At 68.9% G+C, this 56,318-nt stretch carries 52 protein-coding genes and 1 pseudogene (2 of these 53 only partly in view); 22 read left to right on the forward strand and 31 right to left on the reverse strand.

Annotated features, from left to right (window positions below; genetic code table 11):
- The 8 genes and pseudogenes from D105_RS0107630 to D105_RS0107670 form a co-directional block, all read left to right on the forward strand.
- A protein-coding gene (locus D105_RS0107630; RefSeq protein WP_018878060.1) for a molybdopterin-dependent oxidoreductase crosses the window boundary here: on the forward strand, positions 1 to 1,864 show its 3' portion. 248 nt of this gene lie to the left of the window's left edge; only the last 1,864 of its 2,112 coding nucleotides appear in the window; its start codon lies off the left edge, out of view; its stop codon occupies positions 1,862 to 1,864.
- Between the two features lie 2 nt (positions 1,865 to 1,866).
- Entirely contained in the window at positions 1,867 to 2,706 is an 840-nt protein-coding gene (locus D105_RS0107635; protein ID WP_018876432.1) for a hypothetical protein, read from the forward strand.
- A 443-nt stretch (positions 2,707 to 3,149) separates the two neighbouring features.
- Positions 3,150 to 3,632 carry a hypothetical protein gene (locus tag D105_RS14200; protein WP_038032819.1) on the forward strand — a complete coding sequence of 161 codons (483 nt, stop codon included), beginning with the start codon at positions 3,150 to 3,152 and terminating at the stop codon, positions 3,630 to 3,632.
- Positions 3,633 to 3,677: 45 nt separating this feature from the next.
- Complete coding sequence (locus D105_RS0107645; RefSeq protein WP_018878062.1) at positions 3,678 to 4,853, forward strand: hypothetical protein; 1,176 nt, start codon at positions 3,678 to 3,680, stop codon at positions 4,851 to 4,853.
- A gap of 317 nt (positions 4,854 to 5,170) precedes the next feature.
- Positions 5,171 to 5,680, forward strand: a complete 510-nt coding sequence (locus tag D105_RS0107655; RefSeq protein WP_018878064.1) for a hypothetical protein — start codon at positions 5,171 to 5,173, stop codon at positions 5,678 to 5,680.
- A gap of 237 nt (positions 5,681 to 5,917) precedes the next feature.
- A complete protein-coding gene (locus D105_RS0107660) occupies positions 5,918 to 6,865 on the forward strand; it encodes a nitroreductase family protein (protein WP_018865736.1) in 948 nt (315 codons plus the stop codon).
- 106 nt (positions 6,866 to 6,971) lie between these two features.
- On the forward strand, positions 6,972 to 7,310 hold the full coding sequence (locus D105_RS0107665; RefSeq protein WP_038032830.1) for a DUF3634 family protein: 339 nt from the start codon (positions 6,972 to 6,974) through the stop codon (positions 7,308 to 7,310).
- 4 nt (positions 7,311 to 7,314) lie between these two features.
- Positions 7,315 to 7,488: pseudogene (locus D105_RS0107670) on the forward strand (pirin-like C-terminal cupin domain-containing protein); the annotation flags it as partial.
- A 94-nt stretch (positions 7,489 to 7,582) separates the two neighbouring features.
- On the opposite strand, the gene D105_RS15255 reads toward D105_RS0107670, so the two are convergent.
- Complete coding sequence (locus D105_RS15255) at positions 7,583 to 8,029, reverse strand: hypothetical protein (RefSeq protein ID WP_231366539.1); 447 nt, start codon at positions 8,027 to 8,029, stop codon at positions 7,583 to 7,585.
- A gap of 350 nt (positions 8,030 to 8,379) precedes the next feature.
- Here D105_RS15255 and D105_RS0107680 point away from each other — a divergent pair, with 350 nt between their 5' ends.
- Together D105_RS0107680 and D105_RS0107685 are read left to right on the forward strand one after the other, a co-directional pair.
- Positions 8,380 to 8,706 carry a DUF3634 family protein gene (locus D105_RS0107680; protein ID WP_018865732.1) on the forward strand — a complete coding sequence of 109 codons (327 nt, stop codon included), beginning with the start codon at positions 8,380 to 8,382 and terminating at the stop codon, positions 8,704 to 8,706.
- Between the two features lie 14 nt (positions 8,707 to 8,720).
- Positions 8,721 to 9,059, forward strand: a complete 339-nt coding sequence (locus D105_RS0107685; protein WP_018878065.1) for a GIY-YIG nuclease family protein — start codon at positions 8,721 to 8,723, stop codon at positions 9,057 to 9,059.
- Here D105_RS0107685 and putP read toward each other — a convergent pair whose 3' ends face one another.
- The 4 genes from putP to D105_RS0107705 form a co-directional block, all read right to left on the reverse strand.
- Positions 9,060 to 10,535: a sodium/proline symporter PutP gene (gene putP / locus D105_RS0107690; RefSeq protein WP_018878066.1), complete on the reverse strand. Its 1,476-nt coding sequence runs from the start codon at positions 10,533 to 10,535 to the stop codon at positions 9,060 to 9,062.
- A 131-nt stretch (positions 10,536 to 10,666) separates the two neighbouring features.
- The gene (gene putA, locus D105_RS0107695; RefSeq protein ID WP_018878067.1) at positions 10,667 to 14,368 is read right to left on the reverse strand and encodes a bifunctional proline dehydrogenase/L-glutamate gamma-semialdehyde dehydrogenase PutA; all 3,702 of its coding nucleotides are present in this window, start codon (positions 14,366 to 14,368) and stop codon (positions 10,667 to 10,669) included.
- A gap of 96 nt (positions 14,369 to 14,464) precedes the next feature.
- Entirely contained in the window at positions 14,465 to 15,115 is a 651-nt protein-coding gene (locus D105_RS0107700; RefSeq protein ID WP_018878068.1) for a cupin domain-containing protein, read from the reverse strand.
- 71 nt (positions 15,116 to 15,186) lie between these two features.
- The gene (locus D105_RS0107705) at positions 15,187 to 15,822 is read right to left on the reverse strand and encodes a Spy/CpxP family protein refolding chaperone (protein ID WP_018878069.1); all 636 of its coding nucleotides are present in this window, start codon (positions 15,820 to 15,822) and stop codon (positions 15,187 to 15,189) included.
- A gap of 94 nt (positions 15,823 to 15,916) precedes the next feature.
- Between D105_RS0107705 and D105_RS0107710 the strand changes: the two genes are divergently transcribed.
- Both D105_RS0107710 and D105_RS0107715 read left to right on the forward strand, forming a co-directional pair.
- Positions 15,917 to 17,278, forward strand: coding sequence for a GntP family permease (locus D105_RS0107710; protein WP_018878070.1), 1,362 nt, complete (start codon positions 15,917 to 15,919; stop codon positions 17,276 to 17,278).
- 281 nt (positions 17,279 to 17,559) lie between these two features.
- Positions 17,560 to 18,708: a glycerate kinase gene (locus D105_RS0107715; protein WP_018878071.1), complete on the forward strand. Its 1,149-nt coding sequence runs from the start codon at positions 17,560 to 17,562 to the stop codon at positions 18,706 to 18,708.
- A 63-nt stretch (positions 18,709 to 18,771) separates the two neighbouring features.
- Here D105_RS0107715 and parE read toward each other — a convergent pair whose 3' ends face one another.
- Positions 18,772 to 20,658, reverse strand: coding sequence for a DNA topoisomerase IV subunit B (parE, locus tag D105_RS0107720; RefSeq protein ID WP_018878072.1), 1,887 nt, complete (start codon positions 20,656 to 20,658; stop codon positions 18,772 to 18,774).
- 460 nt (positions 20,659 to 21,118) lie between these two features.
- Here parE and trxA point away from each other — a divergent pair, with 460 nt between their 5' ends.
- Positions 21,119 to 21,994, forward strand: a complete 876-nt coding sequence (gene trxA / locus D105_RS0107725) for a thioredoxin (protein ID WP_018878073.1) — start codon at positions 21,119 to 21,121, stop codon at positions 21,992 to 21,994.
- Positions 21,995 to 22,285: 291 nt separating this feature from the next.
- Here trxA and D105_RS0107730 read toward each other — a convergent pair whose 3' ends face one another.
- The 4 genes from D105_RS0107730 to D105_RS0107745 all read right to left on the reverse strand — a co-directional run bounded on the left by D105_RS0107730 (position 22,286) and on the right by D105_RS0107745 (position 26,415).
- Complete coding sequence (locus tag D105_RS0107730) at positions 22,286 to 22,999, reverse strand: DsbC family protein (RefSeq protein WP_018876447.1); 714 nt, start codon at positions 22,997 to 22,999, stop codon at positions 22,286 to 22,288.
- Between the two features lie 92 nt (positions 23,000 to 23,091).
- Positions 23,092 to 23,997: a site-specific tyrosine recombinase XerD gene (xerD, locus tag D105_RS0107735; RefSeq protein ID WP_018876448.1), complete on the reverse strand. Its 906-nt coding sequence runs from the start codon at positions 23,995 to 23,997 to the stop codon at positions 23,092 to 23,094.
- A gap of 3 nt (positions 23,998 to 24,000) precedes the next feature.
- Complete coding sequence (locus D105_RS0107740) at positions 24,001 to 24,813, reverse strand: slipin family protein (RefSeq protein WP_018878074.1); 813 nt, start codon at positions 24,811 to 24,813, stop codon at positions 24,001 to 24,003.
- A 39-nt stretch (positions 24,814 to 24,852) separates the two neighbouring features.
- Positions 24,853 to 26,415: a nodulation protein NfeD gene (locus D105_RS0107745; protein WP_026280445.1), complete on the reverse strand. Its 1,563-nt coding sequence runs from the start codon at positions 26,413 to 26,415 to the stop codon at positions 24,853 to 24,855.
- Between D105_RS0107745 and mobA the strand changes: the two genes are divergently transcribed.
- The 3 genes from mobA (at position 26,414) to glp (ending at position 28,994) form a co-directional block, all read left to right on the forward strand.
- The gene (gene mobA / locus D105_RS0107750; RefSeq protein WP_018878076.1) at positions 26,414 to 27,124 is read left to right on the forward strand and encodes a molybdenum cofactor guanylyltransferase MobA; all 711 of its coding nucleotides are present in this window, start codon (positions 26,414 to 26,416) and stop codon (positions 27,122 to 27,124) included. The genes D105_RS0107745 and mobA overlap by 2 nt on opposite strands.
- A 63-nt stretch (positions 27,125 to 27,187) precedes the next feature.
- A complete protein-coding gene (gene mobB, locus D105_RS0107755) occupies positions 27,188 to 27,724 on the forward strand; it encodes a molybdopterin-guanine dinucleotide biosynthesis protein B (protein ID WP_018865714.1) in 537 nt (178 codons plus the stop codon).
- A 13-nt stretch (positions 27,725 to 27,737) separates the two neighbouring features.
- Positions 27,738 to 28,994, forward strand: coding sequence for a gephyrin-like molybdotransferase Glp (glp, locus tag D105_RS0107760; protein ID WP_018878077.1), 1,257 nt, complete (start codon positions 27,738 to 27,740; stop codon positions 28,992 to 28,994).
- Positions 28,995 to 29,001: 7 nt separating this feature from the next.
- On the opposite strand, the gene D105_RS0107765 is transcribed toward glp, so the two are convergent.
- Positions 29,002 to 29,355, reverse strand: coding sequence for a PilZ domain-containing protein (locus D105_RS0107765; RefSeq protein WP_018865712.1), 354 nt, complete (start codon positions 29,353 to 29,355; stop codon positions 29,002 to 29,004).
- Between the two features lie 59 nt (positions 29,356 to 29,414).
- Here D105_RS0107765 and D105_RS0107770 point away from each other — a divergent pair, with 59 nt between their 5' ends.
- A complete protein-coding gene (locus tag D105_RS0107770) occupies positions 29,415 to 29,954 on the forward strand; it encodes an RDD family protein (protein WP_018878078.1) in 540 nt (179 codons plus the stop codon).
- Between the two features lie 321 nt (positions 29,955 to 30,275).
- On the opposite strand, the gene D105_RS0107775 is transcribed toward D105_RS0107770, so the two are convergent.
- The 3 genes from D105_RS0107775 to lptF are packed head-to-tail and all read right to left on the reverse strand — an operon-like array spanning position 30,276 to position 33,093.
- Positions 30,276 to 30,920 carry a GDSL-type esterase/lipase family protein gene (locus D105_RS0107775; protein ID WP_018878079.1) on the reverse strand — a complete coding sequence of 215 codons (645 nt, stop codon included), beginning with the start codon at positions 30,918 to 30,920 and terminating at the stop codon, positions 30,276 to 30,278.
- Positions 30,917 to 31,990 (reverse strand): LPS export ABC transporter permease LptG, encoded by a 1,074-nt coding sequence (gene lptG, locus D105_RS0107780; protein WP_018878080.1) that lies wholly within the window; start codon positions 31,988 to 31,990, stop codon positions 30,917 to 30,919. Before lptG ends, D105_RS0107775 begins: the two co-directional genes overlap by 4 nt.
- Complete coding sequence (gene lptF, locus D105_RS0107785) at positions 31,987 to 33,093, reverse strand: LPS export ABC transporter permease LptF (RefSeq protein ID WP_018865708.1); 1,107 nt, start codon at positions 33,091 to 33,093, stop codon at positions 31,987 to 31,989. The genes lptG and lptF overlap by 4 nt, the downstream gene beginning before the upstream one ends.
- 88 nt (positions 33,094 to 33,181) lie before the next feature.
- Between lptF and D105_RS0107790 the strand changes: the two genes are divergently transcribed.
- Together D105_RS0107790 and D105_RS0107795 are read left to right on the forward strand one after the other, a co-directional pair.
- Positions 33,182 to 34,675: a leucyl aminopeptidase gene (locus tag D105_RS0107790; protein WP_018876456.1), complete on the forward strand. Its 1,494-nt coding sequence runs from the start codon at positions 33,182 to 33,184 to the stop codon at positions 34,673 to 34,675.
- Between the two features lie 16 nt (positions 34,676 to 34,691).
- On the forward strand, positions 34,692 to 35,114 hold the full coding sequence (locus tag D105_RS0107795; RefSeq protein ID WP_018878081.1) for a DNA polymerase III subunit chi: 423 nt from the start codon (positions 34,692 to 34,694) through the stop codon (positions 35,112 to 35,114).
- A gap of 21 nt (positions 35,115 to 35,135) precedes the next feature.
- Here D105_RS0107795 and D105_RS0107800 read toward each other — a convergent pair whose 3' ends face one another.
- The 8 genes from D105_RS0107800 to leuS are packed head-to-tail and all read right to left on the reverse strand — an operon-like array spanning position 35,136 to position 42,782.
- Positions 35,136 to 35,729, reverse strand: a complete 594-nt coding sequence (locus D105_RS0107800; RefSeq protein WP_018878082.1) for a nucleoside triphosphate pyrophosphatase — start codon at positions 35,727 to 35,729, stop codon at positions 35,136 to 35,138.
- A complete protein-coding gene (gene rlmH, locus D105_RS0107805; RefSeq protein WP_018878083.1) occupies positions 35,726 to 36,196 on the reverse strand; it encodes a 23S rRNA (pseudouridine(1915)-N(3))-methyltransferase RlmH in 471 nt (156 codons plus the stop codon). The genes D105_RS0107800 and rlmH overlap by 4 nt, the downstream gene beginning before the upstream one ends.
- 15 nt (positions 36,197 to 36,211) lie before the next feature.
- Positions 36,212 to 36,604, reverse strand: a complete 393-nt coding sequence (rsfS, locus tag D105_RS0107810) for a ribosome silencing factor (RefSeq protein WP_026279156.1) — start codon at positions 36,602 to 36,604, stop codon at positions 36,212 to 36,214.
- Positions 36,605 to 36,612: 8 nt separating this feature from the next.
- Positions 36,613 to 37,263 (reverse strand): nicotinate-nucleotide adenylyltransferase, encoded by a 651-nt coding sequence (gene nadD, locus D105_RS0107815; protein ID WP_018865702.1) that lies wholly within the window; start codon positions 37,261 to 37,263, stop codon positions 36,613 to 36,615.
- Positions 37,264 to 37,308: 45 nt separating this feature from the next.
- Complete coding sequence (locus D105_RS0107820) at positions 37,309 to 38,613, reverse strand: glutamate-5-semialdehyde dehydrogenase (protein ID WP_018878084.1); 1,305 nt, start codon at positions 38,611 to 38,613, stop codon at positions 37,309 to 37,311.
- Between the two features lie 4 nt (positions 38,614 to 38,617).
- The gene (gene holA / locus D105_RS0107825; protein ID WP_018878085.1) at positions 38,618 to 39,655 is read right to left on the reverse strand and encodes a DNA polymerase III subunit delta; all 1,038 of its coding nucleotides are present in this window, start codon (positions 39,653 to 39,655) and stop codon (positions 38,618 to 38,620) included.
- Positions 39,655 to 40,194, reverse strand: a complete 540-nt coding sequence (gene lptE, locus D105_RS0107830) for an LPS assembly lipoprotein LptE (protein WP_018878086.1) — start codon at positions 40,192 to 40,194, stop codon at positions 39,655 to 39,657. The genes holA and lptE overlap by 1 nt, the downstream gene beginning before the upstream one ends.
- Positions 40,191 to 42,782 (reverse strand): leucine--tRNA ligase, encoded by a 2,592-nt coding sequence (gene leuS / locus D105_RS0107835; RefSeq protein ID WP_018878087.1) that lies wholly within the window; start codon positions 42,780 to 42,782, stop codon positions 40,191 to 40,193. The genes lptE and leuS overlap by 4 nt, the downstream gene beginning before the upstream one ends.
- A 246-nt stretch (positions 42,783 to 43,028) precedes the next feature.
- On the opposite strand from leuS, the gene D105_RS0107840 reads away from it, so the two are divergent.
- Together D105_RS0107840 and D105_RS0107845 are read left to right on the forward strand one after the other, a co-directional pair.
- Positions 43,029 to 43,880 carry a DUF2189 domain-containing protein gene (locus tag D105_RS0107840; protein ID WP_018878088.1) on the forward strand — a complete coding sequence of 284 codons (852 nt, stop codon included), beginning with the start codon at positions 43,029 to 43,031 and terminating at the stop codon, positions 43,878 to 43,880.
- A 106-nt stretch (positions 43,881 to 43,986) separates the two neighbouring features.
- Positions 43,987 to 44,526 (forward strand): zinc ribbon-containing protein, encoded by a 540-nt coding sequence (locus D105_RS0107845; protein ID WP_018865696.1) that lies wholly within the window; start codon positions 43,987 to 43,989, stop codon positions 44,524 to 44,526.
- Positions 44,527 to 44,543: 17 nt separating this feature from the next.
- Here the strand turns inward: D105_RS0107845 and lnt are convergent, their stop codons facing one another.
- The 7 genes from lnt to D105_RS0107880 all read right to left on the reverse strand — a co-directional run bounded on the left by lnt (position 44,544) and on the right by D105_RS0107880 (position 51,869).
- A complete protein-coding gene (gene lnt / locus D105_RS0107850) occupies positions 44,544 to 46,046 on the reverse strand; it encodes an apolipoprotein N-acyltransferase (protein ID WP_018878089.1) in 1,503 nt (500 codons plus the stop codon).
- A 5-nt stretch (positions 46,047 to 46,051) separates the two neighbouring features.
- Entirely contained in the window at positions 46,052 to 46,984 is a 933-nt protein-coding gene (locus tag D105_RS0107855; protein ID WP_018865694.1) for an HlyC/CorC family transporter, read from the reverse strand.
- Positions 46,977 to 47,489 (reverse strand): rRNA maturation RNase YbeY, encoded by a 513-nt coding sequence (ybeY, locus tag D105_RS0107860; RefSeq protein ID WP_018878090.1) that lies wholly within the window; start codon positions 47,487 to 47,489, stop codon positions 46,977 to 46,979. Before ybeY ends, D105_RS0107855 begins: the two co-directional genes overlap by 8 nt.
- Positions 47,479 to 48,507, reverse strand: a complete 1,029-nt coding sequence (locus D105_RS0107865; protein WP_018865692.1) for a PhoH family protein — start codon at positions 48,505 to 48,507, stop codon at positions 47,479 to 47,481. Before D105_RS0107865 ends, ybeY begins: the two co-directional genes overlap by 11 nt.
- Positions 48,508 to 48,512: 5 nt before the next feature.
- Positions 48,513 to 49,865 carry a tRNA (N6-isopentenyl adenosine(37)-C2)-methylthiotransferase MiaB gene (gene miaB / locus D105_RS0107870; protein WP_018878091.1) on the reverse strand — a complete coding sequence of 451 codons (1,353 nt, stop codon included), beginning with the start codon at positions 49,863 to 49,865 and terminating at the stop codon, positions 48,513 to 48,515.
- Positions 49,866 to 49,912: 47 nt separating this feature from the next.
- Positions 49,913 to 50,389, reverse strand: a complete 477-nt coding sequence (gene ssb, locus D105_RS0107875) for a single-stranded DNA-binding protein (RefSeq protein ID WP_018865690.1) — start codon at positions 50,387 to 50,389, stop codon at positions 49,913 to 49,915.
- A 109-nt stretch (positions 50,390 to 50,498) separates the two neighbouring features.
- Entirely contained in the window at positions 50,499 to 51,869 is a 1,371-nt protein-coding gene (locus D105_RS0107880) for an MFS transporter (RefSeq protein WP_018878092.1), read from the reverse strand.
- A gap of 173 nt (positions 51,870 to 52,042) precedes the next feature.
- Between D105_RS0107880 and uvrA the strand changes: the two genes are divergently transcribed.
- On the forward strand, positions 52,043 to 54,895 hold the full coding sequence (uvrA, locus tag D105_RS0107885) for an excinuclease ABC subunit UvrA (RefSeq protein WP_018878093.1): 2,853 nt from the start codon (positions 52,043 to 52,045) through the stop codon (positions 54,893 to 54,895).
- A gap of 121 nt (positions 54,896 to 55,016) precedes the next feature.
- Here the strand turns inward: uvrA and rplQ are convergent, their stop codons facing one another.
- Positions 55,017 to 55,406 (reverse strand): 50S ribosomal protein L17, encoded by a 390-nt coding sequence (gene rplQ, locus D105_RS0107890; RefSeq protein ID WP_018865687.1) that lies wholly within the window; start codon positions 55,404 to 55,406, stop codon positions 55,017 to 55,019.
- Positions 55,407 to 55,449: 43 nt separating this feature from the next.
- Positions 55,450 to 56,318, reverse strand: the 3' portion of a protein-coding gene (gene rpoA, locus D105_RS0107895; protein ID WP_018865686.1) for a DNA-directed RNA polymerase subunit alpha. 121 nt of this gene lie beyond the right edge of the window; only the last 869 of its 990 coding nucleotides appear in the window; its start codon lies off the right edge, out of view — the gene reads right to left on this strand; it ends in the stop codon at positions 55,450 to 55,452.

Here is a 56,318-nt window from a genome sequence, read left to right on the forward strand (position 1 = left end):
CGCGACCCGGGACGCGCACGGTGCCCCGGCGGCCGCGTTCTTCGCCGGCTACACCAAGGAGGCGCGGCCGCAGCTGCAGCGCCTGGCGCATGCCTTCGGCTCGCCCAACTACCTGACCGAGAGCGGCTGCTGCTTCTCGGCCACCAAGGTGGCGGAGGAGGTGACCTTCGGCACCAAGATCAAGACCTCCTCCACCGTGGCCTCGGATGCGACCCGCTGCCTGCTGGTGTGGTCCACCAACCCGCGCGGGTCCATCCCGCCGTTCCATCAGCATGCGCTGGCCGCGGCACGCCCCGGCTGCGCCACCGTGGTGGTGGACCCGCGGGTGACCCCGCTGGCGGAGCAGGCCGAGGTGCATCTGCAGATCCGCCCGGGCACGGATGGCGCACTGGCGCTGGGCATGCACCATCTCATCTTCGCCAACGGCTGGCAGGACCAGGCCTTCCTCGACGAATGGGGCAGCGGTGTGGAGGCCTTTCGCGACTACGTGGCGGAATTCTCGCCGCAGCGGGTGGCGGCGATCTGCGGCATCGAGGAGGCCGACCTGCAGCGCGCCGCCGAGCTCTACGCGACCCGGAGCCCGGCGCAGATCATGCTCTCGCCCACCGCCACCGTGCAGCATTCCAACGGCTTCCAGAATCACCGCGCGGTGACCCTGCTGGCGGCGGTCACCGGCAACATCGACCGCGAGGGCGGCAACCGCTTCTTCAACGACAAGGTCACGCCGAAGCCGATCGACCTGTTCGACCACTGCAAACAGAACCTGCCGCCGCGCATCGGCGACGAGACCTTCCCGGTGTGGACGGCCCACTGGCCGGCGGCGCAGAGCATGCTGCTGCCGGACGCGATCCTGGACGGCCGGCCGCAGCCGGTGCGCGCGCTGCTGGCGATGGGCATCAACACCGCGATGTGGCCGAGTTCAAAACGCATGGAGGAGGCGCTGGGCGCGCTGGATTTCTTCGCTGCATCGGACTTCTTCCACAACCCGGCTACGCGCATGGCGGACATCGTGCTGCCGGCCGCCACCAGTCTGGAGCGCCCGGCGCTGATCGCCTATCCCGGCTGCAACTTCCGCGGCGAGCTGCGCTATCGCCACCGGGCCGTGGCCCCGCGCGGCGAGGCGCGCGCCGACGGTGAGGTGTTCCTGGAGCTGGGCGTGCGCCTGGGGATGGCGGAGCAGTTCTGGAACGGCGATCTGGAGGCGAGCTGGGCCGAGGCCGCCGCGGGCATCCCCGAGACCATCCGCGAGCAGGTATACAACGACCCGGACGGCGTGACCGTGTTCGCCAAGGCGCTGGACGACATGGTCGAGCACGGCTTCGAGGAGGGCGACCGCCAGTACCGCCTGCACGGCTTCCGCACCGTCAGCGGCAAGGTGGAGTTCGACGCCGCCGAGCTGCGCGAGGCCGGGCACGACGGGCTGCCGGTCTGGCGTGAGCCGGCCGAGAGCCCGGTTTCCACGCCGGAGCTGGCGCGCGACTATCCGCTGGTGCTGACCAGCGGCGCGCGCCACAAGCACGCTACCCATTCGCAGCACCAGTACCTGGAGCGCATGCGCCGGGCAATGCCGGAGCCGCTGGTGGAGCTGCACCCCGAGGATGCCGCGGCGCGCGGCATCGCTGATGGCGACACCGTGGAGGTGCGCTCGCCGCGCGGGCGGGTCGCCTTCGTGGCGAAGGTCACCGACCGCATCAAGCCCGGTGTGGCGCACTGCCAGCACGGCTGGAACCACGCCAACGTCAACGAGCTGACCGACGACCGCAACCTCGACCCGATCAGCGGCTTCCCCGCGTTCAAGTCGCTGCTGTGCGAGGTGGAACGCCTGCACGCCGGGCACGAGCAACGCCTGCCGGAGGCGGGCTGACCGTGCCCTTCGTTGGTGTTCTGCCCGAGCGCCGGCACCTCTTCCGGCCGCAGCCGCGTCGCGAGGTGGCGGTGTCGGATGCCGCCGCCTGGCGCTTGAACCCCGCGCATCGGCATGTCTACGACAAGCTGCGCCTGGCCCTGGATGCGGGCCTGACCGCCGCGCCCTGCGGGGTCGCGCCCACGGACCTGGGGCTGGACGCGGCGGACACGGTGTTCGTGAAGCCGATCACCAACCTCGCCGGCATGGGGCTGGATGCGCGTGCCCTGCCCGCTGGCGAGGTGCCGGCCGAGCCCGGCAGCTTCTGGTGCCAGCGCCTGGAGGGCGCCCACACCAGCACCGACTGCCTGGTGGAGAACGGCGAGGTGCGCTGGTTCGCCCACACCCGCGGCTCGGACGAGAAGGACGCCGCACGTCCGATCTACTGGGAGATCGGCGCCGCCGTGCCCGAGGTTGAGCCGTGGATCGCCGACTGGGTGCGGCGCAACCTGACCGGATACAGCGGCATCTGCAACATCGAGCTGATTGGCGAGCGACCGATCGAGGCCCACCTGCGCGGCTCCAACGGCTTCTTTGACTTCTACGGCCCGGCCTTCATCCCGGCCTGGGTGGCGCTGGCAGACGGCGAACCGTTCACCCCGCCCCCGCCGATCCCCGGCGGCTTCGTCATCTCGGTATTCGGCGAGATCGAACTGCGGGACGCCGACTTCCGAGCCGCCGAGGCAGCCGGCGTGAATCTGCAGCCGGACCCGTCCACCCCGGGCCGCGCCGCCATCCTGCGCTGCCAGGATCGCGACGCCGGCTTCGCCCTCTACCAGCACCTGACCGGCCACACGCTGTAGCGTCGGCAGCCCGCGCCCGGCCTGGCCGGGGCAACCTGTCCGCCCCCATACCCCCCATCAGCACGCGGGCAACCCAAGGGGTGACAGGCCCGCAGCGGGCATCTAGGGAAATGCGGATTAATGTGCACGCACGCGCTCGAGTCGCTTTTGCGTGCGAACAAGGCGCGGTGACTGCCGTGCAGTCATTCTGCACAAAGGAGCCGCAACGCCGTGCGCGCTCAAAAGCGGCCGAGCCCCTGCTTTCAATGGTTTGTGGGGTTGGCACCCCAGGTTCCCCGATCCTGCGTTGCGCCGCTTACGGGTAGAACCACTACCCGCTACGCGACGCGCCTTGTCTCGGAAAACCTGGGGTGCCAACGCGTGCGTGCACATTAATCCGCATTTCCCTAGATTAGGGGCACACCCGATCAAGGGTGTTGGCAATGTTTCCAGGGAGGGAAACGATGAAGAAGACCCGCCGCAATTCGGCCCGCCCGGGCCTTGCCTCGTGTACGCGATCGCACCGCCTTTGCGCTTCGACCATCGGGGCCGCAACGCTCGGATGGTTGCTCTTGCTGGGGCTGATGGCCCCGGCTGAGGCCGATGAACCACCCGAGATCCTGACCATCCTGAGTCAATTCGTCGCCGCCGGTACGGCCGCCATGCGCTGCACGGAAGTCGAAGAGGATCAGATGATCGCGTTTCTGGCTAATCAGCAGATGGTCTACCTGCGCTCCGTCATGGCGCTGGAGGACCAGCACCCCGAAGCCAACCAAGAGCAGATCGCGGCGACCCTGCTTCGCGGCCAGGAAGACATCCAGGCCCAGGTGAAGCGGCGCATCGACCAACACGGCTGTGACGATCCGAATGCCCGGGCACTGGTCGATCTGTTCGCGATGCAGGCGGAATGGAACCCGGGCAGCTCACCCCGGAGCGACACCGAGTAGGGCCCGACGGGTTCGCGCTCACACACTGCCACAAGGGACGTGCGGATGTGGATGCTGGCTGGATTGGTCACGATGATCGGAATGGCGGTCATTGGCTACCGACACAGGATGGAGGACCGCTGGAAATTGCAGGCCCTGACATTCAACAACCCGTACACCGGAACACCAATGGGCAACCCGCCCGAGGACGCCCTTTACAGCGAGCAGGAAACCGGAAGCCGTCGCGCCCCTTTGCAACGCATCGGCTTCGACCAGGCCCCCGATATCGAGCTTCGCGTCAAGGCTCGACGCTGGTGGGACTACCCTTTTACGGCCATTGGCCTCTCCGTGGCCTGCCGCACCGGAAACCGAGCGTTCGACCGGGCCTTTTACCTGGTCACGGACCAGCAAAGCCTCTGCCGCGCCCTCACGGGTTGCGCCACGACACAGGCACGAATGCTGCGCCTCCTCGAACAATGCGAAGAGCAAGATGTTCGGTTCCGCCAGCTCCGGGTTCGGCGCGAACGGATCTGGGTGGAGGTCAAATCGCCGAGGCGGCGCAAGAAACCAAGACCGATCGTGCTCGCCCGGGCATTCGTCCCGGGCTTGCGCGAGATCGCCGAGGCACTGGAGGCGGAGGTTCCCGCCGCGGTACGCGGCCGCAGGGAGCCATTTGCATGGAAGGCGGCGCTGTTCGCGGGTGCCAGTACGGCCCTGCTGATGGGCGGGACGGCGCTGCTGGCCCCCATCATGTTTTCGCCCCTGCCTGCCCCTGCCAGTGCGACAGGTCTCCTGTCGCTTGCATTCACTCTCGCGACCGTCGTGGTCGGCTCGCTGATGGCGCTGAGCATTGCGCTGCTCGGCCGGACGTCACGAACGCACCTGGTCCTGCTCGAGCTGGCCCTGGCAGGTTATCTGGGTGCCTTGATGACCAGCTACGGCCTGCTGCGCGAAGTGAACATGGCGTTCGACCAGGCGGCACCCGCCCAATACGTGGTGGAGGTGCAGGAAAAGACCACCATGAGGAGCAGCCGGGGAGGCACTCGCCGTTACCTGCGCGTGGACGGATGGGACGGCCCCCAACGGGGATACGGGGTAAAGGTCGGAGGTGCGCTCTACCGATCGGTACGCGAGGGTGACCGGCTGCTCCTGGAGGAGTACCCGGGGCGTCTCGGGGCACCCTGGATCCAGATGCACACCGCGCTTCCGGATGCCTCGGCCACGCCACAAGGCAGGGAGTAACCACCCATGTTCACACTAGCGTTGTTTACGTGGTTTCTGCTTTTTCTTTTCGTTTACGCAGCCCTATTCGCCCTGATCATCCTCGGAGCCCGTGCCCGCGCACACCCGGATACACGGGTGTTCTACGCGGCCCTTGCCCTGCTTGCCCCTTTCCCGGTGTTCTTCCTGGCTGTCCGGGGTATGCCCGACGGGACACCTCCACAGCTCGAACGGATGCTGGTGTTCGGCCTCCCGCTGCTGATGCCGTACGCGGTCCGCGCCCCATTCGTATTCCGGGCGCCCATTCGTAACGCCCTGAGCGCATCCAGAGGTAAGCCATGAGAATCCTGAAACTGGGCCTGAAGGCCGCCATGCTTGTGTTACTGGGCGTCTCCAGCGTGATTTTTCTCTGGTTCCTGGCCTGGTTGTTCTGGCTGGGCAGCGGCTATTTCTCTACGGCGTGGGGACTCGGCTCGGTCTTCGACGATGCCTCGCACCTGGCGCGGGACCGGGGAATCCACGAAGAAGACTTCACCCGCGCCCGGATCATCTTTGAAGCAAGGAGCCTGTTTGCCGCAATCGCCGGGCTGTGGGGCTGGATCGCCCTCTATACAGGCGCCAGTCTGATGAACCGGCCGTTGCGCAAAGTGCCGCTGACCATCAAGGCCGGGCTGGTAGCGGGCCTCCCGGCCGCAATCGTCATACCATCCACCGGCATGAGCCTCGCGATGTACCCCATCTCCACCGCTCTGCTGCTGTTCACCATCTGGTGGCTGAACCCTCTGGATACCCCCACATCGAGACTCTCAAGGGACTCGGCACCGGTGTCGCCCGGAGATCGATCATGAAGGACTCAACCTTGCTGACCTGCGGGTCGGCAATGCGCACCGCCACTGGATGAAACAGACCCCGACCTCGATGCCGACTTCGCCTTGTACCGACGGCTAATCGGCTGATCGCTGTAACCCCTGAATTACGACCTATCACCGCCAGCAGCCCGGGCGGGACAGGCACAGCGTCGTGATCTGCTTGCGGCTGCACCGGCAACAGTCGCCAGCTGCGCTGGGCGGCGGTATGTTGGCGACATGGAGATCGACCCCGTCATCCGCGAGTGGCTGCGCCTGGCCGGGCAGGCGCCCTCTTCGCACAACACCCAGCCCTGGCGGTTCCGCGTGGATCGCGCAGGGGTCGAGGTCTGGACCGATCCGGCGCGCTCGCTGCCCGTGAACGACCCGACCGGGCGCGAGCGCATCATCAGCTGTGGCTGCGCGGTGCTGAACCTGCGCATGGCCGCCGCCGCGGACGGCCAGGGCCTGAACGTACGCCCGGAACAGGCGGGCAGCGGCCCGTTCGTGCGCCTGCTGACCGGGCACCACAGCGGGCCGGACCGGCAGGAGCTGGCACCCCTGCGGGAGTGGATCGGCGCGCGCCATTCCTGGCGCGGCCGTTTTCGGCCGGACCAACCCTCCGCGGACATCATCGCCACCCTCGTACAGGCCGCCCGCCAGGAAGGGGCCTGGCTGCGTCCGATCACGGACCCGGAATGCCGCGGGGAAGTCGCCGAGCGGGTCCGGGCGGCGACGGCGGCGCAGTGGAAGAACCCCGCCTGGCGCCGCGAGCTGGCGCACTGGATGCGCGCGCCCTCCCATGGCGACGGGCTGCCAGTCGGGCGCCTGAGCGGTGGTCTGACCCGCTGGAGCGTGCGCCACCTGGTATCCGCCCGAGTAATGGCCCGGGACGAGGCCCGCGCGGCCCGGGCCGCACCGGTACTGCTGGCACTGGGCACCGGGATCGAGGGCCCGATGCAGTGGCTGACGGCCGGGCAGGCCCTGCAGCGCGTACTGCTTGAGGCCACGCGGCACGGGCTCTGCGCCCGTTATCTGAATCAGCCGATCCAGCAGACAGAATGGCGCCCCAAACTGGCCGAACTGCTGGGCGGGGGCCAGCCACAACTGCTGTTCGCGCTCGGCCGCCCGGACGGCACGCCCCACCCCACGCCGCGACGCCCGCTGGACGAGATGCTGAAACGCTGAGGGCAGCGCCCGCCCGCGCCCATTTGAAACGACACGCGGCAGGGGCATGAATGGCGTGCGCTACACTGAACCCCCGTTCACCTTTCGTCCGACGCCATTACTCGTGATGCTGCTCACCCTGCTCATTATGTTCGCCCTGCTGGGCCTTGGCCTGGCGCTGATGCTCTGGCATGCACGGCAGGTGTTTGCGGTGGAACTGCGCGATGGTGCGGCCCGCGTGCGGCGCGGCAAACCGCCGACCGCTTTCCTGCGCGGCTGCGAGGAGGTCGCGCGCCAGTTCCGGCTGCAGCGCGGCCGGATCACCGCCGTGCGCACCGACGCCGGCGTGCAGCTGCGTTTCTCCCGCGATCTCCCAAAGAAGACACACCAGGCCTTTCGCAACGTCTGGACACCCCCGCCGGGCGGCGGCGGTGGCGGTGGCGGCGGCATGCGCGCGACGGGATAACACCACCACGGCCTCGACCATCGCCCTGGTAGGCGGCGCCCCCGTAGGCGAGCGCCACATCGAATGGAATTTCGTCTCCAGCCGCCGCGAGCGCATCGAACAGGCCAAGCAGGACTGGCAGGACGGCCGCTTCCCGAAGGTCCCGGGCGACGAGCACGAGTTCATCCCGCTGCCCTGACTACCGGGGCCGGTACCCGCGAGAGTTGCGCCACAGGATGCTCTCGATTACGCCGCGCAGGTCAGCGGAACCGGGGCCGACCCGGGCGTCCGGGTCAGATCTCGGTATCCACCTGCGAACCCCGATTGGCCGGATCGGTAGCATCCAGTGTGCCGTCGGGTTGCAGCGTCTCGCCAAACCCGGCAGCCGCGTCAACCGACGCCGGCTGCACGCCCGGCGCAACAGCCGAACCGGCAAAGCTGGCCAGGCCCGCCGCCGGGGCCATCGCGCCCATGGGGGCGCTATCCGTTGTGATCGACGTTGTACTCGACGTGGCCAGCACCTGGATGGCCGGTGCGGACAGGGCGGGCGCCTGTGCCGGGCCCTGGGCATGCGGGGCGTCTGCGGGGTTGGCCCGGGTCTCCTGCCCGCTGGCAGTGCGCGCCTCCTGCGTCGACTGTGCAGCGGCATGGGCAGGGGACTGCCCATTACCCTGACCACCGGGTGTGTTCCCGTATTGGGGGCGATTGAATGCGGCGCTGGCTCCGATTCCGTCAAGCATGGCTCGGCTCCTCGGGTTTCATCCGTCCGGCGCTAGTAGCGGACAGTGTGCACTTCCGGAACGCGAGTCCCGGCTCGGACCGGTGGAAAAGCAGGGACCATGCCAGGCCCTGCCGCTGATCGGCCAGGGCGCCCCATGGCGCGCCGCGTGCGCCATCCGGCCCCGCGTCCGGGTTGCATTGATCGGCAAGCACGATCCGGTCCGCCGGAACCGGGTTGCCGGCATGCTGCCCTGGCGGGGGTGGTGTTCCGGTGGCCCGGGACCGACACTATGGGCACGCGGCAGACGGCCGCGAGGACCGCAAACCGCGTACCGCGCGGCCCGCTTGGGCAAAGGAAGGAGACACCTGCATGCTGCTGGCCCTGCTACTGATGATCGCGCTGCTACTGGCAGCCGGTGCCGTGCTGATCTGGCAGGTCAGCATCATCTTCAGCATCGAGATCGAGGACGGACAGCCGCGGGTCCGCCGTGGCGACCCGCCAAAGTCGTTCCAGCACACGGTACGGGACGTGGTTCGCCGCTACGGCATCCAGCACGGTCGCCTGACCGCCGTGCGCCGCCAGCAGGGGCTGCAACTGCGCGGATCGGCCTCGATACCCCGAGAGGCCAGATCCGAACTGCAGCACGCCCTGCAGCGCATCAAGGTAGGCCGCAAGCGCCGCAAGAAGCGGCGCTGACCGAAGCCGTGCCCGTGGCTTGCGCGCCCGCGCCCGCTCCCACACCCGGGGAGACCGGCCAGCACGCCGGGGCCTGGTTCGTCTACCTGCTGGAATGCGCGGGTGGGCGCATCTACACCGGGGTGACACCGCGCCTGGCCGCCCGCATGGCGGCCCATGGCAGCGGCCGCGGTGCCCGTTTCACCCGGATGCACCGGCCCAGGCAGCTGCTCGCCGCGCGGCCTTTTGCCTCTCGTGGCGAGGCGCTGCGCATGGAGCTGCGCATCAAGCGCTACAGCCCCGCCGCAAAACGGGCCCTCGCCCGCGACTGGGCACACGCCGCCAGCATCTGCCGGCTGCCCTCGGCGACGTGACTACTCCAGCGGCTGCTGGCGCGAGTGCCGGAACTGCTCCTGCACCGAGGCGGAAGGCTTGCCGGTCAGCAGGCTCACCACGACGATGGCCACGGTCGCGAAGATAAAGCCGGGCAGCAACTCGTAGACGTCGAACAGCCCGCCCTCGGCCTGGTTCCAGAGGATCACGGTAACCGCGCCGACCACCATGCCGGCCAGCGCCCCGTTGCGCGTCATCCGCGACCAGTACAGCGCGAGGATGATCACCGGGCCAAAGGCCGCGCCAAAGCCGCCCCAGGCGTAGGCCACCAGGTCCAGCACCCCGGCGTCCGGCGCCATCGCCAGCAGCAGGGCCACCAGCGACACGCCCAGTACGGCGGCACGGCTGATCCACACCAACTCGGTCGCCCCCGCCTCGGTGCGCAGGATGCCGCGGTAGAAGTCGTTGGTGATCGCACTGGCGGAGACGATCAGCTGCGAGTCGATGGTGCTCATGATCGCGGCGAGGATCGCCGCCATCAGGATGCCCGCCACCCACGGGTTGAACAGCGCGCGGATCAGCTCGATCAGCACGGTCTCGCCGTCCGCCAGCGGCGCGTCGGCAAAGTAGGCGATCCCCATGTAGCCCGTGGCCACCGCGCCAATCAGGGCCAGGACCATCCAGGTCATGCCGATCAGCGTGGCGCGCGGCACGTCGCGCTCGGAGCGCAGCGCCATGAAGCGCGCCAGGATATGCGGCTGGCCGAAATAGCCCAGCCCCCAGGCCAGCAGCGAGATCATGCCGAGGAAGGTCATGCCCTGCAGCACCTGCACATGCGTCGGATCCACGGCGGCGACCTCGCTCTGCACACTGCCCCAGCCACCGACCAGCACCACCGCGAACATCGGCACCACCAGGAGCGTCAGGAACATCAGGATGCCCTGCAGGAAGTCGGTCCAGCTGACCGCGAGGAAGCCGCCAAGGAAGGTATAGCTGATGATCACGATGGCGCCGACCCACACGGCGGTCTCGTAATCCATGCCGAACGAGCTCTGGAACAGCAGCCCGCCCCCGACCAGCCCGGCCGAGATATACAGGGTGAAGAACACCAGGATCACGATCGCGGAGACCACGCGCAGGATACGCGTGCGGTCCTCGAAGCGGTTCTCGAGGAAGTCCGGGATGGTCAGGGAGTCCTTCGCCAGCGCGGTGAAGCGGCGCAGACGCCCGGCCACGAACAGCCAGTTCAGCAGCGCACCGACCACCAGCCCGACCCCGATCCACAACTCGGACAGGCCGGACACGTAGACCGCACCGGGCAGCCCCAGCAGCAGCCACCCGCTCATGTCCGAGGCCCCGGCACTCAGTGCGGCCACCCCCGGTCCCAGGCGGCGCCCGCCAAGCACATAGTCCGACAGCGTGGTGGTCGTGCGGTAGGCCGCAATCCCGAGGATCAACATCGCCGCCAGATAGGCGGCAAAGGTCACCAGGGTGGGCATCGGCATGTTGATCTCCATGGAGCGTCTCCTCGTATCAGGCCGATGGCCCTTGTTGTTGTGGTACTCGGTCGCGTCTCGATCAAGTGTAGAGGACGCCGTGCCGCCCGGCGGCCTCGCGTCGTCAGTGCGGCGTGATCCTCACGTTCTGCTCAGTCGGCCGCCGCCAGCAGGCTGGCGTTGCCGCCGGCGGCCGTCGTATCAATGCACAGGTGGCGCTCCACCACATAGCGTTCGGGCGCGATCAGGGCGGTTTCCAGCGCAATGATCGGTCCGTCCCGCTGTGCCAGCGCCTGACGCAGCGCTCGGGTCCAGTCGCTCGCGCCGGCCGCGGCCACCGCGACCAGCCCCAGCCCCTCCAGCGCGGCCAGCGCGTCCGGTTCCAGCGCGCCATCGATCCCGACCAGCGGCACGCCCTCCCCGCGCAGCGCGCGCGCCGCACGCTCGGCCCCCGGTGCCAGCATGATCACCGGGCAGCCCGCCCCCAGCGCCTGCACCGCCTGCGCCAGCGCAATCTCCGCACCCGGCCCCAGGCACAGCACCGGGCCGCGGGGATACAGGCGCAGACGATTGCTCTCGCCGGTCGGGCCCGGCAGCGTCTGCGGGCTGGTGTCGAAGGCCGCAGTCTCCGCCAGGGCCTTGCGCAGCAGCCCCGTGCGCTCGGGCAGCGCCTCGCGCAGTACGTGCATGCGGTCGGTACGCTCGGCCCAGCCGCTCGCGTCCAGGGCATCCAGGGCATGTTGCAGGCGCTGCGGGGCCACCCATTCCGCCTGCGCGCCCGCCTCCGGCGGGTCCGGCCGCTCCGCGGCAATGGACGTGCGACGGGCAAAGCGCGTCAGGTACAGCGGCCCGCCCGCCTTCGGCCCGGTGCCGGAGAGCCCCTCGCCGCCGAACGGCTGCGAGCCGACGATGGCGCCGATCTGGTTGCGATTGACGTACTGGTTGCCCACGCGCAGGCGTTCCACCACCTGCTGCACGCGGTCGTCGATGCGGGTATGTAGACCGAAGGTCAGACCATAGCCGCGGGCGTTGATGGCATCCACCACCGCATCCAGCTCGCGGGCCCGAAAGCGCGCCACGTGCAGCACCGGCCCGAACACCTCGCGCTCCAGCTCGCCGATCCCGGACAACCGGACGATGGACGGTGCGACAAAGCGACCGTTCTCCGGTACCGGCAGGGACTTCAGCAGCCGCCCCTGCTCCTCCTGCGCCCGCAGGTAGTCGCGGATATCCGCCTGCGCCTCGGCATCGATCACCGGCGAGACGTCGGTCGCCAGCTGCCAGGGATCGCCGATGCTCAGCGCGTCCATCGCGCCCTGCAGCATCTCCAGCAGGCGGTCGTAGGCCTCGTCCTGCACGTAGAGCATGCGCAGCGCCGAGCAGCGCTGCCCGGCGGACTGGAAGGCGGAGGCCAGGATGTCGCGCACCGCCTGCTCGGTCAGCGCCGAGCTGTCCACGATCATCGCGTTCAACCCGCCGGTCTCCGCGATCAGGACCGCATCCGGCCCGGCGTTGTCCGCCAGGCTACGGTGGATCCGCTGCGCAACCTCGGTGGAACCGGTAAAGCAGACCCCGGCAATGCGCGGGTCGGCGGTCAGCGGCCCGCCCACCGTCGGGCCATCGCCCGGCAGCAGCTGCAGGGCCGACTGCGGGAGACCGGCCGCGCGCATCAGCTCCACCGCGCGGGCGGCGATCAGCGGGGTCTGCTCGGCCGGTTTGGCAACCACGGTATTGCCCATGGCCAGGGCCGCGGCGACCTGCCCGGTGAAGATCGCCAGGGGGAAATTCCAGGGACTGATGCAGACGAACACGCCGCGTGGCTCCAGCTCCGCCTCCTGCCCCAGGCGTTCGGCCTCGCCCGCGTAGTAGCGCAGGAAATCGGCCGCCTCGCGCACCTCGGCAATGCCGTCCCAGACGGTCTTCCCGGCCTCGCGGTTGGCCAGTGCGATCAGTTCCGGGGCATGTTCCTCGTAGCGGTCCGCGATCGCCCGCAGCAGATCGGCGCGCGCCGTCACCGGGTGCGCCGACCAGTCGACGAACCCGGACAGGGCCGTGTCCAGCGCCTGTTCGACCTCCTCCGCCGTGGCCTCGCGGACCTCGCCGACCACGGCACCGGGATCGGAGGGGGAGACCGCAACGCGCGGCGCGCCCTGCGCCGCGTGACCTTCCACCAGCATGGGTGCGGCCTGCCACTGGGTCTGCGCGAACGCCTCGCGCGCGGCCAGCAGCGGCAGGATGGAGGCTGGCTCGTTCAAGCGGTACCCGCGCGAGTTCTGTCGCTGCGGCCGGTAGAGATCGACCGGGTCACGGATGGTCGGGTTGGCCACGGCGTCGCCCAGCGCGTCCAGGTCGGCGATGGGATCGCGCGCGATCTCCGCGGGCGGGATGCTGCTGTCCACCACCTGGTTGACGAACGAGCTGTTGGCGCCATTCTCCAGCAGGCGCCGCACCAGATAGGCCAGCAGGTCGCGGTGCGCCCCCACCGGCGCGTAGATGCGGCAGCGGGTGCCGGCCGTCGCCTTGACGATCGCGTGCACCGATTCCCCCATGCCGTGCAGGCGCTGGAATTCGAAGCCGTCACGGGCGTCGCCGGCCATCGCCAGCACCGCCGCGCAGGTGTGCGCATTGTGGGTAGCAAACTGCGGGTAAATGCGGTCGCGCCGGTCCAGCAGCATCTGCGCACAGGCGATGTAGCTGACATCCGTGTTGACCTTGCGGGTGAAGACCGGGAAGCGTTCCACGCCCAGCTCCTGGGCCTGCTTGATCTCGGTATCCCAGTAGGCGCCCTTGACCAGACGCACCATGATGCGCCGGTCCAGCCGCTGCGCCAGCGCATACAGCGCCTCGATCACCGGGGCCGCGCGGCGGCCGTAGGCCTGCACGACCACGCCAAAGCCGTCCCAGCCCTCCAGCTCCGGGTCCGCCAGCAGGGCCTCGATCACGTCCAGCGACAGGTCCAGACGGTCCTGCTCCTCGGCGTCGATATTGAACCCGATGCCGGCGCGCGCGGCCTGACGCGCCAGCTCCTGCGCCCGCGGCACCAGCTCCGCCATGACCGTCGCGCGCTGGGTGTACTCGTAGCGCGGGTGCAGCGCGGAGAGCTTGACCGAGATGCCGGGGCTGGAGCGCACGTCGCCTTGCGCCTGGTTCGCGATCTCGGCGATCGCCGTGGCATAGGCCTGGTGATAGCGGCGGGCATCGGCATCGGTGCGCGCGGCCTCGCCCAGCATGTCGTAGGAATAGGTGTAGCCCTCGTGTTCCCTCTCGCGGGCATTGCGCATGCCCTGGGCGATGGTCTCGCCAAGCACGAACTGGCGACCGAGCAGCTTCATCGACTGCGCGACGGCCGTGCGCACCAGCGGCTCGCCGACACGCCGGATCAGGCCGCGCAGGGCGGCGGCCGGGCGCTGCGGATCGTCGTTCAGCACCTTGCCGGTCAGCATCAGCGCCCAGGTCGAGGTATTCACCAGCGGGGACGATGAGTGCCCGAGGTGGGCCGCCCAGTCGGAGGGCTCGATCTTGTCCTGGATCAGTTCGTCGATGGTCTCGGCATCCGGCACCCGCAGCAGCGCCTCCGCCAGGCACATCAGGCCGACCCCCTCCTCGGTGGACAGGCCGTACTCGGCCAGGAAGCTCTCCATCATCGACGGCGTGGTCTCGGCGCGTACCCGCTCGACGATGCGCGCGGCCTCCGCCGCGATGCGGGCGCGGGCCTCGGCATCCATCCGGATGCCGCCGCGCAACTCCCACAGTACGGCCGCCTCGTCGGCCGTGTAGGCCTCACGGATGCGGGCGCGGTGGGGATCGGACGCCGGGTCGCGTGTCGGGTGCGGGCGGGTGTGGGGCTGCGTCATCGGCCTGCTCCTGCGGTGCCGGGGTTGGCTCGACCGGGCGCCGGCCTCTGACTGGAAGCATAGACGGGCGCGTCCGCGGTCCTCGGGGCCTAAGGGTCACAGGTGCCCCGTCTTCACGTAGATCAGGGTCTCCTGTTCCACCCAGGGATTGTGCTGGCTCAGGTGCGGGCTGCGAATCCACGTGCCGGCGGGGTAACGCCCGTGCTCGTCGATGAATTCACCGGACAGCACCAAGATTTCCTCCCCGCCCCAGTGCCGATGGGGCTGGAAATGTTCGCCGGCCGGCCAGTGCACCAGTGCGGTGTGTTCGGTCTCGAAGCTGTGCAGATGCAGGACCCGCAGCCCGCCGATGCCCGGCTGGAACGGCGCCGAAAGGGTATCCACCACCACCTTGTCGCGGTCCTCCGGGGCGAACTGCTCGAGCTTCACGAACAATGTGCAGCCGGGGTCCGAGTGCGGCGCGTGGCGGGAACCGGGCGGGTTGCGCAGGTAGGTGCCAGCGGGATAGTCCCCGGCCTCGTCAGAGAACACGCCGTCGAGTACCAGGATCTCTTCGCCCAGTGCATGGGTGTGCGGCGGGAAGCGGGCTCCGGGCTGGAACTGCACGACGCTGGTGGCGCGGCCTGCTTCCGCCAGCTCGCGTTCCAGCGGCTTGCGCACCACGCCTTCGGCGCGGCTGCCGCTCCACGACATGGCGGCCGTCTCCACCACCACCGGCTGCTGCAGATCCAGATTCAGGGCTTCCATCGCGCGCTCCGTTCACCTCCCCAGTCGAACACGCGACCCGCTGTTAGTTCCTGGTCAGGGAGAGCAGGCCCTCAGTGGTGGTGCCCTTCGCGCCCCGGATGATGACCGTGATGGTCGTGATGGCCGCCCCCGGAATGCGCCCCTGGCGAGCCACCGGACTCGCCCTGATAGCCACGGGCCTCTCGATAGCGCGCCTTCTGCTCCGCGTCGAGCAGCGCGTCCATCTCCAGGTGGTAGGACAGATGCACGTGGCGCAGGCGGCCACGCAGCTCGCCGATCTCGACGGTCAGCGACTCGATGGTCGCGCTGCTGATCCCGCCTTCCGCGAAGCGCGCATCCAGCTCCCGCTCCCGCTCCACGATGCGCCGGCCGAGATCACGCGCCTGCTCCCGCATCGCCGCGAACAGGCGCTCGGTCTCGCGCCGCTGCTCGGGCGTCAGCTCCAGCGAGTCGGCCACCTCCAGCACATGCATCGGCCCCGGATAGCCATGCAGTTCGGCCGGCAGCGCCATGCCCATACCCCGCCCTTCCAGCAAATCCTCGGTCTCCTGCGCGGAGAGTGCCTTGATCTCGCGTGCCTGCAATTCGGAGTACGGATTGGCCGCAACCGGCGCCGCAACGGCCAGGGCAATCCCCACAACCAGCCACCCGGAAAAGCGGAATATACGATGCATGATGGAACCCTCGACGGTGAAAAGTGTTCGCATTGTAGATCGCTGGCGATCTCGGGGCGCGGGATCACTACGGGACGTCTAGACTCCAGAGCGGCACCCAGAACAACCAAAACAGAAAGGACGCGACATGCTGATTATCGGACTGATTGTGGTCGTTGCCGCGCTGGTGTTCGCCACGGCGAAACTGCGCGTGCACCCGTTCCTGGCCCTGCTGATCGCCGCCTTCGTGATGGCGATCATCGGCGGCATCGCCCCGCGCGAGGCCATCAGCGTCATCAACGACGGCTTCGGCAGCACCCTGGGCTATATCGGTATCGTGATTGCGCTGGGCACGATCATCGGGGTCATCCTCGACCGCACCGGTGCCGCCGTGGTCATGGCAGAGGCAATCATCCGTACGCTGTCCGACCGCTTCCCCACCCTGACGGTCTCGATCATCGGCTACATCGTGTCCATCCCGGTGTTCTGCGACTCGGGCTACGTGATCCTGAACTCGCTGAAGAATGCCCTGGCCAAGACCGCCGGCATCTCGGTGGTCGCCATGAGTGTCGCGCTGGCCACCGGCCTGTTCGCCACCCACAACTTCGTGCCACCCACCCCCGGCCCGATCGCGGCCGCCAGCAATGTCGGCATCGCCGATGCGCTGGGCCTGGTGATTCTGGTCGGCCTGTTCGTGTCCGCGGTGGCGGCCGCCGTTGGCTGGCTGTGGGCCAGCCGCTACGCGAAGGCCAACGACGACGAGCTGCTGGAACCGGACCCGATCAGCGAAGCGACTGGTCAGGAGATCGAGAAGGAAGAGATCAAGCTGGAGCATCGCCCGACGACCCTGGGCGCCTTCATGCCCATCCTGGCGCCGATCGTACTGATCTCCATCGGCTCGGTGGCCGCGCTGGCCACCCGCGATACCGACCCCGGCATGCTCGCCGCGGCCCTGATCTTCCTCGGCACCCCGGTGGTGGCGCTGGCGATCGGCGTGATCTTCGCGCTGCTGCTGATCAAGGGGGCCGGCATCAAGGACCGCTTCCACCAGATGACGGTGGACGCGATCCTGCTGGCCGCGCCGATCATCCTGATCACCGGCGCGGGCGGCGCCTTCGGCAACGTGCTGCGCGAGACCCCGATCGGCGATCAGCTGGGCGACCTGCTGAGCGGGCTGGGCCTGGGCCTGCTGGTGCCGTTCCTGATCGCGGCCGCACTGAAATCCGCGCAGGGCTCGTCCACCGTGGCACTGGTCACCGCGTCCAGCATGATCGCGCCGATGCTGGCCTCGCTGGGCCTGGATTCCACCATGGGCATGGTCCTGGCGGTGATGGCCGTGGGTGCCGGGGCAATGACCGTCTCGCACGCGAATGACAGCTTCTTCTGGGTGGTCACCCAGTTTAGCCGCATGAAGGTGTCCACCGCGTACAAGGCGTTCACCACCGCTACGCTGCTGCAGGGCATCAGCGCAATGATCACCATCTACATCCTGGGGCTCATCTTTGTCTAGGGGGACGCTGACCAATCGGCACGCTCGCGTTGGTACCCCCCTGTTTCCCGAGACAAGGCGCGTCGTGCAGCGGGTAGTGGTTCTACCCGCAAGCGGCGCAACGCAGCATCGGGGAACAGGGGGCACCAACCCCGAAGGGGCTCGGCCGATTCTGCGCGCTGACGGCGTTGCAGCTCGCTCATGTAGCTCGGCTACACTTCACTCACCGCGCCTTGTCAGCGCGCAGAGTCGACTCGAGCGCGAACGTGCCGATTAGTCAGCGTCCCCCTGGTCATTTCCGGGTGGTGGTGTGCCCGGACAGCTACAAGGGAAGCCTCGAAGCCGAGGACGTGGCGGCCGCCATGGCCCGGGGCGTGCACGCGACCCGCCCGGATGCCCGGATACGCGCCCTGCCCATGGCCGACGGTGGCGAGGGCACGGCCCGTCTGGTCAGCCATACCCTCGGCTGGGCCTGGCACCTGTCCGACGTGACCAGCCCCACCGGCACCCACCTGAGTGCCGGCTGGGGCTGCGATCATCGCGAGCGGCGCGCGGTGATCGATGTCGCCTCCGCCTGCGGCCTGGACCGGATCCCCGATGATCGCCACGACCCCTGGCAGCTCCACAGCTTCGGGGTCGGCGAGTTGATGCTGGCCGCCCTGGACGCGGGCGCCGAACACCTGCTGATCGGTCTCGGCGGCAGCGGCACGGTGGACGGCGGCGCGGGCATGCTGGCCGCGCTGGGCGTGCGTTTCCTCGATGCGCAAGGGCAGCGCCTGCCGCCCCACCCCGCGGGCCTCGCGGATCTACAACGGGTGGACTTCGACACACTGGACCCGCGCCTGGCCCGCGTCGACATCACCGTCCTGAACGACGTCGACAACCCGCTGACCGGGCCGCATGGCGCGGCGGCCGTGTTCGGACCGCAAAAGGGCCTGAAGACCGCAGACATCCCGGCCATGGATGCCCACATGGAGCGCCTGGCCGCCGCCATCGAGGCCGCGGGGCAGTTGCAGCGGCCCGTCGACACCCCGGGGGCGGGCGCCGCCGGCGGGCTCGGCTTCGCGCTGGACTGCGTTCTCGGCGGCCGCGCCCGCATGGGGGCCGGCTATCTGGCCGAGCTGATCGGACTGGATGCCGCGCTGCGGGAGGCCGACCTGGTCATCACCGGCGAGGGCCAGCTCGACGGCCAGACCTCGCACGGCAAGGTCGTCGCCGAGGTGGTACGTCGCGCCCGCGAGCATCAGGTGCCGGTCGTGGCGGTGGCCGGCTCCATCGCCTGCGACGCGGCCGAGCTGGCGGCCGTTGGCCTGAGCGATGCCCGCGCCCTGTGCGATGGCAGCATCACCCTGGACGAGGCTCTGGCCCACCCCGCGCGCTACATCGCCGAGCGTACCCGCACTCTGGTCGAGGCCCGTCACCCGACAGATTCACCATCCGCACCGGACTGAACATCATCCCACTGAACGCGCTCGTACGTGATGACGTTGAGCTGAGAGGCCGGGCGCCTGGCGTCAGACGGCGACGTCGGCCAGGTGGCCCTTGCCTTCCAGCCAGGCGCGGCGTTCGGAGGCGCGCTTCTTGCCGAGCAGCATGTCCATCAGTTGCTGGGTGTCGTCGGCGGCGTCCAGGGTGAGCTGTACCAGGCGCCGGGTGTCCGGGTTCATGGTGGTCTCGCGCAGCTGTAGGGGGTTCATCTCGCCCAGGCCCTTGAAGCGGGTCACGGAGACCTTGCCCTTCATCTTCTCCGCCTCGATGCGTTCCAGCACGCCGGCCTTCTCGTCGTCGTCCAGCGCGTAAAAGGTCTGCTTGCCGACGTCCACGCGATAAAGCGGCGGCATCGCGATGTAGATATGCCCCCGCTCCACCAGCGGGCGGAAGTGCCTCAGGAACAGCGCGCACAGGAGGGTGGCGATGTGCGCGCCGTCGGAGTCGGCGTCGGCCAGGATGCAGACCTTGCCGTAGCGCAGCCCGTCGAGGCTGGTCTGCCCCGGATCCACGCCCAGGGCCACGGAGATGTCATGGATCTCCTGGGAACCCAGCACCTGGTCGGGATCGACCTCCCAGGCATTCAGGATCTTGCCACGCAGCGGCATGATCGCCTGAAAGTCGCGGTCACGCGCCTGCTTGGCGGAGCCGCCGGCCGAGTCGCCCTCGACCAGGAACAGCTCGGTGCGCTCCAGGTCCTGGCTGGCGCAGTCGGCCAGCTTGCCCGGCAGGGTCGGCCCCTGAGTGACCTTCTTGCGCACCACCTTGCGCCCGGCACGGCTGCGCTTCTGCGCGTTCTGGATCGCCAGCTCGGCAATGCGCTCGCCCTGCTGCGGGTGCTGGTTCAGCCACAGGCTGAAGGCATCCTTGACCACGCCGGAGACAAACGGCGCGGCCTGGCGCGAGGACAGGCGTTCCTTGGTCTGCCCGGCAAACTGCGGGTCCTGCATCTTGAACGACAGCACGCTGGAGACCCGCTCCCAGACATCCTCCGGCGCCAGCTTGATCCCGCGCGGCAGCAGGCTGCGGAACTCGCAGAACTCGCGCACGGCATCCGTCAGACCGGTGCGCAGGCCGTTCACGTGCGTGCCACCCTGAGTCGTCGGGATCAGGTTCACGTAGCTCTCGCTGACCACCTCGCCGCCCTCCGGCAGCCAGGTGACCGCCCAGTCGGCAGCCTCGGTGGCCCCGGAGACCGAGCCCATGAATGGCTCCTCCGGCACACGATCGAGGCCATCCAGGGCCTCCACCAGATAGTCGCGCAGCCCCGCCTGATAGCACCACTCGCAGGCCTCGCCGGTGGTCTCGTCGCGGAACGTGACCGTCAGGCCCGGGCACAGCACGGCCTTGGCGCGCAGGATGTGCTTGAGCTTTGGCACCGAGAACTTCGCCGAATCGAAGTACTGCGGGTCCGGCCAGAAATGCAGTGTGGTGCCGGTATTGCGCTTGCCGACCTCCCCCACCGCCTCCAGGTCCTGGGTCTTGTGGCCGCCGGCGAAGGCCATACGGTACTCGCGCCCGTCGCGCTTGATCTGCACCTCGAGCTGCTGTGACAGCGCATTGACCACCGAGACGCCCACCCCGTGCAGACCCCCGGAGAACTGGTAGTTCTTGTCGGAAAACTTCCCGCCCGCATGCAGCGTGGAGAGGATCACCTCGACCCCCGGGCGGTTCTCGCGCGGGTGCAGATCCACCGGCATGCCGCGGCCGTCATCCGACACGGAGACCGAGTCGTCCTTGTGCAGGACCACGTCGATCCGCTTCGCGTGGCCGCTGATCGCCTCGTCCACCGAGTTGTCGATCACCTCCTGCGCCAGATGGTTCGGGCGGGTGGTGTCGGTGTACATGCCCGGGCGCTTGCGCACCGGGTCCAGCCCCTCGAGGACCTCGATATCGGATGCGGAATAGCTCACACAGGAACCCCTTTATTGATCATGCCCTTTGCCGAACCCGGCCTTCTGAACAGGCACCGTCATTGCGAGGAGCGAAGCGACGAAGCAACCTCCCAACGAACCCCCCGGCGTTGGTCCGGGCCAGCGCCGGGACCGTCCACGGAGATCGCCACGCGCCTGCGGCGCTCGCGATGACGGTGCCTTTACCTCGTCATTGCGAGGAGCCACAGGCAACGAAGGAACCCCTCAACGCAAGCCCCGACGTCCGCGCCTGCCGGCGCCGGGGCCACACGCATGGATCGCCACAGCGCAGCGCGCCTCGCGATGACGAGGGTGGCGGGTTTCGTTACCGGCGCGCCCCCTCGTCCCGGACTGTGCGCAGCGTACCAAAGCCCGCGGGGGAAAGGCTGCTTGCAATCCCGGGGCCGATCCCAACAATGCAGGACAGATTCCGTATCCCCGTCTTCACAGGAGGTTTCCGATGGAAGAAGCCGCGAGCATCACTGGCAACGACATCCTCGACGTGACCCAGGAGGATTTCCAGCAGGCCGTTCTGGACGAATCCCACAAGCGCCCGGTCGTGGTGGATTTCTGGGCCGCCTGGTGCGGGCCCTGCCAGCAGCTGATGCCGATGCTGCAGCAACTGGCCGCGCAGTACGCCGGCAAGTTCCGCCTGGCCAAGGTCAACAGCGACGAGCAGCAGGCCCTGGCGCAGCAGTACGGTGTGCGCAGCCTGCCCACGGTGATGATCTTCCGTCACGGCAAGCCGGTGGACCAGTTCATGGGCGTGCAGCCGGAGCCGAACATCCGCGCGATGATCGACCAGTACCTGGAGAAGCCTTCCGACAAGCTGATCGAGAAGGCCCGCGAACAGGCCCAGGCCGGAGACACGGACGCGGCCCTCGCCACGCTGCGCGCGGCGCTGGAAGAGGACCCGGACAACGGCGACCTGCGCATCGAGCTGGCCCGCGCGCTCGCCCAAGCCGGCGACCCGGAAGCCGCCGAGGCCGAGCTCGGCAAGCTCCCGCTGGACCAGAGCGAAAAGGAAGAGGCGAAGGCCCTGCGTGCCCGCCTGGTATTCGCCAAGACGGCCGCCGGCATCGACCCGCAGGCGCTGGCACAGGAGCTGCAGGAAGGCGATCCGCGCCCCGAGGCACTGGAGCAGATGGCCGCCTACGCGATGCTGTCCGGCCGCGCCGAGGAGGCGCTGGGGCTGTACCTGCAACTGATGAAACAGCACCGCTCCTACAACGACGGGGCCGGCCAGAAGGGCCTGCTGGCCGCGTTCGAGGTCCTCGGCAACGATCACCCGCTGGTCGGTCAGTTCCGCCGGCAGATGGCCTCGCTGCTGTACTGACCGGGCTCCGGTTGCCGTCACAGCATCCTTGCAGACGGCTACGACTTCGAAGTCGCCCCGTCGGCCAGAGGGCTGGCCTCCTGCAGCACGCGGCAAGCCCCCCGTAGGAGCCGAGCCCCCTCGGCGATTGGCGTTGATCAACCACCATCGATCCGAGCTGCACCCGCGACGGGAACCACGGTGTGCAGGGCAAGCGCGGGCGGGGATTCGCGAGCAGGCTCGCTCCCACAAAGGGGCCCTTCCCGGGTGGGTCGAGCCGGGCCGCTGGCTGCGGCCCGGTCGACGTCCGGATCAGTTGCTGCCGAGGATGCGCTCGATCACGGCCTGCGGTTCCTGGTAACCGGAGAGCTGCTGGCCACCCTCGGTGATCAGCGCCGGGGTGCCGCGCAGGCCGAGCTGCTGCCCCATGGCCATGTGCTGATCCTGCGGCGTGGCGCAGCTGCCGTCGATATCGTTCAGCTTGTCGCCTTCCTTGGCCCGGTCCATCGCCTCTTCGCGATCCTCCGCGCACCAGATACGGTCCATGATCTCCGGGGAATCACGTCCCAGCACCGGGAACATCAGGTAACGCACCTTGATCCCGGCCGACAGATACTCCGGCAGGTCCTGATGGATCTCGCGGCAGTAGGGGCAGTTCGGATCGGTGAAGATGTTCAGCACGCCCCGGGTCTCCCCGTTCGGCGAGTAGGTCACCAGCTCGCTGTCGTCGATGGCGGCGAACATGTCCGCGCGCACGCCGCTGAGCGCGGACTGGGTCAGGTTTTCGCGGGTCTCCAGGTCGACCATGTTGCCCTGGATCAGATAGCGCCCGTCCTCGGAGACATAGAGGATATCGGTGCCGTAACGGACCTCAAAGACACCTTCCATCGGCGTCTCGCGGATGCTGTCGATCTCGGTATCCGGGATGACCCGGGCCATGTATTCCTCGATGGCCTCGGTGGCCATGAGCGGGGTACTGATGACGGCCAGGGCCGCAGCAAGGGGAAGAGCACGTTTCAGGGACATGGATTCTCTCGTGTCGATACAAAAAAGCGGCGCCAGTTTACCAGCCTCGCGGGGGTATCCCCGGGCCATCTGGCGGAGTCCGGTAATAGACGTCAGCCGCGGGGATGATGTTCCGCATGCAGGCTCTGCAGGCGGGCGCGTGCGACGTGGGTATAGATTTGTGTGGTCGACAGACTGCTGTGGCCCAGCAGCATCTGCACCACGCGCAGGTCCGCCCCGTGGTCCAGCAGATGCGTGGCAAATGCATGGCGCAGGGTGTGCGGCGACAGTGGCGACTCGATGCCGGCACGGCGCGCGTGAGCCTTGATGCGGTACCAGAAGGCCTGACGCGTGAGCCCGCCGCCACGCCGGGTGACGAACACCGCCTCGCAGGGCGGGTGACCGTCCATCAGGTCCGGCCGTGCCTCGCGCTGATAGCGAGCCAGCCAGTGGGCCGCCTCCTCGCCCAGTGGGATCAGGCGTTCCTTGTCGCCCTTGCCGGTAATGCGCACCACGCCCTGCCGACTGTTCACCTCCGACTGCTCCAGCCCCACCAGTTCGGAGACCCGCAGTCCGGTGGCATACATCAGTTCCAGCATCGCGCGATCCCGCAACCCGACCGCATCGTCGATATCGGGGGCCCGCAGCAGGGCCTCCACCTGGGCCTCGGACAGGCTGTCCGGCAACGGGCGCCCGGCCCGGGGGGACTCGATCCCGGCGCTCGGATCATCCTCGCGCTCGCCCTGGTGGACCAGATAGCGATAAAAACGCCGGATGCTGGACAGTGCCCGGGTGATGGACTTCGGCCGTGCCCCGGCCTGCATGCGGGCGCTGACATAGCCCAGGAGATCGGCCGCACGGGCGGATTCCAGGCTTGCCCCCCTGGGTTCCAGCCAGTGCGCCAGACCCTCCAGATCGCGCCGGTAGGCCGACAGGGTGTGGTCGGACAGACCCTCGACCGCCCAGAGCTCGTCCAGGAAGCGGTCGAGGGCCGGAGATGCCGCCGTGGCGACGCTCACGCGTTACTGGCCACCAGGTTTCCCGACATTGCCCGGGGCGTCCGGGTTCTCCGCGCGGAACTTGCCGGCCAGGTTCTCGAAGACCTTGGTCAGTTCCAGCGGCAGCGGGAAGAAGATGGTGTTGGCGTTGCCGTTGGTCGACATGTCGGACATCGTCTGCATGTAGCGCAGTTGCAGCGAAGAGGGGCTGGCCTCCATCTGCTGCGCCGCCTGCACCAGCTTTTCGGCCGCCTGCAGTTCGCCCTCGGCGTGGATGACCTTGGCGCGGCGTTCGCGCTCGGCCTCGGCCTGGCGCGCGATCGCGCGGATCATGGAGTCGTCCAGGTCGACATGCTTGATCTCGACATTGGTGACCTTGATGCCCCAGGCGTCGGTCTGGGCATCGAGGATCTCCTGGATGTCGTTGTTCAGCTTGTCGCGCTCGGAGAGCATCTCGTCCAGATCATGCTTGCCGAGCACCGAGCGCAGCGTGGTCTGCGCGAGCTGGCTGGTGGCGGCGTAGTAGTCCTCGACCTGGATCACCGACTTGGCGGAATCCACCACGCGGAAGTACAGCACCGCGTTCACGCGTACCGTCACGTTGTCCTGCGAGATCACGTCCTGGCTGGGCACGTCGAGCGTGATGATGCGCAGGTCGATCCGCACCATCTGCTGGATGCCCGGGATCACGATGATCAGACCCGGACCCTTCACCGACTGAAAACGGCCGAGGAAGAAGATGACGCCGCGCTCGTACTCGCGCAGCACCTTGATCGACATCACGATGATGGCGACCAGGATGACTAGCGGGACGACAAAGAAACCGAGATCGTTCATGTCCTGCTCCTTCTGCGTTATGGGCTCGGCGGCGACCGGTCAGCCGGTCGTGGCAGTGCCCGGGGTGTCTTCTTCAGTCACGGGTTCGACCCGCAGCCTGAGTCCTTCGATGGCGGTCACGCGCACCTTCTGTCCCTCGCGGACCGGTGCCGAGGTCTCGGCGTTCCACTGTTCGCTGTGGACCCAGACCCGGCCGCTGCGATCGAAGTCCTCGCGCGCCTCGCCGATCATCCCGATCATCTCTTCATAGCCGGTGGCGGGCTTCTTGCCGCGCAGGCTGAACAGCCGTCCCAGCACCCAGACGGACAGGATGCCGATGGCGATGGCCGTGCCGATCACCAGTGGCAGGGCCACGTTCAGGTTGGGGTCGTCCCACAGGATGATGGAACCGGTCGTGAATGCCACGATGCCTCCTATGCCCAGCGCCCCGAAACTGGGCACGAAGGCCTCCGCAATCATGAAGATCATGCCCAGCAGCATCAGCGCCAGGCCCGCATAGTTCACCGGCATCACCTGCAGCGCAAAGAACGCCAGGATCAGCGCGATCGAACCGATCACGCCGGGGTAGATCGCGCCCGGATTGGCCAGTTCGAAGATGATGCCGTAGATCCCCAGCAGCATCAGGATATAGGCGATGTTCGGGTTGGTGATCACGGACAGCAACTGGGTACGCCAGTCCGGATCCATGCGCACGATCTCCAGCCCTTCGGTCGCCAGCGTGCGCTCGCCGTCGTGCATGCGCACGGTATGCCCGTCGATCTGGGCGAGCAGGTCGCTCAGGTTGTCCGCCACGAAGTCGATGACGTTCTGCTCCAGCGCGGCGGTCGCGGTCAGGTTGGAGCCCTCGCGTACGGTCTCTTCCGCCCAGTCGGCATTGCGTCCGTAGCGTTCCGCCAGGCCGCGGATATAGGACACCGCGTCCTCCAGCACCTTGCGCTCCATCGCGTCGCCGCCGCGGCGCGGGGCCGGGTCGTCCTCCAGCAGTTCCTCCTCGCTGGCGGGTTCGACCTCGCCGTTGTCGGCTCCATTCTCATCCGCAGGCTCATCCGCCGCGTCCGTTTCGTCGTCGCGCGCCTCGCCATTGGCCTCGTCGGTTTCCGTATCGTCGCGCGCGTCCTCGTCCGGCTCCGGCGGGTCCATGCCCGGGAGCCCGCCGCCGCCCATCTGCACCGGGGTGGCCGAGCCCAGATTGGTGGCCGGGGTCATGGCCGCGACATGCGACCCGTAAAGCATGTAGGTGCCGGCGCTGGCCGCGCGGGAACCCGCCGGGTGGACATACGTGACCACCGGCACATCCGATTGCAGGATGTTCTTGATGATGCTGCGCATGCTGGAATCCAGACCGCCCGGGGTATCCAGCATCAGGACCAGGATCTCGGCGTCCTCGGCCTCGGCCCGCTCGATCCCCCGGCGGATGTAGTCGCCGGTGGCCGGGCCGATCGCGTCATTCACCGTCAGCAACAGGCCGTGGCGATCCGCGGTCTGGGCCAGGCTCGAGGCGGCCAGCCAGCCGGCCCCGAGCACCAGGAGGGTCAGCCACAGCAGGTGGCGCCAGCGGCGCCCTCCGCCCACTCCTGCCTTGCGTCCAAATGAAACCCGCATGGGCTTCCTCTCCCGTCAGGGTGGATTCGTCGTACACTGCGTGCGCACACGCGACAGCCGACTCGCCCACCACGATAAACCAAAGGCCGGACCCGCGCCGAACCCGCAGACCCGCATGGACCCGCAGGCAAAGCAGACCCCGCCCGAGAATCTCGCCGCCGTGATACTGGCCGGCGGTCAGGGCCTGCGCATGGGCGGGCGCAACAAGGGCTGGGTCGAGTATCGGGGCCGCCCCCTGATCGAACACGCCATCGCGCGCCTGCGCCCCCAGGCGCCGCGCCTGGCCATCAGCAGCAATACCGATATCGACCGTTATCAAGCGCTGGGGTTTCCCGTCCTGACCGATTCCCACGCCGATTATCGCGGCCCGCTGGCCGGGATCGCCGCGGCCTTCGCGGCCTTCCCCGACCACGCGATCCTGTGCGCGCCGGTGGACGCACCCGAGCTGCCCCTGGACCTGGAATGCCGCCTGCGCCAGGCCCTGGAGACCCACCCGGCGCCCGCCGCCATTGCCCACGACGGCCACCGCCTGCAGCCCCTGTTCGGCCTGCTCGAGCCCGCGGTGGCGACGCGCCTGCAGAGCGATCTCGCGCATGGTTCGCTGGCGGTGGGACGCTGGTTTCACGAGATCGGCGCGATCACGGTGGACTTCTCCGATCAGCCGGAGGCATTCGCCAACATCAACACCCCCGGGGACCTGATGGGCTGAACGCCCCTCGCGACCCGGCCGGATCTCGCTATACTCGGACGCGCTTAACGCAGGCAGGCCACCATGATCCAGTCCACCTCCAAGCTCCCGCGCATCGGCTTCGCCGCCTGGAGCGGCAGCGGCAAGACCACCCTGCTGAAGGGCGTGATCCCGGCCCTGCGAGCCCGCGGCCTGCGTCCGGCGATGATCAAGCATGCCCACCACGAGTTCGACGTGGACAAGCCGGGCAAGGACAGTCATGAGCTGCGCCATGCCGGCGCCGACCAGATGCTGGTGGCCTCCGGTCGGCGCTACGCCCTGATGGTGGAGACCCCGGAGACCGACGATGGCCGCGTGCCGGACCTGGACATGCTCTGCGCGCGCCTGGACCCGCGCCGCTCCGACCTGATCCTGGTCGAGGGTTTCAAGCAATGGGACCTGCCCAAGATCGAGGTGCATCGGCCGTCGGTGGGCAAGGCCCCGCTGTACCGCGAGATCCCCGGCGTGGTCGCGGTCGCCACCGATGCCACCACACTGGACTTCGACGGCCCGCTGCTGCCGGTGAATGACCCCGACGCAGTGGCGGCCTTCGTCATCGACTACCTGGACATCCACCCCTGACCCGGAGACCCCCATGTCCGAGGCTGCCCCCGGCTGCGACGAGTTCGATCCCAACGCCAAGACCCTGGAACAGGCCCGTACCGCGATCCTGGAAGCCTGCCAGAGCCTCGAGGAACAGGAGACAGTGGCGCTGGAGCAGGCCCTCGGGCGGACCCTGGCGGAGCCCGTGGCCGCGCGCATCGACGTACCACCCGCCGCGGTCTCCGCCATGGATGGCTACGCCCTGCGCGCGACGGACGCCGCCAAGGGTGCGCGCCTGGCACTGGTGGGCACCTCGGCGGCCGGGCACCCCTGGGATGGCGAACTGCAACCGGGCCAGTGCGTGCGCATCCTGACTGGCGCGGTGGTACCGGAAGGGGCCGAACTGGTCGTGATGCAGGAGCAGGTGGAACGGGACGACGCCACCATCCTTCTGCAAAACGGTGACCTCGCCACGGGCCACAACATCCGCGGCCCGGGTGGCGACACCGCCGCCGGGACCCCGCTGTATGCCGCCGGGACAACCCTGGGCGCCGCCGAGATCGGGGTGCTGGCGAGCCAGGGCATTGCCCGGGTGAAGGTACTGCGCCGGCCGCGCGTGGCCTTCTTCTCGACCGGGGACGAACTGGTGCCCGTGGATCAGCCACTGGGCCCGGGGCAGATCCATGACAGCAACCGCCACACCCTGCGGGCGCTGCTCGCGGCCTACCCGGTCGAGGTGCAGGACTACGGCGTAATCCGCGACACCGAGGAGGCGGTACGCGAGGCCCTGACGCGTGCCGGGGAAACGGCCGACGTGATCATCACCACCGGGGGGGTCTCGGTCGGCGATGCCGACCATGTGACCCGCGTGCTGCAGGCCTCCGGCCAGGTCGGCTTCTGGAAGCTGGCCATCAAGCCCGGGCGCCCCCTGGCCTTCGGGCATTTCGGCCAGGCCCACTTCTTCGGTCTGCCGGGCAATCCGGTGGCCGTAATGACCACCTTCGCCCTGCTGGTGCGCCCGGCCCTGCAGCAGCTGGCCGGGCGCGCAGCGACCGCACCGCAGACCCTGAACGCACGCCTGCTGGAAGACCTCCACAAGACCCCCGGGCGCAAGGATTTCCAGCGCGCGGTGCTGGAGACCGACGAACGCGGCTGGGTGGTGCGCGCCGCCGGCGGCCAGGGTTCACATCAGTTGCGCGCGATGAGCGAGGCCAACGCCTACGTCGTCCTGCCACGCGAATCCGCCGGGGCCCGTGCGGGTGACTGGGTGGAGGTCCTGCCGTTTCGGGAGATCTTTCCGACCCCCTGAGGCCGAGTCAGTCGGCCTGGATCAGCGCGGCGAATTCGCGCTCCAGCAGGGCCTCGTCACCGAGGTTGAGCTCGACCAGACGGCGCAGGTGGGAGGCGGATTCCAGCGGCATGGCCTCGATCTCCACGCCCAGCCACAGGCCCTCGTGCCAGCGCACCCGGCCCTCGAAGGTGATCCGCGCCTCCTCGCTGAGCGGGATGTCGACACTGACCTCGTCGCCATCGGCCATCGCGGGAAGATCCGCGCCCTCCAGCAGCACGCCCTTCAGGGAGATATCCTCCACCCGGACCGGGCCGCCCCCGCCATCGGTGAGCAGGGTAGCCGGAAATTCCAGGGGGATACGTTGAAAGCGTCGCTCCATGCGGCAAGACTACGCCCACTCCGCACCCGCGGCCAAATCCAGAACCACCCGGAACGCCCATGACCGAAACCGCCGCCTCGTCCATCGACGGCCAGCCCTCCAGCCTGCTGCGCCGCCTGGCCGCCATCGTCTACGACGCCCTGCTGCTGGTGGCGATCTGGATGGTCCTCGGCCTGCTGGTGGTCATCCTCGGCAACACGACCGGGCTGTACTCGCCCCGCGCCCATTTCGTGCTCAACCTGATCGTGGCCTGGGGGTTCTTCTACTGGTTCTGGACGCGCACCGGGCAGACGCTCGGCATGCAGGCCTGGAACATACAGCTGCGCACCGAGGGCGGACACGCCGTCAATGCCTGGCAGGCGACGCTGCGCTATCTGGTTGCGGTCGCCCAGTGGCTGGTGATCCTGATGGCCATCTGGGCGGTGCGCGAATACGGCGCGGTCGCCATTACGGTGGTCACCGCGGCGGCGCTGTTCGCGATCGGCCTGTCGCAGTTCCACCCGCGGCGCTGGATGCTGCACGACTGGCTCACCGGCACCGAACTGGTGCGCATCCCCGGCCTCGCCAAACCCCGCTGGAAACAGAACCGCAAGACCTGACCTCGATCCGGTTGTTTGTTTCACCACGAAGCACACGAAGGCACGAAGAAGGGCAAAGGGCGGATTCACCACGGAGAACACAGAGGACACGGAGAAAACCGAAAGGCTTTCGGATCGAACCTCGCCGGGACGGGTCGAGCCACGCGAAATCTACCGGGGGTGGTCGGTCCGCAGGCTTGATGCGATCTATTGCGCACGTCGGCACACTGCCCGCCGCCAAACAAACACCGATTTTCTCCGTGCCCTCCGTGCTCTCTGTGGTTCAATCGCTTTTGACCTGGCCCTTCTTCGTGCCTTCGTGCGCTTCGTGGTGCACAACCATCAGGGGGCGAGCCAGAGGCCGAGGTCGTCCAGGGCCTCGGCGATCTCGGTGGCGATGCGGCGGTAGCCGCGGGCGTTGGGGTGGACCGGGTCCGCGCGCAGATCGCTCTCGGACAGCACCCCCGAGAGCACGTCCTCGATCAGGGGCACCTGTTCCTCGTGCGCCAGCTCGCGGTAGATCGGGTCGTCCCGCAGGCGGCCGGTGGCCGCGCCCAGGGCGGAGGCCCGCGGCACCCCCAGCAGCAGGGGCTGGGCTCCATGGTCGCGAACGGTCTCCACCAGTAGACGCAGATCCTCGCGCACCGCGGCCGGGTCGCGCTGGCGCAGGAAATCGTTGCCACCCAGCCAGATCAGCACCAGATCGGGCTCGTGCGCGCGCAGGCTCGGGGCGAGACGCTCGCGGGCGCTGCTGGCGCGATCCCCGGGCACCCCGTCGTTGACGATCGTCCAGCCGGTGATCGCCGCCAGGCGCGCCGGGTAGTCCTCGCCCGCTCCGGCCCCGGTCCCGTGGGTCACACTGTCGCCGAAGGCCAGTACTGTCGCCTGGCGCGGGAGCGGATCGAAGTCGCCCGGGACGCCGCTCCCGCAGGCCACCAGCATGGCGACCAGCCCCAGCAGGAAGCCCGCGCGCAGCCAGGCCATCATGTCTGGCGCCCCATGCGATACAGCGCCACCAGTGCCAGGATCAGGAACAGCACGACCGGCAGGCTGGCGGCGACGAAGGGCGGCAGGTTGTAGACCAGCCCCAGGTGGGTCATCGCGCGCATCACGATTGCGAAGGACACGCCGATCGCGATGCCGATGAACAACCGCCGGCCGGCCCCGCCCTCGCGCTGGGAACCGAACAGGAACGGGATGGCCAGCAGCAGCATCACGAAGGTGCTGGCCGGCAGGGTCAGGCGTTGCCAGAACGCGACCTCATAGGGGGCCGAGTCCAGGCGATTCTCCTGCAGGTAGCCGATATAGCGCGCCAGGTTCTGCGCCGCCATCTGGCCCGGCTCGACCACCAGCACGTCGAAGTATTCCGGCGCGATCAGCCGCTCGATGGTTTCGGTCTCCAGACGCTCCGACTCGACACGTTCCAGCGACAGCCTTGAGCGTTTTACGTCCTGCAGCCGCCAGGCCCCGCCCTCGTACTGTGCGCTCTGGGCGCGCGTGATCTCGCGCGGCTCGCGATTCGCGTCCACCTCGATGATGCGCACCCCGATCAGCCGATTGCCCGGCAACACGGTATCCGCCTGCACCATGCGCCGGCCATCGCGTGCCCACAGCCCGATCGGGCTCACGCTCAGCTGTTCGTCGAAGGCCGTCGCCTTCAGGTTCTGCGCCCGGCTCTCGGCGGCCGGGGCGAAGAACTCGCCCACCACCACCATCGCCACCACGACGACCAGGCCGGCCTGCATCACCCAGCCGATAAAGCGGCCCAGTGTCATCCCGGCCGCGCGCATCGCGGTCAGCTCGCTGTTCGCGGCCAGATTGCCCAGCCACAACAGACCACCCAGCAACGCCGCCGACGGCAGCATGTCGTACATCCGCCGCGGCAGGGTCAGCGCCACGTACAAAAGCGCCTCGGTCAGCCCGTAGTTGCCTCGCCCGGTGTCGCGCAGCTCGTCGATCAGCGCGAACACCGCATCCAGCGCCACCAGCAGGACCACGGCCAGCGCGGTCCCGATCAGGACCTGGCGCATGATGTAGCGCCCCAGCACCGTCGTCATGGCGTCACCTCGTCACGCTCCATGGCCCGGCCGAGGCCCAGCATGCCCTTGCGCCAGGCGAGCACCAGCCAAAGCACCAGCATCGAGCCGTGCGTCCACCACAGGCCCAGGGCCAGCGGCGTGCGCCCGTCCGCCAGCTGGCCCTGCCCCAGGATCAACAGGTTGGCATACAGCACGTAGACGCCGATCGCCGCCGGGATACGCGCATAACGGCCGGTGCGCGGCGGCACCTGCGCCAGCGGCAGCGCGATCAGGCTCAGCACCAGGATCGACAGCGGCATGGCGAGGCGCCATTCCAGCTCCGCGCGGTGGTCGGGGCGATGCCGCTCCTCCCAGAGATCCAGCGTCGACATCGCGTTCAGCGAGCGGCGCCCCGCCCCGGCGTCCGGTTCGGTGATCTGGGTCCGCAGGCGCTCGAACTCGAGCATGCGGAAGCTGCTTTCGCCCGGCACACCGACGTGGCGGTAGCCGTTCTCGAGGATCAGGAAGCCGCTGCCCTCCGCCCCGGGATCGGGGATCGCGCGCTCGGCCACGGTCACCTGCGCCTCGCCCTCCACCTCCCGGTAGATGAACACCTCCAGCAGCGCCTCGCGGTCTTCGCTCAGGCGCTCGGCGAAGAAGACCTGCTCGCCCACCCGCGAGCGCAGGAAACGCCCGGGGGTAATCCCGACCAGGTCGGAGCGCTGCTCGGCCAGGTCGCGGAACTGATCGATCTGGGCCTCGGTACGCGGCACCACCAGCATCATCAGCACCAGCAGCAGCAGCGTCGCGGGCACGGCCACCCACAAAAGCGCGCGATAAAGCGCGGCGAAGGACATGCCGCTGGCCTGCAGCGCGACCAGTTCGCTGTCGCGCTGCAACCGGCCCAGCACCAGCATGAAGGCCAGAAACAGCGCCACCGGCCAGAGGAAGACAATGCCCTTGAAGGCACCGAAGGCCACCAGCGGCGGCAGAAAATCGACCGGGATCGTGCCCTCGGCGACGTCCCGCAGCACCCGCGCCAGCACGCCGCCGATGATGACCAGCAGCAGGACGATGGTGACCGCGGTCTGGGTGACCAGCAGCTCGCGGGCGATGAAGCGTTCGGCACGGCGCAGAATCATGCGCGCATTACCCCGCGGCCCGCGCGGCGCGTGGTCGGTCGCCGCGTGGCGCTGGTACCATGATGGAACTCATTTTCGGGAGGCATTCATGCAATTCTCCGTCACCACTTCGACCCTCGACAAACCCCGCGCCGGCATCCGCGCCGCCGGCATCAATCACAAGCGCAATCCGGCCGCGGGCGCCAGTGCCCTGGATGCCGCGCGCGACGGCGAGATCGCGGCACTGCTGAAGGCCGGCGAGATGGATGGCGAGGCCGGCAGCCGGCTGTTGCTGCCCGGCGGTGGCAGCCCAGGCAATCAGGGGAAGGGTAGCGCACTCCTGATCGGCCTGGGGGCGAAGAAGGACTTCGACGCCCGCGCCGCGCGCAAGGCGGCGCAGGCCCTGGCCGCCGCACTGGTCGAGCGCCCGGCCACCAGCGCCGCGATCGCGGTCGCGGACTTCCAGCCGCGCGGCAAGGACATCGCCTGGGTGGTGCACACCCTGGTCGCGGCGATCTCGGAGGCCGCCTACCGCTTCACCCCGTTCAAGGGCAAGGAGAAGACCACCCCGGTGAAGCTGGACAAGATCCAGCTGTGCGTGGAGCGCAAGGACGCCGAGACCGCGAAGCAGGCCTGCACCGAGGCCGCGGCGATCGCCACCGGCGTGAACCGCGCGAAGGACCTGGGCAACACCCCGCCGAATGTCTGCTACCCGGAGAGCCTGGCCGACACCGCCCGCGAGATGGCGAAGCAATACAAGCAGCTGAAGGCCACGGTCCTGGACGAGAAGGACCTGGAGAAGCTCGGGGCTGGGGCCATCCTGGCGGTCGGCAAGGGTTCCGAGCGCCCGCCGCGCCTGATCGCGATGGAGTACTCCGGCGGCAAGAAGGGCGACGCCCCGGTGGTGCTGGTCGGCAAGGGCATCACCTTCGACACCGGCGGCATCTCGCTGAAGCCCGGCGCCGAGATGGACGAGATGAAGTACGACATGTGCGGCGCGGCCAGCGTGTTCGGGGTGATCGAAGCCTGCTGCGAGCTGGGGCTGCCAGTCAATGTGGTCGGCGTGGTCACCAGTGCCGAGAACATGCCCGATGGCCGCGCGACGCGCCCGGGCGACATCGTCACCACCCTGTCCGGGCAGACCGTCGAGATCCTGAACACCGACGCCGAGGGCCGTCTGGTGCTGGCCGACGCCCTGACCTGGGTTGAGCGTTACAAGCCGAAGGTGGTCATCGACATCGCCACCCTGACCGGGGCCTGCATCATCGCGCTGGGCCATCAGGGCGCGGCGATCCTGGGCAACAACGAGCGCCTGGCGAAGGGCCTGCTGGCCGCCGGCGAGGAGACCGGCGATCGCGGCTGGCAGCTCCCGCTGTGGCCGGAGTACCAGGAACAGCTGAAGAGCAATTTCGCCGACATGGCCAATATCGGCGGGCGTCCGGCCGGCACCATCACCGCCGCCTGCTTCCTGTCGCGCTATACCGAGGACTACACCTGGGCGCATGTCGATATCGCCGGCGTGGCCTGGAAGAGCGGCAAGGAGAAGGGCGCGACCGGCCGCCCAGTGCCGATGCTGATGCGCTACCTGCTCGACCAGGCCTGATCCGGGTCGGGCGCGGATGACCCACGTCAGCTTCTACCTGCTGCAGGACCCGGCCCCGGAGGCGCGCCTGCGCTTCACCTGCCGCCTGGCGAAAAAGGCCAGCAGCCAGGGCCATCGCGTGCACATCCACACCGGCTCGCCGGAGCTGACGCGCACGCTGGACGAGTGGCTGTGGACCTTCGAGGACACCGCGTTCCTGCCGCACAGCACCGATGTGCGCGATGCGGAAGTCCCGGTCTCCCTGCACGAGGCCCATGCCCCGTCGGATCGCTGCGACGTGCTGATCAACCTGGCGCCGGAGGTGCCGGAGTACTGCGGGCGCTTCGAGCGCGTCGCGGATATCGTCGGCGGCGAGGAGTCGGAACGCGACGCGGGCCGCGCCCGCTACCGCTACTTCAAGGAACGCGGCTACCCGCTGGAGCACCACAACATCCAGTAAAGGGGCGCTGACGGCGGCGGTTCAGACGCGCGGTGGCGGGTCGGGAATCTCGCGCAGCCAGGCCTCCAGCTCGAACAGGGGCAGGCCGACCACATTGGTGTAGGACCCTTCGATCCATTCGACAAAGGCGGCACCGCGCCCCTGGATGGCATAGGCGCCGGCCTTGCCACGCGGCTCGCCGGTCGCCCAGTAGGCCGCGATGTCGGATGACGTCAGCGGCCGCATGCGCACGCGGGTCGTCACGGTACGCGCCCGCATGGATGCACCGGGCCGGCCCAGCGCCATGCCGGATACCACCCGGTGCTCCCCGCCGGAAAGGCGTTGCAGCATGGCCTCGGCATCGGCGAAATCCGCGGGCTTTCCCAGGGCCTCGTCGCCCACCGCGACGACGGTATCCGCGGCCAGCACCCACTGCCCCGGGATGCCGCACGCGATGGCCGCCTCGGCCTTGGCGATGGCGAGGCGTTCGACCAGCACCTCCGGGGACTCGCCCGGTAACGGGGTCTCGTCCACGTCCATCGGCGCCACCTCGAAGGCGAGCTGGATCTGCTCCAGCAGTTCGCGGCGGCGCGGGGAGGCCGAGGCCAGCAGCAGCGGATGAGCCACGGGCGTCACGCGCGGTGGTAGGGGTGGTTGTTCAGCAGCGACCAGGCGCGGTAGAGCTGCTCGGCGACCAGCACCCGCACCAGCATGTGCGGGAAGGTCAGCGGCGACAGCGACCAGGCCCATTCCGCACGGGCGCGCACGGCCTCATCCAGCCCCGCGGCCCCGCCGATCACCAGCGCGACATCGCGCCCGTCCTGCTGCCAGTCCTCCAGGCGCCGCGCGACGCCCCTGGTGTCCACGCCCTTGCCGCGCTCGTCCAGCAGGATCACGCGGGCGCCCTCGGGGATGGCCTTCAGCAGGATCTCGCCCTCGCGCCGCAGCAGCGTGGCCGTATCCATGGACTTGGCCCCGGAGGGGCCGGCCAGGGCCTGCAGGTTCAGGTTCAGCTCGCGCGGCAGACGACCGGCGTACTCGTCGAACCCGGCCGCCACCCAGTCGGGCATGCGCTTGCCGATCGCAATCAGGTCCAGGCGCATGGCGGCGCGCCCCGGTCAGCCGCGCAGGCGGCGGACGCGCTCCAGGCTGGGGTCCTCGGGCGCGGCCTTTTCGGTATCCGCGGCCTCCTCGGCCAGCCAGAGCTTTTCCAGGTTGTAGAAGTCGCGGGTCTCCGGGAGCATCACGTGGACGATCACGTCGTTCAGGTCCACCAGCACCCACTCCTGGCTCTCCTGGCCCTCGACCCCCAGCGGCTGGATGCCGGCCTCCTTGGCCTTCATTGCCACCGACTCCGCGGTGGACTGCACGTGACGCCCGGAGGTCCCGGAGGCGATCACCATGTAGTCTGCCAGCGTGGTCTTGCCGCGGACGTCGATGCTGCGGATGTTCTGGGCCTTCATGTCGTCCAGAGCGGTGGTCACCAGCTCCAGGAGTTGTTCACTGTTCATGCTGTCGGTCATATCCCGTGATTGCGGTTCGACACGGCCCGGTACAGGCCGCGGTCGTGGATGTAGCGATTGACGGCGCCGGGGAGCAGGAAGCGCGGGCTGCGCCCGGCCTGCAGTTCATCCCGGATCGCGGTGGCGGAGATATCGAGCTGGGTCACCGGCTGGAAATAGACCCGCCCGCCCGGGGCATTGCGCAGCACCGCCGGGTCGCGGGTTGCGGCATTACCCAGCCAGCCCCCCAGATCCTGCGAGGCCGGGCTGCCGGGACGATGCGAGACCACGATATGCGCCAGATCGAAGATCTGCTTCCAGCGGTTCCACGACGGCAGGCCGGCGAAGGCGTCCATGCCCATGATCAGCACCAGCGGTGCCTCCGGCCCCAGCTCCTCGCGGAAGCTGAGCAGGGTGTCGACGGTGTAGGACGGCCCTTCGCGATCCAGTTCACGGCGATCGGCCACAAACCCCGGCACGTCCGCGATGGCACTCTCCACCATCGCCAGCCGGTCGTCGCTGCCGGTGCCCGGGCTCGCGCGATGCGGCGGCACGTGGCAGGGGATGAAGTGTACCCGTTCCAGGCCCAGATGCTGCTGGATCTCCAGCGCCGGACGCAGATGCCCGAAGTGGATCGGATCGAAGGTGCCGCCGAGGATCCCGATCACGCCGGGCGTGCCCCAGGGAGACGCTGATCCAATCGCACGTCTTTCTTAGCTACGCACATGACCGTCGCCGAACACCACATACTTGAGGGTCGTCAGCCCATGCAGGCCCACCGGACCGCGCGCGTGCAGCTTGTCGGTGGAGATGCCGATCTCCGCACCCAGGCCGTACTCGAAGCCATCGGCGAAACGGGTGGAGGCGTTCACCATCACCGAGCTGGAGTCCACCGCGCGCAGGAAGCGCCGGGCCCGGGTGTAGTCCTCGGTCACGATGCTGTCGGTATGGTGCGAACCATACGTGTTGATGTGGTCGATCGCCGCGTCCAGGTCGTCAACCACGCGGATCGCGAGGATCGGTCCCAGGTACTCGGCCACCCAGTCGTCCTCGGTGGCCTCGGCGATATCCGTCCCGGCATTCGCGAGGATGGTCCGGGTACGCGCGCAGCCACGCAGGCTCACCTGATGTTCCGCCAGGGCCGTCGCCAGGCGCGGCAGGAAGGCCTCGGCCTGATCCGCGTGCACCAGCAGCGTCTCCATGGTGTTGCAGGTGCCATAGCGCTGGGTCTTGGCGTTCACCGCGACCGCCAGCGCCTTGTCGAGATCGGCCCCGCCGTCCACGTACACGTGGCAGACGCCGTCCAGGTGCTTGATCACCGGGATCTGCGACTCGTTGCTGACGCGTTCGATCAGGCCCTTGCCACCGCGCGGAACGATCACGTCCACGTACTGCGGCATGCGCAGCAGCGCGCCCACCGCCGCGCGGTCGGTGGTCGGCACCACCTGCACCGCCTCGCGCGGCAGCCCGGCCTGCTCCAGCCCGGCCTGGATGATCACGGCCAGCGCCTGGTTGGAGTGCAGGGCCTCGGAGCCGCCGCGCAGGATCGCGGCGTTGCCGGACTTCAGGCACAGCGCGGCGGCGTCGATGGTCACGTTCGGGCGCGACTCGTAGATGATGCCGATCACGCCCAGCGGCACGCGCATCTGGCCGACCTGGATGCCGCTTGGTTGATAGGCCATGTCGGAGATGGTGCCCACCGGATCGGGCAGGCCCGCCACCTGGCGGCAGCCCTCGATCATGGTGTCGATGCGGGCATCGGTCAGCGCCAGGCGATCCAGCATCGCGGCGTCCAGGCCGCGCTCGCGTCCCGCCTCCAGGTCGCGGCTGTTGGCCTCCGCCAGTTCGGCACGGCGCGCGGCGATGCCCTCGGCGATCGCGTGCAGGGCCGCGTTCTTCGCGCCCGGCTCGGCCTCGGCCATGCGCCGCGAGGCCACGCGCGCGGCACGGCCCAGCGCCTCGACCTGGGCGATCACATCGTCGGCTACGGATTCGGTGGGGTTCACGGCAGCGTTCATGCGGTCAGACTCGTTCCGGGTTCAGGGCGGGTTCGGCCACGGTCAGCGGGCGCCCCGCCATACGGGCCACCAAGTCTAGCAACCCCTGCCGGGCATTGCCGTTTTCCTGACCCTTGATCACGCGATCCACGCGCGCGGCCTCGGCCAGCAGGCCCCGCGCCTGCGTCAAGCTCAGCCGCGACATGGCCTGGCGCAGGGCCTTCTGGCCATCGCCGAAGCTGCCCTGGAAGGCCTCCTTGTCGGGCGCGCCGGCGGCCTTGCGCTCCATCGCCTGCACCAGCAGCCGGCATTCGCGCGCCAGCGCCCACAGGATCAGCGGCTCCGCCTGGCCCTCCTCCAGCAAGCCCTCCAGCATGCGCAACGCGTGGCGGACATCGCCGCGCAGCGCGGTCGGGGCCAGGGCGAACAGCTCGAAACGCGCGGCGTCGGTGGTGGCCTCCGCCAGCACCGTCTCGTCGATCTCGGTCACGCCGGCCAGCGCCAGCTTCTCGATCTCCTGGCGCGCGGCCAGCAGGTTGCCCTCCACCCGCGCGACCAGCAGCGCCAGCGCCGGGTCGGTGATGCGCAGCCCGTTCTTCTGCAGGCGCGCGCGGATCCAGCTGCCCAGCTGGGCCGGCGGCACCGGCCGCGCATGGATCACCACCGCACGGTTTTCCAGGGCCTTGAACCAGGCCGCCCGGCGCATATCGCGGTCCGGACGCGGCAACTGGAGCAACAGCACCAGATCGTCCTGCGGATCGCCGGCGTAGGCCTTCAGGTGGTCGCCACCGGTCTTGCCCGGCTTGCCGGTGGCCAGGCGCAGGTCCAGCACCGTGCGCTCGGCAAACAGCGAGCGGTCGCGGATCGCGGCCTCGAACGGCCCCCAGTCGGACTGTGCGGTCAGGTCCAGCACCGTGCGCTCGAGGAAGCCCTGCTCGCGGGCGGCCGCGCGGATCGCGTCGGCCGCCTCGATCGCCTGCAGCGGCTCCTCGGCCAGCAGCAGGTAGATCGGCGCCAGCCCGCGGGCGAGATCCTGCTCCAGGCGGGCGATATCCAGCGCCATTACGGGGCCGGCTCCTCCGCCGGTTCGCGCAGGCGGCCGTCCGGCTCGGTCAGTGCCGCGATCCGGCGCTGCAGCTGACCCACGATGTCGCGGTCCATCGCCTCGCGCAGCGTGGCCTCGCGCTCGCCACGGCTGAGCACGGCGGTCCCGTCGAACAGGTAGATGCGCGAGGCGCGCAGCGGCCCCAGGTCCACTGCTTCGCCGTCGACCGGGCGCAGGCGGACCTCGACCGTGCGGATCAACTCGTACTCGGACACCCGCGCCGCCTCGGTCACCGACAGGGTGCGACGCTGGTCGTTGACCGAGCGGATCTCGAGGATCGCGCCCTGCCCCTCGGGGCGCTGGTTGACGATCTCCACGCCGGCGGAGCCCAGGGTCACGGCCAGCTCGCGGTACAGCGAATCACGCGCATTGATCCCGGTGATCTGGACCGGCTGCAGCGCCTCCGGCCACTCGCCACTGCCGCGCAGCTGGAAACCGCAGGCGGCCAGTGCAGCCACCAGCACCAGGACCAGCGCGGCGCGCAGCAGGGCGGTCATTGCGGCTTCACCACGAAGTTGACCAGCCGGCCCGGGACCACGATCACCTTGACCACATGGTGGCCCTCGAGATGGCGCTGTACGTTCTCGTCGTTGCGGGCAACACTCTCGATGGCGTCCTTGTCAGCGCCGGCCGGGACCGCGATCTCGGCGCGGCGCTTGCCGTTCACCTGCACCGCCAGGGTCTCCTGTGCGGCCTGGCGCGCGGCCTCGTCGACCGTCGGCCAGGCGGTGGTCGCGACCAGCTCGTCATGGCCCAGCGCGCGCCACAGGGTCTCGGTCACGTGCGGGATGATCGGCGCCAGCATGCGCACGATGCCTTCCAGGGCCTCCTGGCGCACGGCCGCGGCCTGCGCACCATCCTTCGGGAATTTGCCGAGGTCGTTCAGCAGCTCCATGTTCGCGGCCACCGCCGTGTTGAAGGTCTGGCGCCGGCCGATGTCGTCGGTGACTTTGGCGATGGTGTCGTGCAGCTTGCGCCGCAGCTCGCGCCCGGCGTCGTCCAGCGCGTCCACCTCCAGCGCCCCCGGCGCATCGCCGTTCACGTGCTCGTGCACCGCCCGCCACAGGCGCTTGATGAAGCGCTGCGCACCCTCGACGCCGGAGTCGGACCACTCCAGCGACAGGTCCGGGGGTGCGGCGAACATGGTGAACAGCCGCGCGGTGTCAGCGCCGAAGCGCTCGATCAGCGCCTGCGGGTCCACGCCGTTGTTCTTCGACTTGGACATCTTCTCCATGCCGCCCACGACGACCGGCTGGCCGTCCTCGCGGTGGCGCGCGGCCTTCACCGAGCCGTCCTCGGCGCGTTCCAGCTCGACATCGGCCGGGTTGATCCAGTCCTTCCCGCCGTCACCGCGCTCGCGGTAGAAGGTCGGCGCGATCACCATCCCCTGGGTCAGCAGCCGGGTGAATGGCTCGTCGGAGGCCACCAGGCCCTCGTCACGCAGCAGCTTGTGGAAGAAGCGCGCGTACAGCAGGTGCAGCACCGCATGCTCGATGCCGCCGACGTACTGGTCCACCGGCAGCCAGTGGTCGGCGCGCGGGTCCAGCATCGCGGTGTCGTTGTCCGCGCAGGCGTAGCGGGCGAAGTACCAACTGGATTCGAAGAAGGTGTCGAAGGTATCGGTCTCGCGCCGTGCCGGCTTGCCGCATTCCGGGCAGGTTGCCTCGAAGAACTCCGGCATGCGCGCCAGCGGCGAGCCGGCGCCGTCCGGGATCACGTCCTCCGGCAGGCGCACCGGCAGGTCGGCTTCCGGCACCGGCACCGCCCCGCAGTTGTCGCAGTGGATCACCGGGATCGGGCAGCCCCAGTAGCGCTGGCGCGAGATACCCCAGTCGCGCAGGCGGTAGTTGCGCCGGCGCCGGCCCAGCCCGGCCTGCTCCAGGTGTTCGGCGATCGCGGCCTTGGCCGCCTCGGAGGCCTGCCCGTCGAAGTCGCCGGAGTTCACCAGCACACCGGGATCGGTGAAGGCCGCGGCCTGTACGTCGCACTCGGTACCGTCGGCCGGGGCGATCACCTGCCAGATCGGCAGGTCGTATTTCGTCGCGAACTCGTGGTCGCGTTCGTCGTGTGCCGGCACCGCCATCACCGCGCCGGTGCCGTATTCCATCAACACGAAGTTGGCGACCCAGACCGGGACCTCCGCACCGGTCAGCGGATGGCGGGCGGTAAAGCCCAGCGACCGGCCCTTCTTCTCCATGGTCGCCAGATCGGCCTCGGCCACCCCGCCTTGCGCGCAGTCAGCGACGAACGCAGCCAGTTCGGCATCATGTTCCGCCAGCGCCTGCACCCGCGGGTGTTCCGGGGCCAGCGCCATGTAGGAGACGCCGAACAGGGTGTCCGGACGCGTGGTATAGACGGTCAGCGGTTCGCCGCCATCCACCGCGAACTCCAACTCCACGCCCTCGGAACGCCCGATCCAGTTGCGCTGCATGGTGCGCACCTGGTCCGGCCAGCCGTTGAGGTCGTCCAGGGCCTCCAGCAGCTCGTCGGCGTAGTCGGTGATGCGCAGGAACCACTGCGGCATCTCGCGGCGCTCGACCAGCGCGCCGGAGCGCCAGCCACGGCCTTCGATCACCTGCTCGTTGGCGAGTACGGTCTGGTCCACCGGGTCCCAGTTCACGGTCGCCTTCTTGCGATAGACCAGGCCCTTCTTCAGCAGGCGCACGAACAGCCACTGTTCCCAGCGGTAGTAGTCGGCATCGCAGGTCGCGAACTCGCGCGACCAGTCGTAGGCAAAGCCCAGGCGCTTGAGCTGGGTGCGCATCTGCTCGATGTTCTGGCGCGTCCAGGCGGCCGGCGGGACATGGTTCTGCATCGCCGCGTTTTCCGCCGGCAGGCCGAAGGCATCCCAGCCCATCGGCTGCAGCACGCTTTTGCCCTGCATGCGCTGGAAGCGCGCGATCACGTCACCGATGGTGTAGTTGCGCACATGCCCCATGTGCAGCTTGCCCGAGGGGTAGGGGAACATGGACAGGCAGTAGAACGGCTCGCCGGGGGCGTCCTCGCGCGCGCGGAAGCAGTCGGCCTCCTCCCACTGGCGCTGTACCTGCGCCTCGATCACCTCCGGGGAATACTGCTCCTGCATGCGCCTCACCTGTCCTGATCGCCGAAAACAAAGAACTGCGCAGAATACCAGCGCCCCCCACCCCCTCCAAGGGAAACAGCGCCCCGCAGCCTCGCGCGGCGCAGGGCAGAGATCCGGAGGGACACCCGGATCACCGGCGGCCTGTGAACCGCGTCACGTCAATTCAGGAACATGCCCCCGGCCCGGACTGCCTCACTGGGTAAAGCAACCGGAAACGTTGAACCTGACGTTCCAAGGAGTCTGGAGATGCACGAAAAGGACGAGATCCCCGTTGTGCAGCGGGCCTACCCGGAGGATCTGGGCGAGACCCATCCCGAACACACGCCCGAGACCGACTCGCCCGCGATCCGTGAAGTCGCGCCCGAGGACCTCGGCACCTGGCTCGGCAAGGGCTGGCGCGACCTCTGGAAGACGCCGGTGGCCCTCGTACACGGCCTGGTGATTGCGCTGGCCAGCCTGGTCCTGTTGGGCCTGTCGTGGAACCAGCCGTGGATGGCCTTTTCCTTCCTCGCCGGCATCCTGCTGCTCGGCCCTGTACTCGCGGTGGGCGTGAACTACCTGGCCCTGCAGAATGAGCGCGGCCAGCCGGGCGGTGCCGGACTCGGCTGGCTGGGCACCCTCGGTGGCTCGATCTGGGGCTTCGCCGCGCTCCTGGCCGTGCTGTTCGTGATCTGGGCCAGTTTCGTGTGGATGTGGATCGCGGTCCTCAACATCGGCGAACTCGCCATGATGGGGCAGTTGCACCATCTGGTGGGTGCGATGCTCGGCAGCGGCGCCGGGATCATCTCGCTGGTGGGGGTCGTGCTGGCCGCCATCGTGTTCGGGCTGGTGGTCTTCGCCCTGAGCCTGGCGACCATCCCGGCCCTCCTGGATCACCGGGTGCGCGCCGATGCCCCGCAAAAGAGCCTGATCGAGTCCATTGGTGTCAGCCTGAAGGCCTTCAACCACAACCCGGGCACCCTGATTCTGTGGGCCCTGATCATCACGGCCCTGTTCATGGTGTCGATCGCAACCGCCCTGCTGGCCCTGATCGTGATCTTCCCGTGGCTGGGCTTCGCCATGTGGCATGGCTACCGGGATATGGTCGAGGCAAGCTGAGCTCCGACAGGCAAGCGCGGTCGTCCCCGGGGCGCGGGCTCCGGGGGCCCGCGCTCGTGCTAACGTTAGGGACACGCCACCATCTACGCTCGCAAAGGAGAGGCCAATGAGCGAAGAACAGAAGGATCAGGAGCGCGAATCGCGCCTGAGCGATGCCTATCACCGCATGCTGAACGAGGTCACCGAGGACCTCGAGAAGCTGGAAGACAAGACCAGCAAGGCCATCACCGAGGCCCTGGAGAACGCCCGCGACCGTGTGCAGAAGGCCAGCGACCTGACCCGCGAAGAGGCCCACGAGGTGATGGACTACCTGCGCCGCGACCTGCAGGACCTCGGCGCCTACCTGGACAGTCGCAGCTCTGACTGGCGCGGCTGGCTGCAGATCGATCTGGGCCTGATCGAGGCCGGCATCAAGAACGCCCTGGAGCGGATCGCCGACCGCACCCGGATCGAGATCACCGAACTGACCGCGCGCGCCCAGGTGATGGGCGAGTGGCACACCGGCGAGATCACCGGCCCGGGCGAGCTGCTGTGCAAGAAGTGCGGCCATCCGCTGCACATGACCCGGGTCGGCCGCATCCCCCCGTGCTCTAACTGCCACAACACCACCTTCCGCCGCGGCCCCGGAGGCACCGAGGCGGAATAACCCCTCCGGGGACAGGTTCAGTCGGGCCCGCGGGCGCCGCGCCGGCGCCCGACGGCGGCACCGGCAACCACCAGCACCAGCGCGGCAAGCACGGCCGGCCCCGCCCCGGTGGCGGTCGCCGGCGTCACGCCCTGGCGCGGCTGCAGGGTGCCGGTGACTACCTCGCGGGTAAACGAGCCCGAACGTTCCAGGATGCGGCCATCGGCATCGATCAGGGCCGAGATCCCGGTATTGGTCGCGCGGATCATCGGGCGCCCGGTCTCCACCGCCCGCACCCGGGCGATCTGCAGATGCTGGGCCGGCGCCAGGCTGTCGCCGAACCAGGCGTCGTTGGAGACATTGACCAGGAATCCCGCCTCCGGCAGCGCGGCCCGGATGTGGCGCGAATACGCAGACTCGTAACAGATGCTGACCCCGGCCGTCTGGCCGGCCACCCGCATGCGCCCGTCACCGGTCCCCGGTGACAGGTCGGACATCGGGATCGCCAGCAGCCGGTCCAGCCAGTCGAGCTGGCCGCGCAGCGGGATATATTCGCCGAACGGGACCAGCTGGCGCTTGTTGTACCCCGCGCCGGTGGTCACGTTGATCACCGAGTTGTAGACGTGACGGCCGGCCGAAGCATGGTCGAACACCCCGACCAGCAGCTCGGCATCGTGCTCCGCCAGCGACTGCGCGAGCTGCCCCAGCGGGCGCTGCACTTCCACATAGAACGCCGGGATCGCGGTCTCCGGCCAGACCACCAGATCCACGTCCCCTGCCTCGCGGGTCAGTTCCTGGTAGATCCCCAGCGAATACTCGATGCCGTCGGCATCCCACTTGCGTGCCTGATCGATATTGCCCTGCACCATGGCCACCGAGAGCGCCTCGCCGCCCGGCTCTACCCAGCGTGCGAGCCCCGGCACGAGCGAAGCCAGCACCAGCACCCCGACCAGCCCCGCGCCCGCCCCGCGCTGCCCGGCCCGGAACACGCTGACCACGGCCACCGCCAGCAGTGCCACGACCAGCCCCGCCCCCAGCTCGCCGGCCAGCGGCAGCCAGGGCTGCAGCGGTGTGTCCAGCACGGTGTGCCCGAACAGGAGCCAGGGAAAGCCGGAGAACAGCCAGGAGCGCGCCAGCTCCATCAGCACCAGGCCACCGGCCAGCGCCAGCATCCCGGCCGGACGCCCCAGCGGCAGGAAGCGCGCCGCCAGCGCGGCCAGCAGCGCCGGATAGACCGCCATGGCCAGCACAAACAGCACGGTAATCAGCGAGGCCACGACCAGCGGGGCCTGGCCGAACACCAGCAGGCTGTTGAAGATCCAGGTCACCCCGACGCCGAAAAACCCGAGACCAAAGGCATAGCCGATCCCGGCGGCCCGGCCCGGGGTCACCCCGGGCAGCAGGGCAAACCAGGCGGCCAGGGCCAGTGGGGCCGCCAGGAACCAGCCCACCGGGGCAAAGGCCAGGGTCGCCCCCGCCCCGGCCAGCAGGGCCACCAGCCCCGCGGCCCAGGGCGGCAAGTCCGCGACACGGATCGGCATGACCGTCAGGGGGCGCGGTGGTCGCCCGGCTCCGGGGCCGGGCCATCGAATGGCTGCGCCCCCTCGCCGGTGGTCACGCGGCCATCCGGCTCCGGCAGGCGCATCTCCAGCAGATGCAGACGCCGGTTGTCGGCCCGCAATACGCGAAACTGCATGCCATCCACCACGATCTGTTCGCCACGCCGCGGCACATGCCCGAAGTGCGACAGCACCAGGCCTCCGATGGTGTCGAAGTCGGCCTCGCTGTAGGCGGTCTGGAAGTAGGCGTTGAACTCCTCCATCGGCGTCAGCGCCTTGATGGTGTAGCGCCCGCCGGGGTGCTGCATGATCTGGGTCAGGTAGTCCTCGACATCGTGCTCGTCCTCGATCTCGCCGACGATCTGCTCCAGCACGTCCTCGATGGTCACCAGTCCGGCCACGCCACCGTACTCGTCCACCACGATCGCCATGTGGTTGCGGCTCAGGCGGAACTCCTTCAGCAGCACGTTCAGACGCTTGCTCTCCGGCACGAACACCGCCGGGCGCAGGATCTCCTGCATGTCGAAGGCAGCATCGTCGGGCTCGCCGAAGAAGCGCAGCAGGTCCTTGGCCAGCAGGACGCCAACGACCTCGTCACGGTGATCCCCGACTACCGGCAGCCGCGAGTGCGCGGAGGCCACCACGTCGGGGAGAAACTCGGAGAGCCCCGCATCCCGGCGGACCACTTCCATCTGCGCGCGCGGGATCATGATGTCGCGCACCTGCATGTCGGCGACGTTGAGCACGCCCTCCAACATGGTCAGGGCCTCGGGGTCGACCAGTTCGCGGGCGTGGGCGCCCCGCAGGGTCTCGATCAGCTCGCGGCGGGTGGCCGGCTCGCGGCGCGGACGCAGGGTCTCGGCGACGCGGGCCAGCCAGCGCCGCCAGATCGGTTGCTCGTCGGGTTCGGGTTCAGGCATCGGGGGCGTTTCCGGCTGGGTGCGGCGTCAGGGCACGGACCGGATGCTCGGCGTAGGGGTCGGGATAGCCTAACCCGGCCAGGATGGAGCGCTCAACGGCCTCCATCCGCGCGGCCTCGTCCGGCGTCTGGTGATCCATCCCCTGCAGGTGCAGCATCCCGTGCACCACCATGTGGTGGTAGTGGGCGGCCAGGGGCTTGCCCTGCTCCACCGCCTCGCGCGCCAGCACCGGCGCGCACAGGATGACGTCGCCGAGATAGGCGTTCGCCTCGGGCGGCAGACCGGGTGGCAGCTCCGGTGCGGGGAAGGACAGTACATTGGTCGCGTAGTCTCGGCCGCGGAAGGCATGGTTCAGGGTGCGCCCCTCGTCGACATCCACCAGGCGCAGCGTCACCGCGGCCTCGCCGGCGCCCTGCCAGGCCGCGCGGGCCGCGCGGTGCAGGGTGGTGGCAGCCGGCAGGCCGGCGCGCGGCACGGCGTACTGCACCGCAACCTCAAGCCCCATCGGCGTCCTGCCCGTCCACAGCGGCGCCGGCACCGGACTCGGGCGCCGCATCCGGTTTGCCGGAGGCGCTGTCGTGGGCGTCGTAGGCCTCCACAATGCGCTGCACCAGCGGATGGCGCACCACGTCACCCGCCTGGAAGCGGGTGATATGTACGCCCTCCACGTCGTTCAGGATCTGCATCGCGTGCTTGAGCCCGGAGCGCTGGCCGCGCGGCAGGTCGACCTGGGTGATGTCGCCGTTGACGACCGCCGTGGAACCAAAGCCGATGCGGGTCAGGAACATCTTCATCTGCTCAACCGTGGTGTTCTGCGCCTCGTCGAGGATGATGAAGGCCTCATTCAGGGTGCGCCCGCGCATGTAGGCCAGCGGGGCCACCTCGATCACCTGACGCTCCATCAGGCGCGCGGTCTGGTCGAAGCCCATCAGTTCGTACAGCGCGTCGTACATCGGGCGCAGGTAGGGGTCGATCTTCTGCGCCAGGTCGCCGGGCAGGAAACCCAGACGCTCGCCGGCCTCCACCGCCGGGCGCACCAGCACCAGGCGCTGCACGCGGTCCTGTTCCAGCGCCGCGACGGCGGCGGCGACCGCGAGGAAGGTCTTGCCGGTACCGGCCGGCCCGATGCCGAAACTGAGGTCGTGCTGCGCGATCGCCGCCAGGTACTTCGCCTGACGCGGGCCGCGCCCGCGGATCACCGCGCGCTTGAGACGCAGCGACGGATCGCCCGCATTGCCATCGGGCTCGGCCAGGCCTTCGACATGCGCCGTCTGCAGCGCCGTATGCACCTGCTCCAGGCTGACCGGCTCCTCCTGCGCCATGCGATGGAGGTCGTGGATCAGCGCCCCGGCCGCCTGCACCGCGGTCTTCGGACCGGTCAGATTGAAGCGCGGGCCGCGGTTGTGCACGGCCACGCCCAGGCGCGACTCGATCAGGCGCAGATGGGCATCCAGCGGCCCGGAGATCCGCGCGAGCGTCTCCTGGTCACCGGGTTCCAGGGTGAAATCCAGACGATTGGCCATTCCGGTCAGGCGCCGACGGCCGCAGGCATGGCCCGCTCCACGGCTCGGCCGCGCAGGGAATGCGCCAGGGCCTCGGTGACCTCGACCGGGATCATCTGCCCGATCAGGCCGGGGTCGCCCGCAAAGTTCACGATGCGGTTGTTCGCCGTGCGTCCGGCCAGTTCGCCGGGATTGCGCTTGGCCGGGCCCTCGACCAGGACCGGCTCGATATTGCCGACCATGGCCTGGTTGCGTTCGCGCCCGTGCTGCTCGATCAGGGCCTGCAGCTCGGCCAGGCGGGCCTTCTTGGTGGCCATCGGCACGTCGTCCGGCAGCGAGGCCGCCGGTGTGCCCGGGCGGGCGCTGTAGATGAAGCTGAAGGAGAAGTCGAAGTGCAGCTCCTCGATCAGCTTCATGGTCGCCGCGTGGTCGGCATCCGTCTCGCCGGGGAAGCCGACGATAAAGTCGGAGGACAGGTCCAGGTCCGGGCGCGCCTCGCGCAGGCGGCGGATCTTGGACTTGTATTCCAGGATCGTGTGGCCGCGTTTCATCTGCGCCAGGATGCGGTCGGAGCCGCTCTGTACCGGCAGGTGCAGGTGACTGACCAGCTTGGGCTCGTCGGCAAAGGCCTGGATCAGCGAATCGGAGAACTCCACCGGGTGCGAAGTGGTAAAGCGGATGCGTTCGATCCCGTCCACCGCAGCGACGTAGTGGATCAGCAGCGCGAGGTCGGCGGTATCACCATCCTCCATCGGCCCCTGATAGGCGTTCACGTTCTGCCCCAGCAGGTTGATCTCCCGAACCCCCTGCGCGGCCAGCGCGACCACCTCGGCGATCACGTCGTCGAACGGCCGGCTGATCTCGTCGCCCCGGGTATAGGGCACCACGCAGAAGCTGCAGTACTTGGAACAGCCCTCCATCACCGAGACGAACGCGGTCGGGCCATCGGCCTTCGGCTCCGGCAAGCGGTCGAACTTCTCGATCTCGGGGAAGGAGATATCCACCACCGGCGCGCGCTCGCGGCGCACCGACTGGATCATCGCCGGCAGGCGGTGCAGGGTCTGCGGGCCGAACACCAGGTCCACGTACGGAGCGCGTTCGCGCAGGGCATCACCCTCCTGGCTGGCGACACAGCCCCCCACGCCGATGATCACCTCCGGCCGGCGCTCCTTGATCTGGCGCCAGCGCCCCAGCAGCGAGAAGACCTTCTCCTGCGCCTTCTCGCGGATGGAGCAGGTGTTCATCAACAGGACATCGGCCTGCTCCGGATCGTCGGTACGTTCGGCCCCGTGCAGCTCGCGCAGTGCGTCGAGCATACGATCGGAGTCGTACTCGTTCATCTGGCAGCCGTGCGTCTGGATATAGACCTTGCGGATCATGCTCTCGGTACTTCGCTGGTTGGGCCGGTCAGGGATCGCCGTGCGTTCTAGAAGGGGACGTCGTCGTCATCAAAGCCACCGGAGACCGGGGCGCTGCTGCGGTTGCCACCCTGCTGGCCGCCACCGCCATAGGCATTGCCGCCGCCATAACCCGGGTCCTGATCGAACCCGCCACCGCCGCCGCCCCCGCGACCGCCGATCAGCTGCATGTCGTTGGCGACCACCTCGGTGCTGTAGCGGTCGTTGCCGGACTGGTCCTGCCACTTGCGCGTCTGGATCTTGCCTTCGATATAGACCTGCGAGCCCTTGGACAGATACTGCGCGGCGATATCCGCCAGGCGCCCGAACATCACCACCCGGTGCCATTCGGTGTTCTCGCGCTTCTCGCCGGAATTCTTGTCGGTCCACTGTTCCGACGTTGCCAGACGCAGGTTGGTGACGGTAACCCCGTTGGGGGTCTCGCGCTTTTCCGGGTCGGCCCCGAGGTTGCCGAGCAGGATGACTTTGTTGACGCCGCGGGCCATGGGGCCTCCTTCAGTCGGGCATGGAGAGACAGACCCGATAGTGTAGCAGCCCGCCCCCGCCGCGACAGTGCACCGGTCCACGACGCGGAGCGGGCACGTCCTGCCGGCGCTACCGGGAGGGCGGGCGCGCCAGCCAGGCCGCCAGCTCGGGGGTATCCGGACCGCCGGGCTCCACCTTCAGGTAGAGGGACCCGGCGTCCGGCGACAGCTCGGCCTCGTGCACCCCCGGCCAGTGCGCGATCAGGCGCAGCAGCTCGGCCTCGCGACCGGACCAGTGGGCGGGCAGCGCCAGCACGCGGTTGGAGCGGTAGCGCGGCTGCATCCCGCGCGCCCCCCACCACCACAGCAGCAGCAAAGGCACCCCGGCGAGGAACACGCCGACCGGCCCGGCGACCGTCAGCAAGGCGCCGCCCAGCACCCCGCCGGCGAAGATCCCGAGGAACTGCGCGGTGGCAAAGCCGCCCATCGCGGTGCCCTTGTGGGCCACCGGCGCGACGCGTGCCACCAGGGACGGCAATCCGGCCTCCAGCAGATTGAACGCGGCGAAGAACAGGATCATCAAGGCGCCCAGCGTCCACAGGCCGCCACCGTCCAGCACCAGCAGGGCCAGCAGGACCTGCACCCCGGCCAGCAGGAGGATCGCCGCGCGCAGCACGCCGTGCACGCGCCGCCGGCGCTCGCCGAAAATGATCCCCGGCAGCATCAGCACGAACCCCGCCAGCAGGACCGGCACATAGAACTTCCAGTGACTCGCCCCGGGCAGCGCCAGGGTCTCCACCAGCAGGACCGGAATCACCAGGAAGTTCGCGGCCAGCACCAGGTGCAGCACGAAGATGCCGAGATTCAGGCGCAGCAGGTCGGGGGCGCGCAGGACCCGCGGCAACGCGGACCACACCGGCACCATGTCCGGATGCCTGCGCACCCGATCCGGGCTCGGCACCCACAGAAACAGGATCACGATCGCGACCAGCCCGAGCAGCGCAGAGAGGCCGAAGACCCCCTCCAGCCCCGCCGCACGGTGCACCAACGGGCCCAGGGCCATCGCGGCGGTAAAGGTCAGACCGATGGTCAGCCCGATGGCAGCCAGCGCCCGCATCCGGCGTTCCTCGCCGACCAGGTCCGCCGTCAGGGCCAGGATCACCGCGGCCACCGCGCCGGCCCCCTGCAGGGCACGCCCGAGGATGATGCCGTGGATGGTTTCGGCCAGCGCGGCCACCAGGCTGCCGGCAACGAACAGCAGCAGGCCGGCCAGGATCAGCGGCTTGCGCCCCACGCGGTCGGACAGCAGCCCGAACGGGATCTGCAGAATCGCCTGGGTGAGGCCGTAGATCCCCAGCGCCAGCCCCATCAGCAGCGGGGTCGCGCCGGGGATACGGTCGGCATGCAGCATGAAGACCGGCAGGACCATGAACAGGCCCGCCATGCGCACGCCATAGATCGCCGCGAGCCCGGTGGTGGCGCGCAACTCGCGCGGGCTCATGGCGTCCGGAACCGGCGCATGGACGGAGGGGTGTTCATGGCAGCGGAGTTTACCGGCAACCCCGGCGCGGAAACCATGGCGCCGCACGCCCGGGTGTTAACATGGTCGGTTTGCGGTACCCCGGATCGCCGGGCACACCGCGCGACGCAACCCGGTGGAGTCGACCCAGCCCCATGGACAGCATCAGCATTCGCGGCGCCCGTACCCATAACCTGAAAAACGTGGACCTCGATCTGCCGCGCGAGCGGCTGATCGTGATCACCGGCGTCTCCGGCTCGGGCAAGTCGTCGCTGGCCTTCGACACCCTGTTTGCCGAGGGCCAGCGCCGCTACGTGGAGAGCCTGTCCACCTATGCCCGGCAGTTCCTGTCGATGATGGAGAAACCCGACGTCGACCAGATCGAGGGCCTGTCGCCGGCGATCTCCATCGAACAGAAGAGCACCTCGCACAACCCGCGCTCCACCGTCGGCACCATTACCGAGATCTACGACTACCTGCGCCTGCTGTTCGCCCGCGCCGGCGAACCGCGCTGCCCGGAACATGGCGAGACCCTGGCCGCACAGACCATCTCGCAGATGGTGGACCAGGTGCTGGAGCTGCCGGAGGGCGACAAGGTCATGCTGCTCGCGCCCGTGGTGCGCGGACGCAAGGGCGAGCATCACAAGATGCTGGAGGCGATGCGTTCCCAGGGGTACCTGCGCGCGCGCATCAATGGCGGGATTCACGACCTCGATGCCCTGCCGGCGCTGGACCCGAAGCGCAAGCACAACATCGAGATCGTGATCGACCGCTTCCGCGTGCGCGAGGACCTGCGCCAGCGTCTGGCCGAGTCCTTCGAGACGGCCACCGAGCTCGCCGACGGCCTGGCCCTGATCGCCTGGATGGACGAGCCGGAACGCGAACCGATGATCTTCTCCGCCCGCTTCGCCTGCCCGGTCTGCGGGTATGCGCTGCGCGAGCTGGAGCCGCGCCTGTTCTCGTTCAACAACCCGGCCGGGGCCTGCCCCACCTGCGACGGCCTGGGCGTACACCAGTTCTTCGATCCCGAGCGCGTGGTCTCGCAGCCGGAGCTGAGCCTGGCCGGCGGGGCCGTGCGCGGCTGGGACCGACGCAACGCCTGGTACTTCAGCCTGCTGACCAGCCTGGCCCGGCACTACGGCTTCGACGTAGAGACCCCGTGGCAGGAGCTCCCCGCGGAGGTGCGCGCGGTGGTCCTGCACGGCTCCGGCAAGGAGAAGGTCAAGCTCGCCACGCCCGCCGCCAACGGCCGCCTGCGCACCGACGAACGCGTGTTCGAGGGCGTGATCCCGAACCTCGAACGGCGCTACCGCGAGACCGACTCCTCTGCCGTGCGCGAGGAGCTGGGCCGCTACCTGGCGGAGCAGCCCTGCCCCGACTGCCACGGCACGCGCCTGAATTCCGCCGCGCGCCATGTGTTCGTCAATGACTTGACCTTGCCGGAGGTCACGCACATGAGCGTGGCCAATGCCCAGACCTTCTTCAGCGACCTGCGCCTGCCCGGGCGTTTCGCCCAGATCGCGGAGAAGATCGTGCGCGAGATCTCCGCGCGCCTCGGCTTCCTCAACGATGTCGGGCTCGACTACCTGACGCTGGACCGCTCCGCCGACACCCTGTCCGGCGGGGAAGCCCAGCGCATCCGGCTGGCGTCGCAGATCGGCTCGGCCCTGGTCGGCGTCATGTACATCCTCGACGAACCCTCCATCGGCCTGCACCAGCGCGACAATGCGCGGCTGCTGAACACCCTCAGCCACCTGCGCGACCTCGGCAACACCGTGATTGTCGTCGAGCATGACGAAGACGCCATCCGACAGGCCGATCACGTAGTGGACATCGGACCGGGCGCCGGCCGCCACGGGGGCCAAATCGTCGCCTCCGGGACCCCCGAGGCCGTCGCCGCGCATCCTGAATCACTCACCGGTGCCTACCTGCGGGGCACACGATCTATCGCGGTCCCGGAACAGCGCCACGCTGCCGATCCGGAAGCCGAAATCCGGGTGATCGGCGCGCGCGGCAACAATCTCAAGGGCGGCGATTTCGCCTTCCCTACGGGCCTGTTCACCTGCGTCACCGGCGTGTCCGGATCCGGCAAGTCGACCCTGGTCAACAACACCCTTTATCCGGCCGTCGCGACCGCCCTGCATGGGGGCCGCCACCACATCGAGGCCCACGAGCGCATCGACGGCCTGGAACGCATCGACAAGGTCGTCGACATCGACCAGAGCCCGATCGGGCGCACACCGCGCTCGAACCCGGCGACCTACACCGGACTGTTCACACCCATCCGCGAGCTGTTCGCCGCAACCGCCGAGGCCCGCTCGCGCGGCTACAAGCCGGGGCGCTTCTCTTTCAACGTCCGTGGCGGGCGCTGCGAGGCCTGCCAGGGGGATGGCGTGATCAAGGTCGAGATGCACTTCCTCCCGGATGTCTTCGTGCCCTGTGACGTCTGCAAGGGCCACCGCTACAACCGCGAGACGCTGGAGGTGCGCTACAAGGGCAAGAACATCCACGAGGTCCTCGAGATGACTGTGGAAGAGGCCCTCGACTTCTTCCAGCCCGTGCCGGTCATCCACCGCAAGCTGGAGATGCTGATGGAGGTCGGGCTGTCCTACATCCAGCTCGGCCAGAACGCGACCACCCTCTCCGGCGGCGAGGCCCAGCGCATCAAGCTGGCGCGCGAGCTCTCCAAGCGCGACACCGGACGCACCCTCTATATCCTCGACGAACCCACCACCGGGCTCCATTTCGAAGACATCGCCCAGCTCCTGCGCGTGCTCCACCGCCTGCGCGACCACGGCAACACCATCGTCGTGATCGAGCACAACCTCGACGTGATCAAGACCGCTGACTGGCTGATCGACATCGGGCCCGAAGGCGGCAGCGGCGGCGGCGAACTGCTGGTCGCCGGCACCCCGGAGACCGTCGCCGCCACCCCCAACAGCCACACCGGCCAGTTCCTCGCGCCGCTCCTGGCCCCGGCCGCCCGCCCTCGGGCCGTCTCCAACTGAAGCCGCGCATCCCGCGACCGGCTCGCAAACACCCCGCCCCGGACGCAAGAAAGCCGGCACGAGGCCGGCTTTCTTGGGACCGCCACCCCCGAGAGGGTGCGGTTCATTCCACTGCGAAATCTCAGGCGGCTTCGCCGTCCCCGGAATCGCCCTCGGGGCGATCCACCAGCTCCACGTAGGCCATCGGGGCGTTGTCACCCGGACGATTGCCGCACTTGAGGATACGCAGATAGCCACCCGGACGCTGCTGATAGCGCGGACCCAGCTCACTGAACAGCTTGCCCACGATCTCCTTGTCGCGCAGACGCGCAAAGGCCGTGCGACGGCCGTGCACGCTGTCTTCCTTGGCCATGGTGATCAGCGGCTCGGCGACCCGGCGCAGTTCCTTCGCCTTGGGCAGCGTGGTCTTGATCAGTTCGTGCCGGAACAGGGCCACGGACAGCGCCTGAAACGTGGCCTTGCGGTGCGAGCTGTTACGGCCCAGCTGACGGCCGGAATGACGATGACGCATGAGAGGCTTCCTCTAGAAAAACGATGGGCGCGGGGCGCCGTGATTACTCGTTGTCGTCGCGCAGACCCGGCGGCGGCCAGTTCTCGAGACGCATGCCCAGCGACAGCCCGTGGGTCGCCAGCGTGTCCTTGATCTCGGTGAGCGACTTCTTGCCGAGGTTCGGCGCGCGCAGCAGCTCGACCTCGGTGCGCTGAACCAGGTCGCCGATGTAGTACAGGTTCTCCGCCTTCAGGCAGTTCGCCGAACGCACCGTCAGCTCCAGCTCGTCCACCGGACGCAGCAGGACCGGGTCGATCGCACCACCGGCGGTCCCGACCACCTCGCCGGCCTCTTCCTGGAGGTCGACGAACGGGGCCAGCTGGCCCTGCAGGATCGTCGCTGCCTGACGCACCGCGTCATCCGGCGCGATCGCACCGTTGGTCTCCAGTTCCAGCACCAGGCGGTCCATGTCGGTACGCTGCGCCAGACGCGCGCTCTCCACACGGTAGGACACGCGCCGGATCGGGCTGAAGCTGGCATCCAGCAGCAGTCGGCCGATGCCCGTATCGTCGCCCGCCTCGGACTGGCGTCGGGCGCTCACGGGCTCATAGCCACGGCCGGCCCGCGCGGTCAGCGTCACGTCCAGGTCGACGTTCTTGGTGATGGTCGCGATCACGTGTTCAGGATTCACGACCTCCACGTCATGGTCCACCTGGATGTCACCCGCCGTCACCACGCACGGACCCTTCTTCTTCAGGGTCAGGGTGGATTCGTCACGGCTGTGCATGCGCAGCGCCACGCCCTTGAGGTTCAGCAGGATGTCAACGACGTCCTCCTGCACCCCTTCGATCGTGGTGTATTCGTGCAGCACGCCCTCGATCCGGGCCTCGACGATCGCGGCACCGGGGATGGACGACAGCAGCACACGCCGCA

Origin of the sequence: Thioalkalivibrio sp. ALE28 (assembly GCF_000377425.1) — a bacterium.
Classification (GTDB): domain Bacteria; phylum Pseudomonadota; class Gammaproteobacteria; order Ectothiorhodospirales; family Ectothiorhodospiraceae; genus Thioalkalivibrio.

Bases quoted from the DNA above. Each gene is read 5' to 3' on its own strand.
- D105_RS0107730 (WP_018876447.1), bottom strand. From the start codon at position 22,999: ATGTCCCTGAAACGTGCTCTTCCCCTTGCTGCGGCCCTGGCCGTCATC.
- D105_RS0107745 (WP_026280445.1), bottom strand. From the start codon at position 26,415: ATGCGGGTTTCATTTGGACGCAAGGCAGGAGTGGGCGGAGGGCGCCGC.
- rlmH (WP_018878083.1), bottom strand. From the start codon at position 36,196: ATGCGCCTGGACCTGATTGCGATCGGCAAGCGCATGCCCGACTGGGTG.
- D105_RS0107775 (WP_018878079.1), bottom strand. From the start codon at position 30,920: ATGATGGCCTGGCTGCGCGCGGGCTTCCTGCTGGGGCTGGTCGCCATG.
- D105_RS14200 (WP_038032819.1), top strand. From the start codon at position 3,150: ATGAAGAAGACCCGCCGCAATTCGGCCCGCCCGGGCCTTGCCTCGTGT.
- D105_RS0107840 (WP_018878088.1), top strand. From the start codon at position 43,029: ATGCACGAAAAGGACGAGATCCCCGTTGTGCAGCGGGCCTACCCGGAG.
- D105_RS0107795 (WP_018878081.1), top strand. From the start codon at position 34,692: ATGACCCACGTCAGCTTCTACCTGCTGCAGGACCCGGCCCCGGAGGCG.
- uvrA (WP_018878093.1), top strand. From the start codon at position 52,043: ATGGACAGCATCAGCATTCGCGGCGCCCGTACCCATAACCTGAAAAAC.
- D105_RS0107770 (WP_018878078.1), top strand. From the start codon at position 29,415: ATGACCGAAACCGCCGCCTCGTCCATCGACGGCCAGCCCTCCAGCCTG.
- lptG (WP_018878080.1), bottom strand. From the start codon at position 31,990: ATGACGACGGTGCTGGGGCGCTACATCATGCGCCAGGTCCTGATCGGG.
- holA (WP_018878085.1), bottom strand. From the start codon at position 39,655: ATGGCGCTGGATATCGCCCGCCTGGAGCAGGATCTCGCCCGCGGGCTG.
- putP (WP_018878066.1), bottom strand. From the start codon at position 10,535: ATGGAGATCAACATGCCGATGCCCACCCTGGTGACCTTTGCCGCCTAT.
- mobB (WP_018865714.1), top strand. From the start codon at position 27,188: ATGATCCAGTCCACCTCCAAGCTCCCGCGCATCGGCTTCGCCGCCTGG.
- D105_RS0107880 (WP_018878092.1), bottom strand. From the start codon at position 51,869: ATGAGCCCGCGCGAGTTGCGCGCCACCACCGGGCTCGCGGCGATCTAT.
- D105_RS0107865 (WP_018865692.1), bottom strand. From the start codon at position 48,507: ATGGCCAATCGTCTGGATTTCACCCTGGAACCCGGTGACCAGGAGACG.
- D105_RS0107680 (WP_018865732.1), top strand. From the start codon at position 8,380: ATGCTGCTGGCCCTGCTACTGATGATCGCGCTGCTACTGGCAGCCGGT.
- D105_RS0107845 (WP_018865696.1), top strand. From the start codon at position 43,987: ATGAGCGAAGAACAGAAGGATCAGGAGCGCGAATCGCGCCTGAGCGAT.
- D105_RS0107790 (WP_018876456.1), top strand. From the start codon at position 33,182: ATGCAATTCTCCGTCACCACTTCGACCCTCGACAAACCCCGCGCCGGC.
- ybeY (WP_018878090.1), bottom strand. From the start codon at position 47,489: ATGGGGCTTGAGGTTGCGGTGCAGTACGCCGTGCCGCGCGCCGGCCTG.
- D105_RS0107740 (WP_018878074.1), bottom strand. From the start codon at position 24,813: ATGAACGATCTCGGTTTCTTTGTCGTCCCGCTAGTCATCCTGGTCGCC.
- D105_RS0107765 (WP_018865712.1), bottom strand. From the start codon at position 29,355: ATGGAGCGACGCTTTCAACGTATCCCCCTGGAATTTCCGGCTACCCTG.
- D105_RS0107855 (WP_018865694.1), bottom strand. From the start codon at position 46,984: ATGCCTGAACCCGAACCCGACGAGCAACCGATCTGGCGGCGCTGGCTG.
- D105_RS0107665 (WP_038032830.1), top strand. From the start codon at position 6,972: ATGCTGCTCACCCTGCTCATTATGTTCGCCCTGCTGGGCCTTGGCCTG.
- D105_RS0107645 (WP_018878062.1), top strand. From the start codon at position 3,678: ATGTGGATGCTGGCTGGATTGGTCACGATGATCGGAATGGCGGTCATT.
- glp (WP_018878077.1), top strand. From the start codon at position 27,738: ATGTCCGAGGCTGCCCCCGGCTGCGACGAGTTCGATCCCAACGCCAAG.
- ssb (WP_018865690.1), bottom strand. From the start codon at position 50,389: ATGGCCCGCGGCGTCAACAAAGTCATCCTGCTCGGCAACCTCGGGGCC.
- D105_RS15255 (WP_231366539.1), bottom strand. From the start codon at position 8,029: ATGCTTGACGGAATCGGAGCCAGCGCCGCATTCAATCGCCCCCAATAC.
- D105_RS0107655 (WP_018878064.1), top strand. From the start codon at position 5,171: ATGAGAATCCTGAAACTGGGCCTGAAGGCCGCCATGCTTGTGTTACTG.
- D105_RS0107820 (WP_018878084.1), bottom strand. From the start codon at position 38,613: ATGAACGCTGCCGTGAACCCCACCGAATCCGTAGCCGACGATGTGATC.
- trxA (WP_018878073.1), top strand. From the start codon at position 21,119: ATGGAAGAAGCCGCGAGCATCACTGGCAACGACATCCTCGACGTGACC.
- lnt (WP_018878089.1), bottom strand. From the start codon at position 46,046: ATGCCGATCCGTGTCGCGGACTTGCCGCCCTGGGCCGCGGGGCTGGTG.
- D105_RS0107705 (WP_018878069.1), bottom strand. From the start codon at position 15,822: ATGCGAACACTTTTCACCGTCGAGGGTTCCATCATGCATCGTATATTC.
- lptE (WP_018878086.1), bottom strand. From the start codon at position 40,194: ATGACCGCCCTGCTGCGCGCCGCGCTGGTCCTGGTGCTGGTGGCTGCA.
- putA (WP_018878067.1), bottom strand. From the start codon at position 14,368: ATGACGCAGCCCCACACCCGCCCGCACCCGACACGCGACCCGGCGTCC.
- lptF (WP_018865708.1), bottom strand. From the start codon at position 33,093: ATGATTCTGCGCCGTGCCGAACGCTTCATCGCCCGCGAGCTGCTGGTC.
- miaB (WP_018878091.1), bottom strand. From the start codon at position 49,865: ATGATCCGCAAGGTCTATATCCAGACGCACGGCTGCCAGATGAACGAG.
- mobA (WP_018878076.1), top strand. From the start codon at position 26,414: ATGGGCTTCCTCTCCCGTCAGGGTGGATTCGTCGTACACTGCGTGCGC.
- leuS (WP_018878087.1), bottom strand. From the start codon at position 42,782: ATGCAGGAGCAGTATTCCCCGGAGGTGATCGAGGCGCAGGTACAGCGC.
- D105_RS0107660 (WP_018865736.1), top strand. From the start codon at position 5,918: ATGGAGATCGACCCCGTCATCCGCGAGTGGCTGCGCCTGGCCGGGCAG.
- D105_RS0107710 (WP_018878070.1), top strand. From the start codon at position 15,917: ATGCTGATTATCGGACTGATTGTGGTCGTTGCCGCGCTGGTGTTCGCC.
- rplQ (WP_018865687.1), bottom strand. From the start codon at position 55,406: ATGCGTCATCGTCATTCCGGCCGTCAGCTGGGCCGTAACAGCTCGCAC.
- rsfS (WP_026279156.1), bottom strand. From the start codon at position 36,604: ATGAACAGTGAACAACTCCTGGAGCTGGTGACCACCGCTCTGGACGAC.
- D105_RS0107700 (WP_018878068.1), bottom strand. From the start codon at position 15,115: ATGGAAGCCCTGAATCTGGATCTGCAGCAGCCGGTGGTGGTGGAGACG.